Raw genomic sequence first — 57,138 nt, forward strand, 5'->3', positions numbered from 1 at the left:
GCGTGGCGATCGGCCGGGCGATCGTCCGCCATCCGAAGATCTTTCTCTTCGACGAGCCGCTTTCCAATCTCGATGCGGAGCTGCGCGTGCATATGCGCATCGAGATCGCGCGGCTGCACAAGCAGCTCGCCACCACCATCGTCTACGTGACGCATGATCAGGTCGAGGCGATGACGCTCGCCGACAAGATCGTCGTCATGCGCGCCGGCGTGGTCGAACAGGTGGGCTCGCCCCTCGACCTCTATGACGACCCGGCCAACCTCTTCGTCGCCGGCTTCATCGGGTCGCCGAAGATGAATTTCCTGAAGGGCGTGATTGAAATCGACAAGGACCAGGCCTATGCGCGCCTGCCGGACTATGGAAACACGAAGATCCCCGTCACCCTGCAGGCGGCGGCGGGAACTGCGGTGACGATCGGCATCCGGCCCGAGCATTTCGATGAAGCCGGTCCTGCAGCGCTGGACCTCACCATCGACATGCTGGAACATCTCGGCGGCGAGACGTTCGCCTATGCCCGCCACGGCAATGGCGAGCTGATCGTCGTCGAAACGAAGAACGGCCGCGGCCTTAGGGCCGGTGACCGCCTGACAGCCCGCTTCGATCCGGTTTCGGTTCTGGTGTTCGACGGAGAGGGAAAACGGCTGCGTTAGTGACGCAGTTTCCGGGAATTGATCTAATGTCGCCACTCACGAATCAAGGGAGTGAACAGCGATGCGTATTGGCTTCATCGGCACCGGCGCCATCACCGAAGCGATGGTGACGGGCATCGTCGGCTCCGGGCTCGACGTCGCCGGGATTCTCGTCTCCCCGCGCAACCGGGAGATTGCTGCCCGGCTTGCCGGCCGCTTCCCGCTCGTTCGGATCGTCAAGGACAATCAGCAAGCGGTGGACGCGGCCGACGTGCTGTTCCTCGCCGTGCGTCCTCAAATCGCCGAGGACGTGATCCCCAAGCTCAAGTTCCGCAAGGGCCAGAAGGTCGTCAGCGTCATTGCCGCCACCGACCGTCCGACGCTCCTCGGCTGGATCGGCGAGGAGGTGGAGCTCACGCAGGCAATCCCCCTGCCCTTCGTCGCCGAGCGCGAGGGCGTGACGGCGATCTATCCGCCGAACCGCGCCGTTGCCGCGATCTTCGCGGCACTCGGAACAGCGGTCGAATGCGAAACCAGGGAGGAATACGATCTGCTTGCCGTCGGAAGCGCTCTGATGGCGACCTATCTCGGCATTCTCGACCGGACGACCGCCTGGTTCGCCGAGAAGGGTCTCCACCGCGACAAGGCACGCGCCTATATCGCGCCGCTCTTTGCCAGCCTCGCGCAGAGGGCGGTCAGGGACGAGGGGACGCCGCTCGAAGAACTCGCCCGCGAATTTTCGACCAAGGGCGGATTGAACGAGCAGGTTCTGACGGATTTCGACCGCGGTGGCGGCCACCGGGCGCTGACGGATGCGCTCGAACGCGTGCTGCTGCGGGTGCGCGGCGACGACCGGTAAAGGTCTTCAAAGCTCGGTGCCGAGACCCGCATGGCGCCGAAAACGCCCGGCGGCGAAGTCCACGAAGGCGCGCACCCTTGCCGAGACCATGCGGCCTTCCGCATGCACGATGTGGATCGGCACCGGCTCGCGCTCGTAGTCGGCAAGAACGACCTTGAGCCTGCCGGCACTCACATCGGGTGCCACCTGGTAGGACTGAAACCGGGACAATCCCCAGCCCGCCACAGCCGCGGCAAGGACCGCGTCATTGGTGTTGCAGATGAGACGAGGGCTGATCGGAACGCGGATATTGTTGTCGCGTCCGAAGAGCCATTCGGAGTGGCCGAAGAGGCCCTCGCGCCCGATGATCCGATGACGGGCAAGCTCCTGCGGGCTGCCGGGATCGCCGAAGCGGGCGAAATAATCCGGCGAGCCGCAAAGCACCTGCCGGACCGAGCCGATCCGGCGCGCAACGAGCCCGGAGGCCGGGAGCGAGGCAATGCGGATCGCCACATCCAGCCCTTCGTCGACCAGGTTGGTCACGCGGTCGACGAAGATGGTCTTTACCTGCATAGCCGGATAGTGATCGAGGAAATCGAGGATGACGGGGAGCACGTGGATGCGCCCGAAGAGCGCGGGCGCCGTTACCGTGAGCAACCCCGCCGGAGCGGTGAAACTGCCAGCCGCATTGGCTTCCGCCTCGGCGATTTCCCCGAGGATACGCCGGCAATCGGCCACATAACCTTCGCCCGCCGCAGTCAGTTTCAACGAGCGCGTGGTGCGGACCAGAAGCCGTGTCCCGATCAGGTCCTCCAGCTTCGCCACCGCTCGGGTGACCGATGGCGGACTCATATGCAGCACCTTGGCGGCCGGCGCGAACCCGCCGCTTTCGACCACCTGCACGAAGACCCGCATCGCCTGCCAGCGATCCATCGATTACACCTCGATTATTGCACCAACTGAAATGGTCTAGTGTTTTCATCAGAGCTTATCAACTCCGCGGATAACAATCATCTTGAGGTCGTTCCATCGATTCAACGAGGCCGACATGAAGCTCTATCACCATCCCCTCTCCGGCCACGCGCACCGCGCCCGCCTGTTCCTCTCGCTGCTCGGTATCGAGCATGAGCTGGTGGTCGTCGATTTCGCCAGGAGAGAGCACAAGCAAGCGGATTTCCTGAAGCTCAATTCCTTCGGTCAGGTTCCGGTGCTCGACGACGCCGGCACGATCATCTCGGATTCCAACGCCATTCTCGTCTATCTGGCAAAGAAGACCGGCCGCACGGACTGGCTGCCGGAAGACGCCGCCGGGGCGGCTGCCGTTCAGCGCTGGCTTTCGGTGGCTGCCGGCCAGATCGCCCATGGTCCGGCCCAGGCGCGGCTCATCAACGTGTTCAAGGCACCCTACCGACCGGAAGAGGTGATCCCCCGTTCGCATGCGATCCTGGCGCTGATCGAGCAGGAGCTGGAAGGCAGAGGCTGGATTGCCGCAGACCGGCCGACGATCGCCGATGTCGCGCTCTACAGCTACGTAGCGCGCGCCCCCGAAGGCGACGTCGATCTCCAGCCCTATCCGGAGATCCGCGCCTGGCTCGCCCGCACCGAGGCATTGCCGGGATTCGTCGAGTTTGAAAAGACGCCGGTGGGGCTGGCGGCTTAGCGAGGCGTTATGACGACGTCCGCTTGCGGGAAGCCATCTCGCACGGCACGTGCTTGAAGAGTATCGAAGGACTGCAACCGCCCTCCACCCTCATCCCTGTGCTTGTCACAGGGATCCAGCAGCGCCGCGTCTGCGGTGCGAGGAGTCCTTCAGGTCAAAGACTTGGCCTGGCTGGATTCCTGTGACAAGCACAGGAATGAGGGAGCTTGGGCAGGGGGCGGGTGTTCCCGCCGACGTCCGCTTGCGGGTATGCGAACGAGCTCACAGATCCCCAACATTCACGCAACCAAGGGAACAATCGTCATGGAGGCTCCCATCCTCGCACATTCGACCTGGCACGAGGGCGAAATCGCCCTCCAGAAGAAGCTGGGTGTGGAAACGCGCATGGACGAGGTCGGGCGCCGCGTCATGCGCGACCACCTGATCGACCAGCACCGGGAATTCTATCCGCTTCTGCCGATGGTCGTGCTGGGCTCGGTTGACCGCGACGGTGACGCCTGGGCGACGCTCAGGGCGGGCGAACCCGGCTTCCTCCACGCGCCGGACGAAAAAAGACTGACCGTCGAGCTCCCGCGGGAGCCGACGGACCCCGCCGAGGCGGGCATGGAGGACGGCGCTCCCCTCGCGCTCCTCGGAATCGATCTCGGCACCCGCCGGCGCAACCGGCTGAACGGCACGCTCAAGCGGCATGCCGGCGGCTTCGATCTCGGCGTCGACCAGAGCTTCGGCAACTGTCCGAAATACATCCAGCTCCGGCAGGTCCATTTCCTGCGCGACCCGTCCGAACCGCCTGCCGTGCCGCCCATTTCGAGCTTCGGGCTCGACGCCGCCGCGCGTGCTCTGGTGACGCAGGCGGACACGTTCTTCGTCGCAACCTATGCCGATCTCGCCGGAGGCCGGCAGCTCGACGTCTCCCATCGCGGCGGTCGTGCGGGGTTCGTACATGCCGGCGAAGACGGCTGGCTGACGATACCGGATTTCGTCGGCAACCGCTTCTTCAACACGCTCGGCAACATCGCGGTCAATCCGCGCGCCGGGCTCACTTTCCCGGACTTCTCCACGGGCGGCCTCCTTCAGATGACCGGCGAGGCCGAGCTCCTGACCGAAGCTCCGGACGGCGTGCCTCCCGACGGCGCCGAGCGCTACTGGCGATTCCGTCCGCGCCGCATCGTCTGGCGCGCCGACGCGCTACCAATCCGCTACGACCTAAAATCATCGTGATCTGGTGATCGCCCTTCGCCCCGGCGGCGGTCAGGTTGAGCCGTGTAAATTTCGCGTAGTAAGGAACCAACCTCCCTCGCCAAGGTTTCGTGCCCATCCGCCCTCGACCAAGGAGTGCTGCCATGGCCAAGAAACCCTCTGCGCCGAACAATACGAAGCCGGCCACCATTCATGACCAGAAAGCGACACGCGGCAACGGTGGAGAACTTCACCAGATCGCCGAAGGCGACACGCCCGTCCTGACGACCGCCCAGGGCGGCCCCGTCGCCGACGACCAGAACAGCCTGCGCGCCGGCGAACGCGGCCCGACGCTCATCGAGGATTTCCACTTCCGCGAGAAGATCTTCCACTTCGATCACGAGCGCATTCCCGAGCGTGTCGTGCACGCCCGCGGCTACGGGGTGCATGGCTTCTTCGAGACCTACGAATCGCTTGCAGCCTACACCCGGGCGGATCTGTTCCAGCGCCCGGGCGAGCGAACCCCCGCCTTCGTGCGGTTCTCGACGGTCGCCGGAAGCAAGGGCTCCTTCGACCTCGCCCGCGACGTTCGCGGTTTCGCGGTCAAGATCTACACCAAGGAGGGCAATTGGGACCTCGTCGGCAACAACATCCCGGTCTTCTTCATCCAGGACGCAATCAAGTTTCCCGACGTCATACACTCGGTAAAGCCCGAACCGGACCGGGAGTTTCCCCAGGCGCAGTCCGCCCACGACAATTTCTGGGACTTCATCAGCCTGACGCCGGAAAGCATGCACATGATCATGTGGGTCATGTCGGACCGGGCGATCCCGCGCTCCTTCCGGTTCATGGAAGGCTTCGGCGTCCATACGTTTCGTTTCGTCAATGCCAAGGACGAGTCCACTTTCGTCAAATTCCATTGGAAGCCGAAGCTCGGGCTGCAGTCGGTCGTTTGGAACGAGGCCGTGAAGATCAACGGCGCCGATCCTGACTTCCACCGGCGCGACATGTGGCAAGCCATCCAGTCCGGCAACTTCCCGGAATGGGACCTGCATGTGCAGCTTTTCGATCAGGACTTCGCCGACAAGTTCGATTTCGACATCCTCGATCCGACCAAGATCATCCCGGAGGAAGTGCTGCCGACGAAGCCTGTCGGCCGGCTGGTGCTCGATCGCATGCCGGAGAATTTCTTCGCCGAAACCGAGCAGGTCGCCTTCATGACGCAGAACGTGCCGCCGGGCATCGACTTCAGCGACGATCCATTGCTGCAGGGGCGCAACTTCTCCTATCTGGACACGCAGCTGAAGCGGCTCGGCAGCCCGAACTTCACCCATCTGCCGATCAACGCGCCGAAATGTCCCTTCCAGCACTTTCAGCAGGACGGCCACATGGCCATGCGCAACCCCGTCGGGCGCGTGAACTACCAGCCCAATTCCTGGGGCGAGGGCCCGCGCGAGTCGCCCATGAAAGGCTTCCGCCATTTTCCTTCCGGGGAGCAGGGCCCGAAGCTGCGCATCCGCGCCGAGAGCTTTGCCGACCATTACAGCCAGGCCCGGCAGTTCTTCATCAGCCAGACGCCGCCCGAGCAACGCCACATCGCCGACGCCCTGACCTTCGAATTGAGCAAGGTGGAGACGCCGGTCATCCGTGAGCGGATGGTCGCGCATCTTCTCAACATCGATGAAACCTTGGGGAAAAAGGTCGGCCACGCCCTCGGCCTGGAGACGATGCCGAAACCGGCGGATGCGGCCGTTGCCACCCGCCAGGACCTCGACCCGTCGCCGGCCCTCAGCATCATCCAGCGTGGGCCGAAGCGTTTCGAGGGCCGCAAGCTCGGGATACTGGCGACGGACGGCGCGGACGCCGCGCTTCTCGACGCCTTGATAGGGGCGGTCGAGAACGAGAAGGCGGCCTTCGAGCTGATCGCGCCGAAAGTCGGCGGCTTCACCGCCTCCGACGGAAAACGCATCGCCGCCCACCAGATGCTCGACGGCGGCCCGTCGGTACTTTACGACGCGGTGGTCCTGCTTCCTTCCGCAGAGGCCGTCGCGGATCTGATCGACGTCGCCACCGCGCGCGATTTCGTGGCCGACGCCTTCGCGCATTGCAAATATATCGGCTATGCCGGCGCCGCCGTTCCCCTTCTCGAAAGGGCCGGCATTGCGGAACTGCTCGATGAGGGAACGATCGAACTCACCGACGCTGCGAGTGCGGCCGCCTTTCTCACGGAGATCGGTAAACTGCGCGTCTGGGGAAGAGAGCCCTCGGTCAAGCTGAAATAAGCCGATGGCTTAGACGGAGTCGACGATGGCGTCGTCCGCACATGGAAAGCCGACGAAGAAGGCCGCTCCGTCAAGCGCGGCAAAGAAGGCGGGCGGCTTTCCCCTGCCCGTCAGCACGGCGCCGATGGAGGCCCGATCCGCGACCGAGCTTCCGGGCGGCGACGCATGGCAGTATGAGCCGAAGTGGGACGGCTTTCGCTGCCTTGCGTTCAAGTCCGGCGACGAAGTCGATATAAGGGCGAAATCCGGCAAGCCGCTCGGGCGCTTCTTCCCGGAGATCGTCGCCCTCTTGCGCCGGCTGGAGCCGGACATGTTCGTCCTCGACGGCGAACTGGTGATCGAGGTCGACGGGCGCCTCTCCTTCGACGCCCTGCAGATGCGCCTGCATCCGGCGGCAAGTCGCGTGCAGAAGCTCTCGCAGGAGACGCCGGCCAAGCTCATCCTGTTCGACATGCTGGCCGGCACGGACGGAACGATCCTCACCGGTGAACCCCTCCAGACCCGCCGCGCCTGCCTCGAAACCTTCGCCAAGAAGAACGCCGTTGCTGAGATGCTGGAGTCTTCGCCCTTCACGCTCGACATCGAGGAGGCCGAGCGGTGGCTCACCTCATGGGAGGCGGGTGCAACCGACGGGGTCGTCGCAAAGCGGCGCGACGGCGCATACGAATGCGGCGAAAGGGCGATGGTGAAGGTCAAACGGCTGAAGACGGCCGATTGCGTCGTCGGCGGCTTCCGCTACGAGAGCGACAGCTCTTTGGTCGGCTCGCTTCTGCTCGGCCTTTACGACACCGAGGGACTGCTGAACCATGTGGGCTTTACCGCGACGATCTCGGACAAGGAGCGGCCCGCCTTGACCAACCAGCTCGAAGCATTGCGGGAGCCGCCGGGCTTCACCGGCAAAGCGCCGGGCGGGCCCAGCCGCTGGAGCAGCGAGCGCAGCGGCGAATGGGAGCCGGTTCGCCCGGAACTGGTCGTCGAAGTCCGGTTCGACCATGTTAGCAACCGGCGCTTCCGTCACGGTACGAAACTCATGCGCTGGCGGCCGGACAAGGACCCGCGCCAATGTACCTATCAGCAGATCATGCCGTCGTGAGCTTGTTTGCGCCAATCCGGTTCTCTTCGCCGGTACCTGCTTCCAAGCTGTGGTTGAACACGCCGAGCACCGTGTCGACGATCAAGGGACGCGGGCGGCGCCGCGCTATCGCGGCAACAGGCAAGGCGGGCAGTTGCAGACCTTGGATGGGAGCGAAGCGAACGCCCTTGAACGATATGCGCTCTGTAGAGCGTGGTAGAAGAGCGGCACCGACCCCTGCGGCAACGAGAGAAAGCATGGTCAGCGCACGCGTCGCCGGCTGCTGAATCGAAACGTCGTGCCCGGCTTCCGCGAAGGCGTTGAGAATGCAGGCGTGCAAGGAAGGGCCCTGGGCGGCGGGGAAGAGCACCAATCCCATTCGGGCAAGCTCGGCGATGGTGACCGGACCAGTACGCCCGTCCTCCGGTATGGCGGCAATGAGCGTCTCGTCGGCGACTGGGATGATATCCAGTCGTTCCGAGCTGCCGAGCGGCGGATGGCATATGCCGAAATCGATCGTTCCCTCCGCAAGCGCGGCCACCTGCTCATTCGTCGCCATTTCAGTGAGCACGGGCCGGATCATCGGAAACTCCTGCCGCAGCGAGACCACCAGCGACGGCAGCAGCTCGTACAACGCAGCGGAGACGAAACCGATCCGGACGTCGCCGGCGGTCCCGGTACCCGCGCCGCGGGCAACCGCCCGTGCCGCCTCCGCATCTTGAAGCGTCCGCCGCGCCTCGGGAAGCAGCGACGCGCCCGCCCGGGTCAGTGCAAGCCGGCGGTGTGCGCGCTCGAAAAGTTTTACGCCGAGCTCCCTTTCCAGCCGGGCGATGGACTGGCTCAACGGCGGCTGCGCCATGCCGAGCCGCTGCGCGGCGCGCCCCATATGCAGGGTTTCGGCCACGGCGACGAAATGACGTAGGTGACGAAGTTCCATATGCAGATGATATCAAAGTTTCCCATATTCATCATCGATTTGAATGCGGAGGCGGGCAATATTTGGCGGCGTTCAGATTGTCGGGAGTATTGACATGACAAGACTCAACGCGATTTTCCTCGCCCTCATCTCAACTGTGTTCGCCGCGCCGGTTTTTGCAGGTGACGATCGACTGGTGCGCACCGACCGCTTCGTGACGCTTGCCGGAGGCGAAAGGCTTTTCGTGCGCGAAGTGCGACCTGCCGAACGGCAGCAAGCGGTGTCGGCCGTTCTGCTGATCCATGGCGCGCGCGTGCCATCGGTCGCCTCGTTCGATCTCGCGGTGCCGGGCGGCTCGATCGCGGCCGAGCTGGCTGCGGAGGGCCATTCGGTCTACCTCGTCGATCTCCGCGGCTATGGTGCCTCAAGCCGGCCGCACGAAATGGATGCACCGCCCGGTGGAGGCACGCCTCTTATGCGAACCGATGAAGCGGTCTCCGACGTCGCCGCCGCCGTCGAGGCGGCTGCGGAATGGAGCGGCGACGGCAAGGTCAGCATTCTCGGCTGGGCGACGGGAGGACAATGGGCCGCCGCCTTTGCCGCCCGCCATTCGGCTCGCGTGGAACGACTCATCCTCTACAACAGCCTTTACGGTGCCTCCGACCGGCATCCGACGCTCGGGCGAGGCTCGCCGCTCGAGGCTCCCGATCGTCCGGGCAGTTTAAACATGGCTGCGCTTGGCGCCTATCGGCTCAACACAGCGGAAAGTCTGTTTGCGGCCTGGGACAAGAGCATCCCCGTTTCCGATAAATCCGAGTGGCGCGACCCCGCTGTCGCCCGCGCCTATGCCGACATGGCGCTGTCCTCCGATCCCACCTCCGCGGAGAGAACGCCGCCGAGTTTCCGCTCCCCTAGCGGCGCGATGGCCGACAGTTTTGAACTGGCGTTCGGCCGCAAGCAGTGGAGTGCGGAGGCATTGACGATGCCGGTGCTCGTCATCCGCTCGCAATACGATTTCTGGAGCCGTCCGGAGGATGCAGCGGCGATTGCGCGGGAGGCGCCGCAAGCAAGCCTCGTCGAGCTTCCACACGCTACCCACTTCGTGCATCTCGACCGCAGCGAAGCGGGCCGTTCGGCCTTCCTGTCGGCGGTCACTCAGTTCCTGGATCTGGCGGCACGATAGAGCGTTTCACTGTTTGATTGAGACAGCTACGCACTTGCGCACGGCCGCCCGGAACTTTTGGCCAGGGGGCAGGTTGGAGCTCTGGCAAGGAGCGCGGTCGATGCGCGGACCACATCCGCCTTTCGGGACTGCGGGTGTGTCCCCTCGTTCTCGGCGCCGCCTTCGGCATGCGATCACAAGGGGGTACTCGCGCACCTCCCCCCGCTGATGACCACCCTGGGCAGCGATGAATAATGATCTCCTGATCATCCTGGGAATTGCCGCGGCGGCGGCCGTAGCATCGCCCCTAGGCGGCCTGGTGGCGATCTCGCTCAGGCCGTCCAGCCTCGTGCTCTCGATCGCCGTCGGCTTCGCGGCCGGCGTCCTCATGGGCACCTTCGCTTTCGAGATGATGCCCACCTCCATGGAACTTGCAGGTCTTCCGCTTGCCGTTGCCGGATTTCTGCTCGGCCTGGGACTCGTCTATATTCTCGACCTCTACGTCAACCGCTGGAAAATGGCCGGACCGGAAGCGGATCAGAAGGCCGAGGTCGATCGCCTGCATCGGCGGCGCAGGCCGCGCGGGAGCAATGTCGCGGTGCTCGCCGGCGGCACGAGTGCGGAAGAGCTGATCGAAGGCATGACGATCGGTGTCGGCGCGACCTTCGAGCCTAAGGTGGCGCTGATCGTGGGTCTCGCGATCTGCATCGACAATTTCAGCGAAGGAATGAGCATCGGCGAATTGACGCTCGACGAGGAGCGGAAGAACGCGAAGCGCAGGACACTCGGATGGACCTCCCTCATCGGACTCTCCCTTTTCGTTTCCGCCGTGGCAGGGTGGTTCCTCCTGAAAGGCCTGGCCCAGCCGGTCACCGGTTTTCTTTTCGCGACGGGAGCGGGCGGGATGTTCTACCTGACGATTACCGACCTCGTGCCGGAAGCGGAGTCGCACCAGTTCCAGCAATCCTCCGCGATCGCCAATGCCGCCGGCTTCCTGCTCGTCATGGTGCTTGCGCAGATGAGCTGACGCAATCGCGTCTTGAGGAGTGCCCGTCCGTTCAGACGATCGCCCGGTCCCAGCCCCCATAATGTTCTTCGCTGCGCGTGCCGCGCGGAAGGCTGAGCGCGATCAATGCCAGGCCGATCGCGAGATTGGCGAAGGTGGCGACCGTGCTGCCGCCGGCAAGCAGGAAGGGCGAAGCCGCCACCCAGGCGCCGAGCAGCACATTCAGGAAACGCACCGGACGGACGACCTCCGCCATGGCGGTGACGGCAACCAGGATCACGACGCAGCCGAGAATGTGGTCGCTGTGATAGAGCGGCGGGACGCTGCCGAAAACCATGGGCGTCGTCATCAGGACCGCGCCGAGCAGAGCGCTCGCGACCAGCGTCCAGGGGAAGTTGACGCCGCCGACGATGAATTCCTTCAGCAGCTCGGAGGCGGGCCGGTTGAGGTCGGGGGCCGGCGTCTGGTCCTCCGAAATGGCCGGGCCGCCCATCCAGAACGTCCGCCAGAAGGGCTCGCCCGCCTTTCTTACGCGCCAGAGATACTGGATGGTCGCGAGCACCTCGTCGATCGAATAGGGGATGAGCACGACGGTGACGGCCGCCTGGATGATGCAGAGCGTGCAGAGTGCGCCGATAAGCGGCGGCTGGATGATGATGAAGGAGACGCTGACGGCGCCGAGGGGCACGATCAGTAGGCCGAAGAGGAGCACCATCCAGGGCATGGTGCGCCAGCGGCGACTGTCTCCGATCGCGCCGGCCAGAAGGTCAAGCGCATAGGCGAAGGCGCCCAGGCCGGCATCGGCGATAGGAAAGCCCTTGGAAACCCAGGACGTCACGACCGCCTCGCTGCCGTTGCGGACGGGGGCCTCGCCCGGGCCGAAGAACGGGTCCCAGAGCCCGTCGACATGGCCCATCTGATAGGCGGCGAGATAGCGCGAGACGAAGAGGCCGACGAAGGCGAGCGCGACGATCGGCATGCGCTGGGTGAAGGAGGACGGCGAATAGCTCCAGCCGAGCGGCCGGTCGTCGTCGGCCGCGAGCGCCCGCAGCCTTATGCCGGGTGTCGGCGGAATCATAACCGCAAAAGCCACGATCAGCATGCCGGCAAGCGTATCGACGGCGTAGGCCGCAGCACTCGTCGTCCAGAAGACAAGCGGGGCGAGCATGATCCAGACGCCGAGCGCTGCCGTGATCCATTGCGCATGGGACCAGCGCCGGTACATGCCGAAAAGCGCGAATGCCGCAACGAGCAATCCGGACAGGATCTCGCTGATCCCGAGTCGGGCATTGCGTATGGCGGGCTCCGCGATCTCGTGGCCGAGCGCCGGCGGCAGTGGCACGCCGACGGGGTCGAAAAGGCCGAGCGTCGCCGGCGAGGAGACGAGCCACAGGCCGAGAGCGACATTTGCCAGCGGCGCCCAGAGCGTGCGCAGCCGGTGTTCTTCCACGGCAACTTCGACTTCAGCGTCGCTGCGCTCCAGCGGCTCCGCCAGGCGTTTCTCCGCCTGCTCGATTTCCGGATCCGAGGCGGCGACCACGGAGGGCTCCAGCTTGTTCTTCGCGTACCAGGTGGTCGGGTCTTGCTTGAGCCGCCGGATCATTTCCGGCAACGTCGCAGCTAGGCTGTGTCTCGGCTCCCAGCCGAGCTTTTTGCGGGCACGGGAGATGTCGATCTCGTAATGATCGTCCGAGTTCTCGATCATCCACGGCTTAATCTCCGACTCCTCGTCGAGCACCTCGGTCTGCATCCATGCCCCCGGCTTGGCAAGGCTCTTGGGCAGGGCGAGCGTGCGCCAGTCCTCGCCGTGGATCAGCCGGCCGATACGCTTCTGCAAGTCGCCATAGGAGAGCGTTTCCTCCTCGCCGATCAGGAACACGCAATCGTCGGGCAATTCGTTGCGGTGGCCGACGGCGCGCGCGAAAGCCTCGACCAGATCGTCCTTGTGCAGATAGGGCTGGCCCGCGTCCAGATCGCCGCTGAACAGATAGGCCGTCGGGAGCCGCTCGAAGATGCGGGCGATCTGCTGGGCGATGAAAGCGGCTCGGCAGTCCTCGTCATAGACGCCGGCGAGGCGAAGAGTCGCGGTCCTGATCGCGCCGCGATGTTTGGCGATTACCGCCTCGGTCTCGGCCTTCGACTTGGGGTAGGCCCAGGCGGGGTCCAGCGGATCATCCTCGTTGATCCGCGCACCCTTGGCCGGACTGGGTGCCTGCACCAGCAGCGTGCTTGCATAGATGAACTGTTCGGTGGGAAGGCCCTGCAGCGCCTCCAGCAGCCGGCGCGTGCCCTCGACATTGACGGCACCGTATTTGGGGTTGTCCTTGCCGGTGGTGTCGTAATAGGCGGCAAGATGAATGACGGAAGCAAGGCGCCCGCCGCTACGCTTACCCGCCGTCTCGATCGCCTCTCTCACGCTTTCGTCGGAGGTGATGTCGAGTTTGATCGTCTCTTCGGTCTCGGACTCGCCCTTCGGAGGGGACAGGTCGAGCCCGATGACGCGATACCGGTCCCTCAGGCGATGCGCGATCGCCTGGCCCAGGAAACCGCTCGAGCCGGTAATGAGAACGGTCGGCTGATTTGCATCTTTCGGCATGCCGAAGCAAACCGCGCTCCGGCAGGAAGGTTCCCGACCTGGTTGAGCGAAAGAACTACGCCCCCGTCCGCGCCACGACGGGCACATAGTCTTCCAGCTCCGGCGCGGGGAAATGCAGCGTCGCGCCGATCTCGGCGGAGCGGTAGAGGCCCATCAGGATTTCGACGACCGCCAGGCCGTCCTCGAAGGTTTCGAGCGGCTTTATCCCCTTGCGGAAGCATTCGACCATGTGGCGGTTTTCGTCCGTATAGCCGTAGACGCCGGCCTCGTCCTCAAGCACCGGCATCAGGCCCTGCTCGGCATTCTGTTTTTCGACGAGGTCCTCGCCCTCGGTGCCCTGCACGGCCCGCGACAGGAATATCTTCAAGCCGGTGCCGAGCGAATTGTACTCCAGCGCATATTCGGGCCCGAGAAGCTCGAGCTGGATGCGCAGGCCGGCGCCGACATAGGCCCAGGAGGTCGTTGCCTCGATCATCAGTTCGTTGCCCTCCTCGTCCTCCAGCGCCACGGTGGCGCGGGCGAAATCCTCCGATGGGCGCCGGCGGTAGTCGACATCCTCACCGAAGCGGCGGCGCAGCTCATCGGCATAGCCCGCCCGCGTCCATTTGAGGTTCGCCACCGTGCCGTTCACCGACTTGACCTTCAGCGAATTGCGGGGGGCACCGGGCGCCGTGAGCAGATGGCGCGCCACCTCGACGCTGTGGCACATCATATCGGAAAGCACCCCACCGCCCTGCTTGTCGCCCTGCCAGAACCAGGGCTCGTGCGGACCGGCATGTTCTTCCGCGGCGCGTGCGAGATAGGGCCGGCCGGTGGTCGAGGCGGCGCGCCGCCAGATGATCTCCTTGCCCCGCAGCACCGGTGTGCAGAAGACCTGGTTTTCGAGATAGCCATGGTTGAGACCGGCATCCTCGGCCAGGTGCAGCATCTCGCGTGCCTCCGCCACAGTGCGCGCAAGCGGCTTCTCGCAGGCGACCGCAAAGATCTTGCCGCGTCCCGCCTTGATCTCCCGGTGGAGCGTCCGCATGACGTCGAGCCGGGTGTAGTTCGGCGACAGAATCCAGACCGCATCGACGTCGCCGGCGGACAGGAGCGATTCGAGACTCTCATGCGCGCGGCACTCGCCGAGATCGAGCGCCTCGACTTCGCTCACGAAGCGCGCGCGGTTTTCGGGATTGCGGCTGTAGACGCCGGTCACCTCGACATTGCGTACCCCGATGAGCGATTTGAGGTGGAAATGCGCGATAAAGCCGGTGCCGACGAAGCCGACGCGCAAGGTCTGTTTCGGTAATGTGGTCATTCTTTCCTCCCCGATAATGAGCGGCGACTGTCTCCTGCCGCCCGCATGCGCTTTCAGATAAGTGGCGGCGCCGTGCTGCCTCGGACTTTCAGAACCGTGGGCAGCACGATCGGTTCGGCCACCTCCGAGCCGCCCGCCAGAATTCCAAGGAGCACCGCCATGGCGGTGCGGCCGATCTCGGAGCGCGGCTGGCCGACCGTCGTCAGCGGCGGATAGAAGGCCTTGCTCAGATAGAGATCGTCGAAGCCGACGACCGACACGTCGCCCGGCACGTCGCGTCCGATTCGTCTCAATTCGTGGACGGCGCCATAGGCCATTTCGTCATTGGCGACGAAAAGCGCCGTCGGCGGATCTGAAAGAGAGAAGAGCGAGCGGCAGCATTCCTCGCCGCTTTCGATCAGGAAGTCGCCCCGCACCTCGTAGCCGGCTGGAATCGTCAGCCCGGCATCGCGCATCGCCAGGCGAAACCCCTCCCGCCGATAGACGCTCATCGGCTCGGGAACCGGCCCGGATATATGAGCGATCCTCCGATGGCCGAGTGAAATCAGGTGCTGGACGGCACCGCGGGCCGCGGCGACGTTGTCGACCTGCACATGCGGCAGGCCCGAGCCCTCGATCATTTCCAGCGCCACCACCACGGGCAGATGGTTCCAGTCGCCGGCGGACGGCAGCTTTCCGGTCATCAGGATCATGCCGTCGGCATGTCCGTCGCGCAGCATGTTGAAATACTCGGTCTCGCGGGCCGGGTCGTTCTCCGTATTGCCCATCAGCACGGCATAGCCGGCTTCGCGCGCCGTCGCCTCGACGCCCTTGAGGATGTCGAGGTAGAAGGGATTGCCGACATCGCGCACGACCATCAGCACCGTCATGGACCTGCGGGTGCGCAGATTTCGGGCGCTGACATTCGGACGGTAATCGAGCTCGCGCGCCAGGTCGAGCACGCGCTGGCGCGTCTCGGCGGTCACCAGCGTCGAAGCGGCAAGGGCGCGCGAGACGGTGGCCACCGACACGCCCGCCTTCTCGGCGATGTCCTTGATCTTCGGCCGGTCCCTCATCTTCGGCGGTCCCTCATGCGCGCATCGCCCGGCCGCGTCCATAGAACATCATGAGCAGGAGCAGCGTCGCGCCGAACACCATCTGGCGTCCGGACTCCTCGATGTTGATCGTTGTCAGAATGCTCTGCAGGATGACCAGCAGGACCGCGCCCGCCATGGTGCCGGTGTAGCCGCCCTTGCCCCCGGCAAGCGATGTGCCGCCGAAGACGACCGCGATGATCGAGGGGAGCATGTACTGCTCGCCGACATTAGCGAAGGACGTGCCGGAATAGCCGAGCAGGCAGAGTCCGGCGGTCGCGGCGAACATGCCGGAGATCATGAAGAGCGCGATGCGGACGAGCTTGACCGGCACGCCCGCCATGTAGGCCGCGTGCTCGTTCGAGCCGATTGCATAGATGCGGTGGCCGAAGACGGTGCGGTTGAGCATGAGCGCCAGGAGGATGCCGATCACGATCCACAGCCAGATGATGCCGGGAATGCCATAGGCGAGCGGTTGCGTGACGAAGCGCGAGAGCGCGGGCGCGGCCTGGCCGGAGGGAATTCCCATCCGGATGACGACGAGAAGCCCCTGCAGCACCCCCAGCATTCCGAGCGTCATCACCAGCGGCGGGATTCTGAGGAGCGTGACGCCGAGCCCGTTCAAGAGGCCGAAGAAGGCGCCGGCCGCGAGACAGGCGGCGACGGCCGGCAGGATGCCGCCATCGGCGCCGTTCATGACGTTGCCCGCGAGGATTGCCGAGAGCGAGACGACGCCGCCGACCGAGAGATCGATTCCTTCGCGTCCGCCGAGTATGACGACGTTCTGGCCGGCCGCGACGATGCCGAGCAGCGAGGCGACTATCAGGAGCCGCAGGATCTGACCGCCGGTCGCAAAGCCCGGCGACAGCGCCTCGCCGAGATAAAGGAGAAGCACGATGAGCACGAGCGCGACGACGATCGGCTGACGGACGAAGGACACCACCCGGCTCATGAGCGCGCCCTCCTGCCGGCAAGCACGCCCGCCATCAGGACGAGGAGGATCGCAAGGCCCTGCACGAAGTTCTGCCACTCGGACGGCGTGCCCATGAAGAAGACGACCGAGTTGATGAGCCCGATCGTCAGCGCCCCGAGCAGCGAGCCGACGACGGTGCCCCAGCCGCCGGAGAGCGCGCTGCCCCCGAGCACGACCGCCGCGACGCTGTAAAGCGTCATCTTGCCGCCGACCAGCGGATCGCCGCTTGCGGTGTCGCCGGTGATGCAGAAGGCGGCGAGCGCGGAGAAGAGGCCGCAGAGCACATAGCCCTTGATCCGGGTCGCTATGACAGGCAGCCCGGTCTGGTAGGCCGCCTGCTGGTCGTCGCCGACGGCAAGCAGTTGCGTGACCAGCCTGGTGCGGCTCATCACCGCGAGGAGGATGACGAGGGCCGCCAGGATGTAGAAGACGAAGGGAACGCCGAAAAGCCTCCCGCCATAGGTGCGCCAGAAGAGCGCCGGCGCGGGCGTGCCGGCAACCGGCAGGATGTAGAGCGCAAGGCCCGTGAAGAAGATGCTGGTCGCGAAGGTCGCGACGATCGCCTGCAGCCGCAGAGCCGCGACCACGAGGCCGTTCACGAGCCCGCAGGCGAGCCCGAGGAGGAGACCGATGGCCAGTGCCAGGAACACCGCACCGGCGCCCCCTCCCCAGCGCTCCATCAGGACCACGATCGCGACGTTGACCAGCGAGAGGATAGCGCCGGCCGAGAGGTCGATGTCGCCGGCATAGACGACGTAGGTCTGCGCGATCGCGAGCAGGATCAGCGCCATATAGGTGCTGAGCAGCCCGGTCAGAGCCCGGAATGTCAAGCTGTTCGGCGAAAAGAAGCCGTTGAGGAGAAGGAGCGCTGCGACGATCACGAGCGCGGGCAGGAAAGGATAGCGCTCCAGCAGCCTGCCGATGCCGCCGGCGCGCCGGTATGTCGGGACGGTTGCGGTCTCTGCCATCACGCGGCCTCGTAAGCGGCTTGGTACAGATTGTAGCGGGTGCGGTCCGCCCCAGTGAGCTCCCGGCTGACCGATCCGCCGTTGAAGACGAGAATGCGGTTGGCGTTGCCGAGCAGTTCGGCATCCTCCGACGAATAGAGGACGATGCCGAGCCCCTCCGCGGCCAGTTGCCGGATCAGCGCGAAGAGGTCCGCCTTGGCCGACAGGTCGATGCCCTTGGTCGGGTCGTCGAGCAGCAGCACGTCGGGGCGGTCGATCAGCCAGCGGGCGATGATCACCTTCTGCTGGTTGCCGCCCGAAAGCGAACCGATCGGGTGGAAGAGGCTCGCGAATTTGGTGTGCATGCTGTCGAGCGCCGGCGCTACCTTGGCGCGCAACTTGCCCGGCCGAGCGATCATCAGCCGGTCGCGCAGATAATGGATCGGCGTGACGTTCTCGATGATCGGCCTTCCGCTGATGACGCCGTCGCGGCTGCGGTCGCCGGAGACATAGGCGCAGCCGCGCCGGATCGCGTCACGCGGGTTCGAAGCGTCGAAACGGCTGTCGCCGATCAGGATTTCGCCCGAGGCGATCGAACCGGCGCCGAAGATCGCTCTGAGCACCGCCGATTGGCCCTGGCCGTGCAGCCCGCCGAAGCCGAGAATCTCGCCGCGGCCAACCTCGAAACTCACATTACGGAAACCGCGGCCGGAAAGATCGCGCACCGTCAGCGCTGTGCCTCCCTCTCCCTCCACCACCGCCGGCACCGACGATTGCGATGCCGGCATGTCGCCGGCACCGCCGACCATCAACCGGATGACGGTCGCCGGATCGGTTTCGCCCAGATTGAGCGTGGTGATGGTCTCGCCGTCGCGAATGATGGTGACGCGGTCGCCGATCGCCTTGATCTCGTCCATGCGGTGCGAAATGAAGATGATGCCGCGTCCGCGACGTTTGAGATCGCGCAGGATTTCGAAGAAGCGCTCCACCTGGGCTCGGTCGAGCGCCGAGGTCGGCTCGTCGAAGATGAGGAGCGGCGCCTCGCTCGCCAGCGCCTTCATGATCTCGACGAGCTGACGCTGGTCGGGGCGCAGGTTGCCGACGAGTGTGTCGGCGGAAAACCCTTCGCCGCAGACGCCGTCGAAAAGGCCGATATAGCGCGCCGCGCGCTGCCGGAGCTCCGAGCGATCGATGAAGACCCGCGATTTGACCGGCAGCTTGCCAAGCGAGATGTTCTCCTCGACCGAGCGGCGCGCGGCGAGGCTGAGTTCCTGATAGAAGATGCCGATGCCGTGGGATCGCGCCGAGCGCGGTCCACTGATCGTCACCGGCTGGTCGTCGACGAAGATCTTGCCGCCATCGGGCCGCACGCTGCCCGCAATGATCTTGCAGAGGGTGCTTTTTCCCGAGCCGTTGGAACCCATCAGGACATGGACTTCGCCGGCCATGAGCTCAAGGTCGCCGCGGCGGAGCGCCAGGGTCGCGCCGTAAGCCTTGCTCACGCCGCTCAGTTTCAACTTCGACATGGAAACTCGTCCGTTCGCTTCGGTTTTGGGGAGGCCCTCCTCCCGTTCCTCATTCCTGTGCTCGTCACAGGAATCCAGCCAGCCCAGATCCTTGGGCCGAAAGGATTCTCCCGCGCCGCCGACGCGGCGCTGCTGGATCCCTGTGACAGGCACAGGGATGAGGAAGAATGAATGCGTCAAACCCATGACGCCGCTGCCGGGTACCGCTCGCCCACCAGGACTCGCGGCACCGTGGGCTCTGCCGAAAGGCTCACTTGAACAGCGCTTCCGCCTCTTCGATCGAAAGCGAGCTCGTATAGGAATAATAGCCGGGCTTGCCCTCGAGCTGCTTTGCGGCTTCCGCCACGTTCTTCGAGTCGATGAAGGGGATCGGCAGGTAGAGCGCGTTGCCGTATTGTCCGGCCTTTGCCGGCTCCTTCAGTTCCTTGCCCTGCAGCATCAGGACGGCGACGTTGAGAGCGCTCGCCATGACGCCGGGCGGGTTTACGGTCGCGCCCGAATTCAGCTTTTCCTTGATCCAGAGGTCGATGAAGTCCTTGCGGATTTCGCCGGTCGCCGCGATCTGGCCGGCCTTGCCGGCGTCCATGATCGATTTCCAGGCGCCGGCCGCCATGCCGTCCTGCACCAGCACGCCGTTGATGTCCGGATAGGTGGCAAGGATGTTCTGCATCGCCTGCTGGCCCTGGGCCTGATCCCAGTTGGCATTGACCTCGTTGACGACCTGGATGTCCGCATGATCCTTGAAGACGCTCTTGTAGCCGGCGACGCGCATCTCGTTCGCGGGATGGCCGGCGACGCCGTTGATCGCAACTACCTTGCCCTTGCCGCCGAGCGTTTCGGCGAGCCATTTGGCGCCCGCGGCACCCCAGGCGGTCTGGTCGATGCCGACATAGATGGCATCCGGCGAAGAGACTTCCGCATCGGTGGCGATCACCAGGATGCCGGCTTCCTTCGCCTGGGCGAAGATCGGATCGAAGGCGGTCGGGCTGTTGGGGTTGACGATGATGGCGTTCACCCCTTCCGCGATGAAGTTGCGGATATGCGCGATCTGACCCGGCACGTCGACATTGGCGCTCTGGACGGAGACCTCGACGTCGACGCCTTTTTCCTTCCATTCCGCAGCCGCGGCCTTTGCCTCGTCGATCATCTGGGTACGCCACTCGCTGCCGACCCAACCGTTGGAGAGACCGATTTTAAAGGTCTCGGCGTGAGCGGATGCCGACAGGACGATGGACGCGACCGTGCCCAGCGCAAATGCGAAAAATTTCTTCATAAGATCCTCCCAAATCTTGCCGGCACATGAAGCCAGAAAATGTAATCGATTTCAATCGCCGTTTCGGTGATGGCCGCAGGGGTGGAGTGGATTACTTCGGCCAGGTCTCGATCACGCGGACGAAATGCGTCAGCCACGCATTCGTCTGGTGGCCGTCCAGCGCACGATGGTCCATCGTCAGCGACACATAGGCCATCGGACGGATCTGGATCGTGTCGGCGCCGTCCACCTCGCGGACGATCACCCGCTTGTCGAGCTTGCCAACGCCGAGGATCGCCGATTGCGGCTGGTTGATGATGATCGGCGCCGCGAGCAGCGATCCGGAGGCTCCATGATTGGAAATGGTGAAGGTGCCGCCCGTCACGTCCGCGCGGGAGAGCGCGTTCGAGCGCGCACGCGTCGTCAGGTCCTGCAGCCGGGCCGCAATCTCGGCAAGCGACAAATCCTGCGCCCGATGGATCACCGGCACGACCAGGCCCTTGTCCCCGAGGGAAATACCTACGCCGATATTGATGTCGTCGAATGTTTCGAGCGCATCCTCGTGCCAGCGGCTGTTGACCTCGGGGACCGCGCGCATCGCCGCCACGCAGGCCGAAACCACATAGGCCGTATAGGAGAGCTTGGTGCCGTCCGCCGCAAGCCTCTTCCCATGCTCGTCCCGATGGCGCATCACGGCCGAGAAATCGGCCTCGAACACGGCCGTCACATGCGGCGCCGTCGTGACGGAGTTGAGCATATGTTCGGCGATCGCGGCGCGCATGCCGCTATGCGGTATCCTGCGCGACTTGGGTGCGGCTCCTCTGTCGCCAGCCTCGGCCGCGACCGAAGCAGGGCCTTCCTGCCGGGCGGTAAACGCCCTGTCCATGTCGGCGCGCGTGACGCGGCCACCGCGGCCGGTGCCGGTGACGGTGGCCGGATCGAGGCCATATTCTTCCGCGGCATGCCGTACGGCCGGCGAGTAGTGCGGCGCGTGTCCCGCCCCGGCAGCCTCGCTGCCGATCCGGCCGAGAACGGCGCCGGGCGTGGCATCGTCGCCATTCCGCATCAGGATTTGCGCGAGCACCCCGTCGGCGGGCGCCGACACCTCCTGGGTCACCTTGTCGGTCTCGAGCTCGACCAGGGGATCGCCCGATTTGACCGGATCGCCGATCTTCCTGAGCCAATTGCGGACGACCGCTTTGGTCCCCTCCTGCTCCAGCGGAGCCTGGATGTCGATGAGGCCGCCCATCCTCAGAACTCCAGAAGGTCGATGATCTTCCGGCGTATGCGTTCCGTCGAAGGAACCGCCCAGTCGAGCAGGGCGGGATTATGGGGGCTGGGAATATCCGGCATGGTGAGGCGCGAGATCGGCGCGTCGAGATCGATGAAGGCTTCGTCGGCGACGGCTGCGGCAATCTCCGCGCCGAAACCCGCTGTTGCGAGGTCCTCGTGGACGATGAGGCACCGGCGGGTGCGGCGTACGGATGCGATGACCGCTTTCCTGTCCCATGGCATCAGGGTTCTCAGATCGATCACGTCGGCTGAGATCCCCTCTGCCGCCTCTTCGCAACGCGGCACCATTGCGCCCCAGGTGACGATGGTGATGTCGCGGCCTTCGCGCGTGAATTTCGCCTTGCCGAAGGGCAGGGCGAATGCATCGCCGGGATAGGGCCGCCGCGCCCAGGGATGGTCGAGCATCGCCCGGTGCTCGAAGAAGATCACCGGATCGTTGCCGCGCAAGGCGGTGCGTAGGAGCCCGACGGCGTCCTCGGCATTGGAGGGAACGGCGATCTTCCAGCCGGGCTGGTGGACGAAGGCGACCTCGTTCGTCTGGCTGTGCCACGGATCGCCGCATTTGAAGAATCCCCCCGCCATCCGCACGACGATCGGCGCGGCGAAGCGGTTGCTGGTCCGCCAGCGGATCGTGCCGCAATCGTTGAGCTGCTCGATCGCGGGCTCGGCATATTTGCGGAACTGGATTTCCGGCACCGGTACGAGGCCCGCGAGCGCCATGCCGACCGCCCGGCCGATGATGCCCTCCTCCGAGAGCGACGTGTCGAAGACGCGGGCGGTACCGAATTTCTCCTGCAGCCCGAGGGTCACGGCATGAACGCCGCCCTTCGGTCCGATATCTTCCCCGAAGAGGACGACCCGCTGGTTCACCGTCATCTCGTGATCGAGCGTGCGGCGGATCGCCGTCACCATGTTGATCCTCTGGCCGTCGCCCGTCGCCGTCTCCGTCGTTTTCGGCGGACGATAGCCGGCAGGGTGCTGCCCGCCCATGACCTGCATTCGGCCTTCGAAGAAGACATGGCTGGTGACGGTTTCGGGATCGGCGACCGGCCGGGATTCGGCCTCGACGCGCGCCCGTTCGGCGGCAGCCTTCGCGTCTCTCGCAGCTTCGTTCCATTCCTCGGCGCTCAACATGGCTGGGACGATATAGTCCCTCAGCCGCGGCAACGGATCGTGTGCCCATTCGCTCCTGACGAGCTCCTCGCTCTTGTAGGTCTGGGTATCCTGGAAGCTGTGTCCTTCGAGGCGGGGCACCTCGAGCCTGAGCAGCACCGGCATCCGCCCTTCGCGCACCAGTTCCACGGCGCCTTTCGTCAGCCGGGCGGCCTCTTCCGGATCCGAGCCGTCGCCGTCGAGCACGGTCAAGTTTTTCCAGCCGGCGAGGTTGCCGGCAATATTGCCTTCGGGCGTCTGGAAGCTCGAGGGAACGGAGATGCCGAAGCCGTTGTCTTCGATATAGAAGAGCAGCGGCAGGCCCTGCGTCGTCGCGATCGTCAGAGCGGACCAGAAGCCGTTGGAGGCGACCGAACCATCACCGCCCAGCACGACGGCAATATCCTTTTGATATTCCTCTTTTCCGAGAACTTCGCTGAAATAGGTGATCGCCTGCGCCCAGCCGGCCGTCGGGGTATACTGGGTGCCGACCCCTCCGCACATCGGCAAAGCCGAGGCGCCGTGCGGGTTGGGATAGTTGAAGACGACACCGATGTCCCGGCCGTCGGAATATCCGCCCGCGCGCCCCATCGCCGAGCCGAGCGCGTCCGCCGGATCGACGCCGAGCGCCAGCAGCAGCGGGCGCGAGCGATAATAGCCGCATGCCGCGTCGTGCCTGCCAGTGAGGTGAAGCCCGAGGAGAATCTGCGCCATGTCATGGCCGCGTGCCGAGAACTGGTAGAGAACCTTCTTCTCAGGGACGAGGCGCTGCTCCTCCATCTCGTCGAGCGCGCGCGACAGGAGCAGAAGTTGCACGACCTTTTTCCAGTCGATGCTCTCGTCCGGTGCGTTGCGCCGGTCCTTTTTGAGTGCGGCCTGAGCCATCAGGGTCTCCTCCAGTTCTCCGAGATCAAGACTACGCCGCTAGACGCGCAAAACGGTTTCAATCTGATCCTTTTTTGGCTAGGGTTTGATGAAGCTGTTTCGGTTTCGAGGGATTTATGATGAGTTCATTCAATCTCGATGCGATCGACCGAAAAATTCTAGGGATCCTCCAGGACCGGGGCGACATCAGCCATGCAGCCCTGGCGGAGGCGGTCGGTGCCTCGCCGGCGTCCTGCTGGCGGCGCATCAAGGCACTGGAGACGGCGGGGGTGCTGGTTAAGACCGTGAGCCTCGTCAATCCCGACCTGGTCGGACGCGGATTGAACGTCTTCTGCCAGGTTCGCATGAAGTCCCATGATCCGGTTGCGCGCCGGAATTTCGAACGCTTCGTGGAAAGCCACGAAGAAGTTCTCGAATGCTATTCCATGTCGGGCGACTGGGATTACCTGCTACGGGTCCTCGTTGCCGATGTGGCCGACTACGAGCGCCTGCTGATGCGCGGCATCCTCACCCACGAGGCAGTGGCGAACTCGTCGTCTCACTTCGCCTTGAAGAGCGTCAAATACTCCACCGCCGTTCCCGTCTAGACCTTTGAAGCTGCGCTCTTTTCCCGGAATTGCCCTAGAGCGGGATGAGGAAAAGTGTGTGCGGTTTTCCGCCCGCATCCGGCGTCTCAACTTCTTGGAATCGATCACGTTTATGTTTTTAGGTCGACCCGACCTGAAAACATCGTGATCTAAGACCTTAGTCCGATGCTTCCGGCCATAGGTCCTAGGACCGTTGCGTGCCGAGTTCCCTTAACCTATGCCGGTGGTTGCGCGTTCACGGGATAACGGAAAGCCCCAACTGCCGCCCGGGCGCGCGAGGGTCGCAGAGCGACGCCGCCCCAGCCCCATCTGCATCGCTCTGCGACCCTCGCCTTGAGCATTCCCGCTCTTCTCCCATCTACGGCGCCGAACGTCCCCCTCACGCATCGCGATTTTCTCGGAACCATCCGCCGGGCGAGACGTTAGACGCGGTCGCTTTTGCCCGAAGCGACTGGAAGCGTAAGAGGGTCGACTCGTCATTCCCTCCCCTCACCGAAGAGTCGACCGACAGGCGGCGCCCTTTTTCCTCCCTCGGGGGCGCCGCCATCGTTCTGCGAAACGGATTGCAGGTCATGGACGCACCCGTTGCCGTCGACGGCTCCGCGTGCTCAAGTGCATCCTGCGACCAACACCCCAGGGAGCCCTGCATGACGACAGTGATCCTCTTCCATTCCGTCTACGGCCTGCGCCCGTTCGAGCGGGGCGTCGCCGAGCGCCTGACCGTGGCAGGCCACGAGGTGTTCACGCCCGACCTCTACGAAGGCCGGGTTGCTTCCTCGATCGAGGAGGGCTTTGCCCTGAAGGAAGAGATCGGCTGGAGCACCCTTTGCGAGCGCGCCGAGCGGGCGGTCGCGGATCTGCCTGCCGATGCCGTTCTCGGCGGTTTTTCCATGGGCGCTGCTGTCGCCGCCAGCCTGTGGCCGAAGCGGCCGGAGACGGCCGGAATTCTCTTTCTGCACAGCATCGCCGAAATTCCGGCAAATGCGCGACGCGGGCTGCCGGTGCAGGTCCATCTCGCCGATCCGGATATCTTCGAACCGGCAGACGAAGTTGCCGCCTGGCGTGCTGATGCCGAACGGACGCCGGTCGCCCTGGAAGTCTTCATCTATCCCGGTGCCGGGCATATTTATACCGACGCCACCCTTGTCGATTACGATTCCGAAGCCGCCCGGCTCACCTGGAGCCGCGTCGAACGTTGCCTTGCGGCACTTTGAGCGGACGCTCGATGTCTGCCCTTATGTCGCTGCCGCGCGCAGGGGGGGGAGAAGGGGCAATCCGCGAAGCTTTGGCGTTACGAGGCTTTCCCATAACCGCCGCCCGTCGGCGTCACGACCGTGAAAGCCTCGCCCGCCTCGAGCACGGTATGGGCCGAGCCAGGCAGTTCTTCGATACGGCCGTCATGGCGGCGGACAAAGTTGCGGCCGGGTTCGCCCGGCCCACCGCCCTTCAGGCCGAACGGCCGGACGCGGCGGTGGCCGGAAAGGATCGCGAAGTCCAGCCGCTCGCGCGCCCGGATCGTCCTCTGTGTACCGTCGCCCGCCGACCACTTGCCGCGTCCGCCCGAGCCCTTGCGGATGTGGAAGTCTTCGAGCACCACCGGGAAGCGCGTCTCCAGGATTTCCGGGTCGGTGAGGCGCGAATTGGTCATGTGCGTGTGAACCGCATCGGCGCCGTCATAGCCGGGGCCGGCCGGCGCGCCGGAGCAGATCGTCTCGTAATACTGGTAGTCGGCATTGCCGAAAGTCAGGTTGTTCATCGTTCCCTGCGCCGCGGCCTGCGCCTCCACCGCTCCGAAGAGGGAGTTGGTGACCGCCTGACTCACCTCTACATTGCCGGCGACGACCGCCGCCGGGTAGCGCGGCGAAAGCATGGTGCCTTGGGGTATGACGATGCGGATAGGCCTCAGGCAACCGGCATTCATCGGGATGTCGGCCTCGACCAGCACCCGGAAGACATAGAGCACGGCGGCACGCGTCACCGGCTCCGGCGCGTTGAAATTATCCGGGCGCTGTTGCGACGTTCCAGTGAAATCGACCGTTGCTTCCCGGCTCTCGCGGTCGATGGAGATCTTCACCGCGATCCGGCAGCCCTGGTCCATCTCGTAGGAGAATTCACCGTCCGGCAATCGGTCGAGCACGCGGCGCACGCTTTCGGCCGCATTGTCCTGGACGTGCCCCATATAGGCCTCGACCACATCCTCTCCAAATTGCGCGATCATCTTCCTGAGTTCCGCCACACCCTTCTCGTTGGCCGCGACTTGTGCCTTGAGATCGTTGACGTTCTGGAGGATGTTGCGCACCGGATAGCGCGCTCCGTTCAAGAGCCTCTCCAGTTCCTCCTCGCGGAAGCGGCCGCGGTCGATGAGCTTGAAGTTGTCGATATAGACGCCTTCCTCTTCGATATTGGTCGCCAGCGGCGACATCGAGCCCGGCGAGATACCGCCGATATCCGCATGGTGACCGCGGCTTGCGACCCAGAAGCGGATCTCGCGGCCCTCATCGTCGAAGACCGGCGTGCAGACCGTCAGATCCGGCAGATGCGTGCCGCCGTTATAGGGCGCATTGATCAGGAACACATCGCTCGGATGGATGACCGGGTTCTCACGGATCGCGGTCGCGACCGAAGCGTCCATGGAGCCCAGATGCACCGGCATGTGCGGCGCATTGGCGACCAGATTTCCCTTATTGTCGAAGACCGCGCAGGAGAAATCGAGCCGCTCCTTGATATTGACCGAATAGGCGGTGTTCTGCAGCGTCACGCCCATCTGCTCGGCAATCGACATGAAGAGATTGTTGAAGATCTCCAGCATGACCGGATCGGCCTTCGTGCCGATCGCGGTGCGCTCGGGCAGCGCCTTGATCCGTCTCAGGACGATATGGTCTTTCGCCGTCAGCTCCGCCTGCCAGCCGTCCTCGACGACGATCGTCTGGTTTGCCTCGATAATGATTGCCGGACCGGTGAGCTTCTGGCCTGGCCCGATTTCGGAACGCAGCGCCACCGGAGCGTCGTGAAACGTGCCTTGCGAATAGAAGCGGGTCCACCGGTTCGCAACGACATGTCCGGCCGTCACGGCAAGGCCTTCCGCTTCCATTTCCGCAGCCCCGCCGCCGACCGTTTCGACCTCGACCGCATCGATCACCAACGCCTTGTTTTCGGCGACGAATCCGAAGCGGCGCCTGTGCAGATGCTCGAACTCGCGGCGCAGCCGCGCCTGGTCGTCCTCGTCCGGGAAGCTCGCTTCCACCGGCAGGACCGTGTCGGTTCCGGCATAGCGGATATGCGCGCGCAGATGCGTGCGTATCCGCTCACGGGCGATCCCCTGCGCCTCCAGTTCCGCCAGGCATTCCGATTGCAGTTCCCGGCCAAGCGCGGCAAGCGCCTCGGGTGCGGCATCGTCGAGACCCACCCCGAACGCCTTCTGCCGCGTGGCGCGAATGTCGGCAAGGCCCATACCGTAGGCCGAGAGCAGCCCGGACATCGGATGCAGGAGAATACTCTTCATGCCGAGTGCGTCGGCGACCAGGCAGGCGTGTTGCCCGCCGGCGCCGCCGAAGCAGTTGAGCGCATAGCGCGTCACGTCATAGCCGCGGCTTACGGAAATCTTCTTGATCGCCTCGACCATGTTGGCGACCGCGATGCGGATGAAGCCGTCGGCGACGTCCTCGGGGCTCCGCCCGTCGCCGATCTCGCCCGCTAGCGCGACGAAACGCTCGCGCACGGTCTCCACGTCGAGCGGCAGGTTCTGCTCCGGCCCGAAGATCGCCGGAAAATGTTCCGGCAACAGCTTGCCTAGCATGACATTGGCATCGGTGACGGCAAGCGGTCCGCCGTTGCGGTAACAGGCGGGACCGGGATTGGCGCCGGCCGAATCCGGACCGACACGGAATCGCTCGCCGTCGAAATGGAGGACCGAGCCGCCGCCGGCGGCAACCGTGTGGATCAGCATCATCGGCGCGCGCACCCGCACTCCGGCAACCTCCGTCTCGAAGGCGCGCTCGTACTCGCCGTCGAAATGGGCGACGTCGGTCGAGGTTCCGCCCATGTCGAAGCCGATGACGCGGCCGAATCCGGCCGCCTCACCCGTCCGCGCCAGACCGACGACGCCGCCCGCGGGTCCGGAGAGGATCGCATCCTTGCCCTGGAACATCTCCGCCGCCGTGAGCCCGCCGGACGACATCATGAACATGAGCCGGGCGCCGGATCGGGCGACGTCCAGCTCTTCCGAAACCTGCGCCACATAGCGGCCGAGCACGGGCGAGAGATAGGCGTCGATCACGGTCGTGTCGCCACGGCCGACATATTTGACGAGCGGCGAGACCTCGTGGCTGACGGATACCTGCTCGAACCCGATGGAGCGCGCGATCTTGGAGACGCTCGCCTCGTGGGCGGGATATTTGTAAGCGTGCATCAGGACGATGGCGACCGCCCCGTAGCCAGCGGCTTTCAGCCCTTCTAGCGCCCGGCGCGCTGCCGCCTCGTCGAGCGGCCGCTCGATCGTGCCGTCGGCGAGCACCCGCTCGTCGAGCTCGACGATATTCGAATAGAGTGCCTCGGGCTTGATGATCTCGGTGGCGAAGATCTTCTTGCGTTCCTGATAGCCGATCCGGAGCGCATCGCGGAATCCGCGCGTCGTGACGAGCGCCAGCCGCTCGCCCTTGCGCTCCAGCAACGCATTGGTGGCGACCGTGGTGCCCATCCTGACTTCGCCGACCAAGCCCGCCGGAACCGGCTCGCCGGTGCCAAGGCCGAGATGCTGCCGGATGCCGTGGACAGCCGCGTCGCGATAGGCGCCGGGGTTTTCCGAAAGGACCTTCAGCGCGTGCAAGGCGCCCGCCGGATCGCGGCCGACCACGTCGGTGAAGGTACCGCCGCGATCCACCCAGAAATCCCAAGCTCCCGTCACGCTCATCTCCAGCTCCTCCGCAATGCTGCCCGCCGCTTTTCATGGGCGCTTTTTATGGGCCGGAGACGACCGGCAGGCAAGGGAAGAAGAGGCGCGCCACCAGCGAAAAGGAAGCCGATGCCTGTGCCGGATCTCTGGCCTCGCACCGCCATTTATGTCAGAGGAAGCACGGTCCAACAGCGCGGAGACGGAAACGGTGAAACAGCGCCGCCCTACGGCGAAAAGGCGGGTCGGAGACGAGAAAGCCGGCGAACTGCCCGGCAAGCGCGTGACGCTCGCCCGGGCGCTCTCCAAGCTCGGCTACTGCTCGAGGACGCAGGCCGAAAAGCTGATCGCCGAAGGGCGTGTCAGCGTCGCCGGCCGGAAGATCACCGATCTCTCCCACTGGGTCGATATCGAAGCGGACAGGATCGCCGTCGACGGAACCGTCATTGCCGCCCAAGCCAGGGTCTATCTCATGCTGAACAAGCCGCGCGGCCTCGTGACCACCCGCGACGATCCGGAGGGTCGGCCGACGGTCTTCAGCTGTCTCGATAATGTCGACGTTCCGTCCCTCTCGCCGGTCGGCAGGCTCGACAAGGCAAGCGAGGGGCTTTTGCTCTTCACCAACGACACGGTGCTGGCGCAGCGTCTGCTCGACCCGGAGACCCATCTCGGCAAGGTATACCATGTTCAGGTGCGCGGCATTTTCGGCGAGGCCATGGCCGCACGGATGGTGGAAGGGGTTACGGAGGGTGGCGAACTGCTGCGCGCGCTGCGGGTCGAACGCCTGAGAAGCGGAGACAGGAACAGCTGGATCGAGGTGGAGCTTGACGAAGGGCGCAACCGCCAGATCCGCCGCATGCTCGACGTGCTCGGCTTCGAGTGCCTGCGTCTCCTGCGCGTTTCGATCGGCGAGATCAGGCTGGGCGATCTGCCGAAGGGGGCGAGCCGGCCGCTCACGGAGGCGGAGGCCCTTTATCTCAGGCGCCGCACAGGGCTTTGACGATTCGCAGCCGAACGTCGACGGCTCGCAGCAAAAGCCTCCCCTCTTTGCTCGATGTCCGGAAATCCACCCATCGACGAGCGCTTTTGTTTCCGAATCCACCCATTTGCCGCGCCTGTGCGCTGTAAATGCATGAAACGGCGTCCGCCAACGGTTGTCTGTGCTAAAATCCCGTTTGCTAATGGGTGAACCCAGACCCGGCGGGAGGAACCATGCCGGCTGGTCGATGACTTCATCCGGGAGGAAAAGATGAAAATTCTGAACGCGCTTCTGGGCGCAGCCACCGCCGTTTCCCTTTTTGCCGCTTCGGCGAGCGCCCAAACCTATCCGGAGCGCACGATCACCATGGTGGTGCCGTTCTCGGCCGGCGGCCCGACCGATACGGTGGCCCGCCTTGTCGCCGAGTCCATGTCGAAGGATCTCGGCCAACAGATTATCGTCGAGAATGTCGGCGGCGCCGGCGGGACGCTCGGCGCCGGCCGCGTCGCCCAGGCCGATCCGGACGGCTACACGCTGCTTCTGCATCACATCGGCATGGCCACCAGCGCGACGCTCTATCGCAAGCTCGCCTATGACACGCTGAATGCCTTCGAATATGTCGGCCTCGTCACCGAGGTTCCGATGACCATCGTTGCCCGCAAGGATTTCGAGCCGACCGACCTCAAGGGCCTGATCGAACACGTCAAGGCGAACAAGGACACGGTGACGGTCGCCAATGCCGGCATCGGCGCGGCGTCGCATCTTTGCGGCATGATGTTCATGAGCGCGATCGAAACGCCGCTGACGACCGTGCCGTACAAAGGCACCGGCCCGGCGATGACCGACCTGCTCGGCGGCCAGGTCGACATCATGTGCGACCAGACGACGAACACGACGAAGCAGATCCAGGGCGGCACGATCAAGGCCTATGCGGTGACCTCGCCGCAGCGCCTCAAGATCTTCCCCGATCTGCCGACCGCCGAGGAAGCGGGCCTTTCCGGCTTTCAGGTCGGCATCTGGCACGGAATCTATGCGCCGAAAGGCACGCCAGCCGAAGTCACCGACCGTCTCTCGAAGTCGCTGCAGAAGGCACTCAAGGACGAGAACGTGGTCGCCCGCTTCGGCGAGCTCGGCACCGAGCCGTCGAGCGAAGCCGACGCCACGCCGGCCGCGCTGAAGGCAAAGCTCGAAAGCGAGATCGGCCGGTGGAAGCCGGTGATCGAGGCGGCCGGCCAGTACGCCGACTGATCGCGCGTCAGGCATTCAATCCGTGCGGGCGCGTGTCGAGGATGCGCCCGCACTGGCGTTGACAGCTGTCAACAGGCGATGCCTTGGCTCCCCACTTTCGGGCGACATGCATCAGCCAGCAGAACATGCGAAGATATTCGCCAAAAACCGGCGCGGCACGTTTTCTCGGAAAAGGGATCGGCACTCGCGGAAATAATGGGGAAACAATGAAATCCATCTCCTTCGACACGACCAATGCGCTGTGCGGCGGCATTCTGACGGCCGTCGGGCTATTCTTCGCCTGGCAGTCGCTCGGGCTCGAGCTCGGCACCGCCTTCCGCATGGGCCCCGGCTATTTCCCGCTGGTGCTCTCCGCCGTGCTGATCCTGCTCGGCCTGATCATCCTCATTCAATCGGCGCGCGTTCACAGCGAGCCGATGGGGCCGATCGCCATCCGCGGCATCTTCTTCATCCTGCCGGCGCCGATCTTCTTCGGGCTGACGGTGCGCGGCCTCGGCTTCGTCCCCTCCCTCTTCTTCACGGCGCTGATCGCCTGTTTTGCTTCCAGCCGGATGAAGCCGCTCTGGGCGATCGCCCTCTCGCTTGCCTTGACCATCTTTTCGGTCGGCGTCTTCAGCTACGGTCTCAACCTGCCATTCGAGCGGTTCGGCCCGTGGACCCGGTTCTAGGAGGCGGCGACGATGGAACTCTTCAGCAATCTTGCCCTCGGCTTCGCCACGGCCGCCTCGCCGGCGAACCTGCTCTTCTGTCTGATCGGCGTACTCCTCGGAACCCTGATCGGCGTGCTGCCCGGCATCGGCGCCACGGCGACCATCGCCATGCTGCTGCCGATCACCTTCCAGCTTGAGCCGGTCTCCTCGCTGATCATGCTCGCCGGCATCTATTACGGCGCTCAATATGGCGGATCGACCACCGCGATCCTGATCAATATGCCCGGCGAATCCTCTTCTGCCGTGACCGCCATCGACGGCTATCAGATGGCGCGCAAGGGCCGCGCCGGCACGGCGCTCGCGATCGCAGCCCTCGGCTCGTTCTTCGCCGGCACGGTCTCGACATTCCTGGTCGCACTCTTCGCGCCGCCTTTGACGGAGATCGCGCTCGAATTCGGCGCGGCGGAATATTTCTCGCTGATGATCGTCGGCCTCGTCTCCTCGGTCGCGCTTGCGCACGGATCGGTCATCAAGGCGCTTGCCATGGTGGCGCTCGGCCTGCTTCTCGGCCTCGTGGGCACCGATATCTATACCGGCACGCCGCGCTTCACCCTCGGCATCCGGGAATATTCCGACGGTCTCAATTTCGTGGCGCTGGCGGTCGGCGTCTTCGGTATCGCCGAAATCCTCCGCAATCTCGAAAGCGAGAAGACGCGCGAAGTGCTGATGGCGAAGGTTACCGATCTGATGCCGACGCGCGAGGACTTCAGGCAGATGGTCGCGCCGGTCCTGCGCGGCACGGCCATCGGCTCGGCGCTCGGCGTACTGCCCGGCGGCGGCGCGATCCTCGCCGCCTTCGCCTCCTACACGGTGGAGAAACGCCTCTCCGACCGGCCGGAGGAATTCGGCCGCGGGGCCGTTGCGGGTGTCGCCGGACCTGAAAGTGCCAACAATGCCGGCGCGCAAACCTCGTTCATCCCATTGCTCACCCTCGGCATTCCGGCAAACCCGGTAATGGCGCTGATGATCGGTGCGATGATCATCCAGGGCATCGTGCCCGGTCCGAACGTGGCGGTGGAGCAGCCGGCGCTCTTCTGGGGCATCATCGCCTCGATGTGGATCGGCAACCTGATGCTGGTGGTCCTGAACCTGCCTTTGATCGGCCTCTGGGTGAAGCTCCTGAAGATCCCCTACTTCGTGCTCTTCCCGATCATCATGGCCTTCTGCTCGATCGGGGTCTACAGCGTCAACTCCAACGTCTACGACCTCTACGCCGTCGCCTTCTTCGGCCTTGTCGGCTACCTGCTCCTGAAGCTGCGCTGCGAACCGGCGCCGCTGCTCCTCGGCTTCGTGCTCGGCCCCCTGCTCGAGGAAAACCTCAGGCGCGCCATGATCCTCTCGCGCGGCGACCCGACGACCTTCGTCACCCGGCCGATCAGCGCGACCCTGCTCCTCATCGCCCTCGCCGTGCTTGTCGTCGTCTTCCTGCCGAGCGTCAAGAAAAAGCGCGAGCAGGTCTTCGTCGAGGAGGACTGAACCGGATCAGCCAGGTTGCACCGGGCGCACGGCCCCCCACGCGCCGGCTTACTGACCAGGATATCAGTGGGTGAAGTTGTGCGTGTATTCGCCTATCTGGAAATCCTCGAAACGCTGAGACCAGCGTTTCCCTGGCCAGATATAATCTACTCTGCCTTTTGCAGGTCGATAGACGGCTGTGTAGAGGGTGGGATGGGTCGCGCTCACCGAATAAAGCGGCGACCGAAGGAAGCCGTCCGTCAGCTTCTCCAGCGACATGGAAGGATCCTCCAGTGCCCGCAGAATAAATTGCTGCCGAGCCACCGAGAATGATGACGGTCGTGCCGCCCGCTGATGATTTGCGCATGCCCTCAGGCGCGTAATGATCGGGCGCTGGCCCGGTCCGAGGAATAGAGTGGCATAATTGCCGGCACTATCCAGTACGGTGACGTTCTGCGCGAGCGCCACAGGTATTCGGCATAGGGCTTTGACAGCCTGCTCGACCTGGTGACAGGTTTCCAGCACATAGCGGATCACGAGAATGATCGAGAACCCTCTGCCCTGAGAACGCCCGCCCCCAAGAGTAATGCTTGCGGCCAGCCCTTCCTCATTCATCCCATCCACGCAGCCTCCCCAAGGGCGTTGCGCCTTCGCGATCACCTTTAACCCGGACCACTCGGTCATTTCGAAACGATCGGAGACAATACTCGGCGGATAGTCGAAATTGCGTATCAGTGCCGGGCCCCCTTCCCCGAGCCAGACAGATTGACTGCAGCCATAGGCATCCGGCGCGGGTCGAAAGTGGCTGAGCATCCGATGAGCAACCTCATCATCTCCAACGAGAGCGCAGGCGTGCTCGTAGTGAGGAACGAGTTCAGGCATGTACTGCCATAGGGCTTCGCGACATTCTCTGGCGCTCGGACCCGATGCTCGTTCGGCCCGCCCGAAATACCAGCTCTCCGCCTCGGTTCGACCGGCAGCAAACCGCGAAAGCCAAGCTTTCCCAGGCCGTTCCTCTCGCGCCGCGACGAAGGTCTTCTCCATAGCGAGAGGAGTATAAGGACCGAATGAGTGGCTTGGCAACGCAACCGTGATGCCCGCACGTGTCCCTTCACCATCACGAACCGCGGCCAGGGCGCGGCCGATCACCACCGGCAGCGGCCCCGCACAAAGAAACGGGGTCGGACCCGAAACCTCGAATTTCTCGGCTCGCCGGCGCATATATAGTCACATGTGACTACTTGCATGGGAGGGACTTATGTCGACCCTAAGCCTTAAAGATGCAAAGGCCGGCCTGTCGGCCTATGTAGACGAGGCGATCAGAGGCGAGTTCGCGACGATTACCCGCCACGGAAAGCCTGTCGCAGTTCTCGTTCCGCTTGCGGCAGCGGAGATCGCGCGCAAGGCCCTGAACAGGACCGGCCCAGCCTCGCTTCGCATCTGCAGGTTCCCAGGCAGCGAGTTCGAACGTAACGGCTCGCCTTCCCGGGATGTCGGTCTGTGAGTGGCTATCTCCTCGACACGAACGTCATATCGATGCTCTCGCCAACCGGCCTGGTGAATTTCCGCTCCACGCGTCGACAAAAAATTCGCATCCATGTCACACCGGCGGCCGCTGTCTCGTCATGGTGTCGGAACCAACAAAAGGAGACCGACCATGACTGCCAGACTTGATCCCTTTGCCGCCGCCCCTTCGCTGATGAAGAGCTGGTTCAGCATCTCGACTGCCGCCGCTTCGAGCCTCGAGTCGAGCCTTATCGAGCTCGTGAAAATCCGGGCCTCGCAGATCAACGGTTGCGCCAACTGCATCAACATGCACACGGCGGAAGCCCGGGCAAAGGGCGAGAGCGAGCAGCGGATCTACCTGCTCTCGGCATGGCGCGAGGCGCCGTGCTATACCGACCGCGAGCGGGCGGCGCTCGCCTGGACCGAAGCACTGACGCGGCTGTCGGAGGGCCATGCTCACGCCGCCGCCTATGAGGCGCTGAAGGCCGAGTTCACGGAGGAGGAGCAGGTGAAGCTCACGCTCATGATCAATGTCATCAACGGATGGAACCGCCTCGCCGTGGGCTTCGGCCTGTGGGTCGAACCGGCGGCCGCGAAGGCAATCGCCGAGAAGGCGGTCGCCTGATGACACAGGCTACCCAAGCGGATGCGGCAGCCAGTTTCGACCCGCTGCGTCCGAAGCTGATGCGCGTCGCCTATCGAATGCTCGGCTCGGTTGCCGATGCCGAGGATATGGTGCAGGAGGCCTTCATCCGCTGGATGGGGGCCGACCGCGCCGAAGTGCGCGAACCGGAGGCCTTCCTGCGTCGCACCGTAACTCGGCTCTGCCTCGATCAGCTGAAATCGGCACGGCGCCAGCGCGAGACCTATGTGGGGCCTTGGCTTCCCGATCCCGTCGTGGAGGAGGAGGAAGTGGAAGACGTCACCTTGCCGCTGATGCTGGCGCTGGAGCGGTTGTCCCCTCTCGAGCGGGCAGCGTTCCTGTTGCACGACGTGTTCGGGCTCGGTTTCGAGGAGGTTGCAGCGACCATCCAGCGCGACGCCGCGGCCTGCCGGCAGCTTGCCGCCCGCGCACGCACGCATGTCCGGGAGGCAAGGCCTCGCTTTCACGTCGAGAACGAGCGCGGCCTCGAGCTTGCGGAGGCCTTCTTCAAGGCCTCGCGCAGCGGCGACATGAACGCGTTCGGCGCAATGCTCGCCGCCGATGTCAGCATCCATGCTGACGGCGGCGGCAAGCGCTCGGCAGCGATCATGCCGATCATCGGCTTTGACGCCGTGATGAAGGTCCATGAGAAGCTGGCGGCGCTTTTCCGGGCGAACGGCTCGAAACTGCTGCGCGTCGGCTTCGTCAACGGACTGCCCGGCTTCATCACGATGGAGGCCGACGGCGAAATCCAGACCACCGCCCTCGAGATCGAGGGCGGCAAGGTCGCTGCGATCTATGTCGTGCGGAACCCCGACAAGCTGAGGCACCTGCACTGAGCCTACCTTGAAAGCGCGCTCGAACTTAGTGCGAGGCGCCGGATCCGCCGACGGCGACGATCGCAAAGGGTTGACCATCGATGGGGATCGTACGGGTCTCCTTGAGAGTCTCTGCATCGATCACCCGGATGAGCGAGTGTCGCGGGTCGGTGATGACGATCTGGCCGTCGGCTGCCGCCAGGCGCGGGCGCGGATCGCGCCAATGGCCGTCCTTGCTGTATGGCTCGGTGACCCTGCCCTTGCGGAGGATTTCCCCCTTGATCACGTCCACCACATGGAGGTCGCCGTCTTCCGTCAGGATGTAGGCATTGGCCGGGGTTGCAGGATCCAGGAGAAAGTCGACGCGCCGGGTCGGCAGCGTGATCAGCCGATACGGTTCGCTGCTGTCGGGATCGATGAGCACGACTTTGTCCTCGCCGTAATTGCCGAGGAAGAACTGCATCGCCTTGCCTCCGAGCAGGGTGCCCGTGTAACCCTTCGGGAAATCGGAGGGGTAGGGGAGCATTGTGAGCTTTGGCCCGTCGATACCGCCGGGACGGGCGACTAGCACCCCTTCCTTGCAGCCGAAGGCGACGAGACGGGCTGATGTGGCCTCGCCATGCAGGTCGGTGCATTTGCTGATCTCGCCGATCTGCCCGCCCTTTTCGTCGATCACACGCAAGCCAACTCGCGGCGGCAGTTCGTCCGGCTTCGGCTCGATTTCCGTGTCCGGCACCGAAACGAGCACATGGCGCCCCATGCTCACGGCGACACCGTGGTGCGGCTTGGTCGTATCGATGGCCCTGACCTGCGCATTGCCTTCGAGCAGCGCGGCTTCGTCGATGATGTCCGCCTTGCCGCCGCGATCGTAGAAAATGATCGCGTGATCGTCATGCGGCACCACATGGGCGGGACGCTTGCCCTCGATCGCCACCGGAAGAAGCGCGGCATCGGAGACTTCCACGTCGCGATGCTCCCCGTGATCCGAGAACCCGATGCCGGTCTTGATGATGTGTACGATGTCCTGTTCCGATTGCGCGGCGAAGACCGTCTGCCCGGATGCGCTGACCGTCAGAGCCGCATATCCCTTGATGTCATAGCGGCCCAATTCCTTGCCGTCCGCAAAGTCGATGGCGTGCACGACCGGCTGCGTGTGATCGGCGACGAACAGGCGCCAGGCTTCCTTCGTCTCGTGATCATCCGCGCGTGCGCCGGGTGCGGCCAAGACGAAAGCGGACGCCACTGCTGCCATCAGGCGGGCCCGGGTTGGGGACAATATCATCGGGGGGTCCTTTCTTTGTTTTGAAAAAGTTCTCGTCCGGGCAGTCCGTCGGCACGGCTGGGCCTACGAAAAGTCGTTGGTAATGGATCTTCCCGGTATGGCTACGTTATTACATTACTCGACGGACGTAATAACATTACGAAGGCGATGCGTGTCAATCCCGAGAACGCTACGAGCGGATGCTTTTCGCCCTCGTTCCCCTGCTTGTCGCGGAAACGAAATCGGAGAGGATCTACCGACGCGCCGCCCTGGGCTCGTCGCTCTTCAGATAGCTCACCACGGCATCGGCGATCATCGTGCGATGCCGTGCGATCGTCTTGGGCTCCGACAGGTCGCGGCGGAAGATCGTGCCGAAGGTGTAGCGGTTCGAGACGCGGAAGAAGCAGAAGGCGCTGATCAGCATGTGCACGTCGATCGGGTCGGCCTTGCGGCGGAAGGTCCCGTCACCAAGGCCGCGCTCGATGATTGCCTCGATCATCTGGATCACCGAGACGTTGAGGTCACGGATCGCATCGGAGCGCAGCATGTGCGCGGCGCGATGGATGTTTTCGATGCTGACCAGGCGGACAAAGTCCGGATTGGCCTCGTCATGGTCGAAGGTGGTCGCGACCAGTGTGCGAAGTGCCTCTTCTGGGGGCAGGTTCGCAAGCTCCAGATCGGCTTCCAGCGTGCGGATCTTGCGATAGGACCGCTCGAGGACGGCGAGATACAGCGCTTCCTTGCTGCCGAAGTAATAATAGATCATCCGCTTCGACGTGCGGGTGCGCTCGGCGATCTGATCGACGCGCGCGCCTGCGAGGCCATGGGTGGAGAACTCCTCCGTCGCGACTTCGAGGATGTCGTCCTGCGTCCGCTGCGGATCGTTCTTCCTGCCATTTGCCTGCCGCTCCGCCATGTTCACCGCGCTGCCCCCGCTCTCCCTCAAGCCGTTTACCGATCCACTTGCCGAAGCGAGGCGGCAGTCGAACCACGGACCTCCCGAACGATGGATCAAGACATATCATCTTGCCTCGCCCTTTCAACCTCGCGGGATTGATTTTCCGAACTAGTTAGTACATTTTGCAACGAGACATGCCGAACGGCACGGAGGAGCGTGGCGGAAGGCTCCGGGCGACCGCCTGGCTGGGGAGGAGAAGCCTGCGACAGGTCTGCGCCTTGCGCTGTCGCTCGCTTGTCGCTTGGGAGGAGCGAATGAGCCGCATCATCGATTTCTATTTCTTCGCCTTGAAGGTGACGATCGCGCTGCTGCTTGCCGGCATGGTCGTTCTCGTCTTCGGCAATGTCGTGCTGCGCTATGCCTTCAACCAGGGAATAACGGTGTCGGAGGAGCTGTCGCGGATGTTCTTCGTCTGGCTCACCTTTCTCGGCGCCGTGGTCGCCATGCGCGAGCATGGCCATCTCGGCGTCGATTCGCTCATTAAGCGCCTGCCGGCGCGCGCCGCGAAGGCGGCCGTGCTCTGCGGCCACGCGCTTATGCTCTATGCGACCTGGCTGGTGATCAGCGGCAGCTGGACCCAGACGCTGATCAACCTCCATGTCGGCGCGCCGGCGACCGGCATCTCCATGGCCTTCTTCTACGGAGCGGGCCTCGCCTTCGGCATTCCGGCCTTCCTGATCCTGCTCGCCGATGCGTTCGCGATCGCGACCGGCCGCATCGACGTGACCACGACCGATCTCGTGCGCGAGAGCGAGGACGAAGCAGCGCTCGACAACCTCCCTGCCCCCGCGCTCGGTCCGCTTTCGGCGAAGCATTGAGGAGGCGACGATGACCATATCGATCTTCCTCGGCGCCCTTCTCGGACCCATGGCGCTCGGCGTGCCGATCGCCTTCGCCCTCATTCTGAGCGGCGTGGCGCTGATGCTCTATCTCGGCCTGTTCGATGCCCAGATCGTGGCGCAGAACGTGCTGAACGGAGCCGACAGCTTCCCGCTGATGGCCGTTCCCTTCTTCCTGCTTGCCGGCGAGGTCATGAATACGGGCGGCCTCTCCCGCCGCATCGTCGCGCTTGCCATGGCCATGGTCGGCCACATCCGCGGCGGGCTCGGCTTCGTCGCGATCTTCGCGGCCTGCATTCTCTCCAGTCTTTCCGGCTCGGCGGTCGCCGATGCAGCCGCACTCGGCGCACTGCTTCTGCCGATGATGCTGAAAAGCGGCCACGACCCGGCGCGCGCCAGCGGGCTCATCGCCTCCGCCTCGATCATCGGCCCGATCATACCGCCCTCGATCGGCTTCATCCTCTTCGGCGTGGTCGGCGGCGTCTCCATCACCAAGCTTTTCCTCGCCGGCATATTCCCGGGACTGATGATCGCCGCGGCCCTTTCGATCACCTGGCTGATCGTCGCCCGCAAGGAGCAGTTCGAACTGCCGCCGCGGCAGAGCGGCAGGCTGCGGCTCAGGGCCTTCGTCGACAGCCTCTGGGCGCTTTTCCTGCCCGTCATCATCATCGCCGGACTGAAGTTCGGCGTCTTCACACCGACGGAGGCGGGTGTCATCGCCGCCGTCTATTCGCTCTTCGTTTCGATGGTCGTCTATCGTGAGCTGGCGCCGGCGCAACTCTTCCACGTCTTCGTCTCGGCCGCGAAGATCAGCGCCGTCGTGATGTTCCTCGTCGCCTGCGCGGCGGTTTCGGCCTGGCTGATCACCGTTGCCGACGTTCCCGGCGCGCTCGCCGCACTCCTCGAGCCCCTGATGGGCAACCAGACGGCTCTGCTTATCGCGATCATGGTTTTGATCGTGATCGTCGGCACCGCGATGGACATGACGCCGACGATCCTGATCATGACGCCGGTCCTGATGCCGGTCATCAAGCAGGCGGGGATCGATCCGGTCTATTTCGGCGTGCTCTTCATCATCAACAACTCGATCGGCCTGATCACCCCGCCGGTCGGCACCGTTCTGAACGTCATCTGCGGCGTGTCGAAGCTTTCGATGGAGGATCTGATGAAGGGCGTGATGCCCTTCCTCTTCGCGGAACTGATCGTTCTTTTCCTGCTCGTCCTGTTCCCTGAACTGGTGACCGTTCCGGTCTCCTGGTTCGGACGCTGACGCGCGATTTTCGACTGTCAACAAGGCCGGCACGACACCGGCCCAACCTGGGAGGAAAACATGTTCGACAGACTGACCAAACTGACATTGGGCCTGGCCGTGCCACTGGCACTCATGACGGCGGGGCCGGCACTCGCGGAGATCCGCGATCAGACGGTCAAATTCGCATCGGCGAACAACAAGGGTCATCCGCAGGTGACCGGCATGGAGAAATTCGCCGAGCTCGTGAAGGAGAAGAGCGGCGGCAAGATCGAGGTCAAGCTCTTCCCAGGCGGGACGCTCGGCGGCGACGTTCAGACCGTCTCGGCGCTGCAGGGCGGCGTCATCGAGATGACGGTGCTGAACGCCGGCATTCTGGCGAGCAACGTCAAGGAGTTCGGCGCGGTCGACCTCCCCTTCCTGTTCGACAGCGGCGAGGAGGCGGACAAGGTGATGGATGGTCCCTTCGGCACCAGCCTGATGGAACGCCTGCCCGCCACGGGGCTCGTCGGCGTCGCCTATTGGGAGCTCGGTTTCCGCAACCTGACCAACAACCGGCATCCGGTGACCAAGCTCGAGGACATAAAGGGCCTGAAGATCCGCACCATTCAGTCGCCGATCCCCGTCGAGCTTTTCAATGCGCTCGGCGCTAATGCGGTGCCACTCCCCTATACCGAGCTCTATACTGCGCTCGAGACGGGAACGGTCGACGGCCAGGAGAATCCCTCCGCCAACATCATCAACGCGAAATTCTACGAGGTGCAGAAGTACATGACGCTCACCCGTCATCAGTACAATCCGCAGATCGTCCTCGTCAGCAAGAAGTTCTGGGACGGCCTCAATGACGAGGAAAAGACCGTTCTGCAGCAGGCGGCTGTGGAAGCGCGCGACTTCCAGCGCAAGGTCTCGCGCGAGCAGGATGCCGCAGCACTCGAGGAGATCCGCAAGACGGGAATGGAAGTCAGCGAATTGAGCCCCGAGGAAACGCAGAAGCTGCGCGATGCCGTCAAGCCCATGATCGAGAAGTTCAGTGCCGATATCGGCCAGGAGACGGTTGAGGCGCTCTTCAAAGAAATCGGCACCGCCCGCGGCCAATGACCCGACCTCATGCCGGTCCGCCAGCAACGGACGGGCCGGCGCGCAGCTGCCCGAAACCGTAACACCCGGAACCCGACATATGACCGAAACGCTTGTGAGATCCTTGAAGGCGGGCCTGATCGGCACCGGCATCCAGGCTTCGCTGACGCCGGCCATGCATATGGCGGAAGGCGCGGCGCAGGGCATTCGCTACGACTACGAGCTGATCGATCTCAACCTGCTAGGGGCGAGCGAGAAGGACCTGCCGCGCTTGCTCGCCGACGCCGAGCGGCGGGGGTTCGCCGGACTCAATATCACCCATCCCTGCAAGCAGGCGGTCATTCCCTATCTCGACGAGCTCGCCTCCGAGGCGCGGCAGCTCGGCGCCGTCAACACGGTCGTCCTCAGAAGCGGACGGCGCTACGGCCACAATACGGACTGGTGGGGCTTTGCCGAAGGCTTCCGGCGCGGCCTGCCGGATGCCGATCTCTTCTCCGCCGTGCAGCTCGGCGCCGGCGGAGCCGGGGTCGCCACGGCCTATGCCGCGCTCTCGCTTGGCTTGCAGCGGCTCGTCGTGTTCGACCGCGAGGCCGGCCGGGCGCAGGCGCTCGCCCGGATGCTCTCCCCTCTCTTTCCGAGAGCCGAGGTGGCGGCCGGCAACGACCTTCCCTCGGAAATGAGAAATGCCGCCGGCCTCATCCACGCGACGCCGACCGGCATGGCGAAATATCCCGGATTGCCGCTCGACGCCGAGCTTCTTTCGCGAAGCCATTGGGTCGCCGAGATCGTCTATTTTCCGCTGGAAACGGCGCTTCTCAGGGAGGCCCGGCGGCGTGGCTGCAAAACGCTCGACGGCGGCGGCATGGCGGTGTTCCAGGCGGTCGGCGCGTTTCGGCTGTTCACCGGGCTTGAACCCGACGCGGCGCGGATGCTCGGCCACTTCAGGGCGATGACCGGCTAACGGCGCCCGGCCACGCAGGTTTCATTTGACGACCGGTTTGTATAGCGTGTCATTCAAGGAGGCGCGGGGCAACCGGCGGTTGGCGTTCGCCGGCGATCTGAAGTCATTCGAAACCAAAGCCTTCGAAGCGGCCCAGCAGGCGGGCACGGCGATCGTCGTCGACGTTTGGGCGAGCTGGTGCCCGACCTGCGCCGCGCAGGAACCAATTATCGAAAAGCTGACGTCGTCGCCGGAATTCTCGTCCGTAACCGTATTCAAGGTAGCCTTCGACAAGCAGAAGGACGTCGTGCAGGCGCTCGGGCCGCAGCGCCGGTCCACGCTGATCTGACAGGCGTGGACAAGCAGCTGTAGGCCGCGCTGGTCGAGGAATCCCCGGCCTGGCTCACGAACCTGACCACGCGTTTCTGCCCCCTCGGCACCACTGTGATGCCTGTGCGGCTTTCGGCGACGGTGGCGGGGTTTGCGGGCTAAAATGATCGTGATCTAGGCAGCGGCCGTGAGCGCTGCAAGCTCCCGGAAAAGCCGCTCGTCTTCCGACTGGGCGACATTGAAGCGCAAGAAGCCGCTGGCCGTCTGGGCATGACTGAAGACGTTTCCCGGCGCGAGCACGATGCCTCTGGCGAGCGCTTGCCTCGCGAGCCTCGCGGCATCGATGCCATCCGGCAGCCGGCACCAGAGGAACATCCCCGCCTGCGGCTCGATCCAGGGCGTGATCCCGATCCGCGCGAGTCTTTGGGCAGTCTCGGCCATGGCCCCTGCCAGGCGCTGGCGCACCGTCTCCATGTGCTTGCGATAGCTGCCGTTTTTCAGGAGCGTCAGCACCAGTTCGGACGAGAAGCCGGCGGCGCCGAAGCACGTGGCGATCTTGAGGTCGGTCAACGCCTCCACCCAGTCGCGAGGAGCCACGATGAAGCCGCAGCGCACCGCCGCCGAAAGCGTTTTCGAGAAACTGCCTATGTGCACCACGCGTTCGAGCCCATCGAAAGCCGCAAGGCGCGGCGCCGGCGTCTCTTCGAAATCGGCGAAGATATCGTCCTCGATGATCGTCAGCCCGGCCTGCTCCGCAAGCTTGAGCAGACGATGGCCGACAAGCGGCGACAGCATTGCGCCGGTCGGATTGTGAAGGGCAGAATTGGTGATGTAGAGCCGGGGCTTGTGCTCTGCGAGCGCTTCGGCGAAGCGGCCGATGTCCGGCCCGCTGGGTGTATAGGGAACACCGAAGATTCTTGCCTGATGCGCCCTGAGGAGTGCGTGGAAATTGAAATAGCACGGATCGTCGACGAGCACCGCATCCCCCGGCTTCAGCAGGAAACGGCAAAGCAGATCAATCGCCTGGGTGCCGGATTCGGTGAGCAATATCTGATCGGGCGACGCCTCGATGCCGTGCTGCGCCACGCGCCGTGCCAGAAGCTGACGCAGCGGCAGCAATCCGAGCGGCGCACCATAGTCGACAAGCGTGGCGGCGGCGCCGCGTGCGATGCCCCGCAATGCCCGCCGCAATCCTTCCTCCGGCATCCAGTGCGGCGGCAGCCAGCCGCAGCCCGGCCTCAGTACCCCCTCCCCCGGCTCCAGGGCCTGGCGCGAGATCCACAGGGGATCGACAGCCCGGTCCACGCGCGGGCCGATCTCGGCAAGCGTGAGCGGCGCAAGCGGCGCCGCTATGAAGAAGCCCGAACCCGGCCGCGAGCGGATCACACCTTCGGCCTGAAGGCGCTCATAGGCCTCTACCACCGTAGATTTGGACACTTTCATGGCCAAAGCGAAGGAACGGATGGACGGCAGCCTCGCGCCGGGCGTCAAACTCCGCGCGGCTATCCGGTGCTTCACCGTGCCCATCACCCTGGCGATCAGGCTTTCGCCCGCGGCACTCGTCCCTTTCAGCTGCATCCGTACTGGCTCTTTCTCCATGACAGTTCCTCTCAACTGTACCTTACTGTCTCTGGAACAGCCAGCGATCCGGCCCGATACCGGAGAAAAAGGAGCATCGGTATGAACAAGGCAGCGAGCGGCTGGATGAGCGGTTTGATCGGCGTCGTGATCTTTAGCGGCTCGTTGCCCGCGACCCGGGTCGCGGTGATGGACTTCGACCCTATCTTCCTGACCGTAGCACGGGCATCGATTGCGGGAATTCTCGCCTTGTGTCTGCTCTTCGCCTTCCGCGAAAGACGGCCTGCCCGGGGAGATCTCGCATCGCTGGCCGTGATCTCGCTCGGGGTCGTGGTCGGTTTCCCGCTTATGACGGCGCTTGCGCTGCGTCACGTGACCTCCGCCCATTCCATCGTCTTCATCGGCCTCCTGCCGCTTGCGACCGCGATTTTCGGCGTGCTTCGCGGCGGCGAGCGCCCACGCCCGACCTTCTGGGTGTTCTCGGGCCTCGGCAGCGCGATCGTCGTCGGCTTCGCGGCACGGCAGGGCTTTTCCGCCTCGCCGATCGGGGATCTCCTGATGCTCGCGGCCATCGTCGCGTGCGGGCTGGGTTACGCGGAGGGTGCGAAGCTGTCGAGAAGGCTTGGCGGCTGGCAGGTCATTTGCTGGGCCCTCGTCCTCTCCCTTCCGGTTATGACAGCCCTGATGCTGGCCACCATGCCTTCCAGCCTTGCGGGCCCGAGTGCGGCTTCCTGGCTCGGCTTCGGATACGTCTCCGTCTTCAGCATGCTTATCGGCTTCATCTTCTGGTATCGCGGCTTGGCGCTGGGTGGGATAGTGGCGGTCGGCCAATTGCAATTGCTGCAACCCTTCTTCGGTCTGGCGCTGGCTTCGACACTGCTCGGGGAAAATGTGAGCTGGAGCATGCTCGCCGCGACGGTCGCCATCGTCGCCTGCGTCGCCGGCGCGAAAAAATTTGCCTGACCTCCGGCGACCGTTCCGGAAGTCAGCCGGCGTCTGCCCGCAGCGACCGATCGGTGATTTTGTCGGGCCAACGGCAAGCTGGAACCTTCGCAGCGATCCGCCGTTTCATTCGGACCGGTCGCGCCACGAGCGTCTGCGGAAGACCGCGTGCCTTTTCCTCATTCCGCTCCAGAACGGGAGGCCTATGACAATGATGCGGCGGAAGATATCCCGGTTCGTGCTTGCGGGGCTCGTGCTCGTCGGGGGGATACTTCCCCTAGAGACGAGCGCTGCCCCTGCCGACGAGGCGGCCTTTCTCAATTCGCTCGAGGGCCGATGGACCGGCGGCGGCACGGTGCTGCTTCGCATCGACCGAGGACCGATCAATGTTTCGTGCAATTTCAGCTCGGATGCGACCGGAACCGCGCTCGCTATGAGAGGGACCTGCCGCGGCCTGCTCGTGGTGTCGCGCTCGATCAGCGCGGATCTGAGATCCGACGGCGCGCGCTATACCGGCATCTATGTCGGCCCGAGAGGCGGGCGGTCCGCCTTATCCGGGAGCCGCCGCGGCAACGCCATCAATCTCACCGTCACCTGGGCAAGGGAAGTTAATGGCGATCGCAAGGCGACGCTCATCGTGCAGAAACGCGGCGAGAACGGAATGCGCCTCAGTACTGTCGACGTGGATCCGGCGACAGGAAAGCGCGTGGTGACGAGCGAGCTCAATCTGCGGCGGAGCTGAAGCGGTCGTTCCCCTCGCTCTTTCAGAGCACGCCCCAGCCGCGGTAGCGCCCCCTGCCCGTCATTTCACGCACCCCGAGTTCGCGCACGAGATTGAGGGCGCCGCGCGGCGTGACCCCGAGATGGCGCGCGATCAAAGGCGCGGAGACGATCGGCCGCGACAGGACGAGATCGATCAGGCCCGGGAGATTGCTGTTCGATCGGCGGTCTCTGATCCGCATCTCCATCTGTGTCCTCGCGAGCGACAGACGGTCGAGTTCCTTCATGCCGAGCTCGGCCGCCGCGGACATCGCCTCAAGGAAACCGGTGAGACGCGTCAGCCGGTCCTTTGAGCGTCGACGCTCGTGGCGGATCGTCTTCAAGCCCGTATTATAGGCGAGCACGTGCGAACCGACCTTGCCGCGAAACCGGAGATAGGCGCCGACAAGAAGCGAGCCGAGCCAGTGCTGCCGGCGCAACGGCTCAATACGTTCCCACGCATCGAAAAGAAGGGCAGCCCCAAGCGCGGCGGGCAGCTGGTCGGCAACCGGCAGCACGGCACGCCACGCATCGAGCCGGGCGGTCTCATCCCAGTCGTCATCGAAGAGCAGGCCGAGTTGGCCCGTCGGCTCCACTCTCGACGACTGCGTTTCGATGACCGGCTGTTCTGCCATGACCGCGCTTCCAGCATGAATGTCCAGCAGCCGCGCGGACCGGGCGATCGCCGCATCGATCTCGGCGAAAGCGTCGGAAAGGGAGCTGTCGATCGGGCCGTCCGCCGCGTCGGGCGCATCCGTTTCGTCCGGATCGTCCCGGAGAGCCGAAGTGTTGAGAGAGTCATGCCTGACGGCCGCCCCCGCTTCGCCGCGCAACGCGCTCAACCCAGGCGGCGACAAGGCCCAGTCGGCATCGGCCAGATCCAATCGTCGCCGCGCCCGCAGAACCGCGTGCGCGATGGTCAGCTCGTGCGACGGAGCGCGCGCGTCCATATGCGAGTCGTGTAGAACCAGATCCTCGACATGCACGAGTTCACCGGCGACCCAAAGGGCCGCCGCCGCATCGAAAAACTGGCCGCGCTCCCGAAAGCCCTCGGCGACGGCATGACGCCCGGCACGCTCATCGAGCCGGGCGAGCCCGTCTTCGGCGGCAATCAGGACCGTCAGCAGCGCCGGGTCAAGCGGATCAGGAATCTCATATCTCATTTTGAAAGCAACGCGTTGGCGGCGAAACGGAAGGTAGCACGCGCTTTCGTTCGAGCACAGTTGTTCGAAGGTTTTCCACCCCTATTGTGCTTCGCTCACATCTGTTCCCCACACGCCGTCCACAACGACGCTTGCGCGCTGGTGGCGTTGATCTTAAGACCGGCCTAAGACCGAACGACTTCGCGGAGTTGACAGCTGTCAACTCCGGGTGGGCACCACGGGGCTCCATTGATCTCGGGTCTCCCAGGCCTCCCAGGATGTCCAGGAGGTAAGGGCTGCCAGCACAGCGAGAGCGTTCCGGGCCGGAGCAATCGCCCTCGGCAAAGCTCAGCCGTGCGGATGCGCCGTCAAACACAAGGAAAAGGCAAGCGCCATGGTGTCCGATATTCTCGCCGCTTCCGGCGGCGTCAAGCAGGTAATCTGTATAAATTGGGGTACGAAATACGGCGCACCTTTCGTGAACCGCCTCTTCGCGATGGTTGCTCGCAACATCACGCCGCCTTTCACCTTCACCTGTTTTACCGACAATAGGGAAGGCCTTCGGTCGGAAATACTGTGCGAGGACCTCCCGCCGCTCGATGTCGAGACGATGCCGGTAAATACCAAGGGGATTTGGCCCAAGGCGCGCCTGTGGGGCCCGGCACTCGGCAGCCTCAAGGGACCGGTGCTCTTTCTCGATCTCGATCTGGTGATCGTCGGATCGCTCGACGCGTTTTTCGAGATCGGCGGTCCCGACGATATCGTGATGACCCGCAATCAGACTACGCCGCTTGAGCGTCTCGGGCAGACGTCGCTATTCCGCTTCCCTGTCGGCAAGTTGGTCCCATTGCAGGAGAAGTTCCGCGCCGACCCACAAAAGGTGGCCGACGAATATGAATTCGAGCAACGCTTCGTCACGCGCAACGCGCCAGGAGGAGCGAAATTCTTCCCGCGGCGTTTCGTTCTGCATTTCCGCCAGGACTGTCGGCGGCCATTCCCCTTGAACTACTTCCTGCCGCCACGGCTGCCGGCGGATGCACGCGTGGTTATTTTTCCGCGCGGCCTGCTGCCGCAGCATGCGATAGACGGGCAGTTCGGCTACAAGGGGCGGGTGGCGACGCCGAGCGATCATATTCGCGGGCTCTTCTCTCCGGACAGAAGAGAAAAAAGCCCATTCCGCTACCTCCGGCACTATATTCTCCCGAGCCCTTGGGTCGCGGAACACTGGCGCGAATGAGGGGCAAGATCGTATTGTTGACAGCTGTCAACTGCGGAAACGACTGCAGGGACCGGCATCTGCATATCGTCGGCGGCTTTGCCCCGGATTGCGTGGCCCACCGCACGAGATTTCCACTCAATTGCAGAATAGGGGAGGCGGTTGATAACTGTTGTTGCGGTCACCAAGCCTCGAACTGGGGCCGTCCGCGTGACGGAACTTAATGGCGATTTAACTTCCGCATTGCCGGCTTGCCGCCTTTGTTGCCAATACGTTACGATAGAAGCAAAATTGTTAAGAAACAGACACCAAGGCGGCAATTCAAAGCAAGTGCGAATCCGCAGCCGAAGCGAGTTTCCCCTATCTGGAGCGTCAAGGCAACCGCGAGCGGTCAGCGTCGCAAGCCTGACGTGCCTTGCGACCGACAACTCCTGCAGTGCGCCCGAGATTCCTGTCTTACAAAGACTGTTCAGCGGAGACATCAACTCGCAAGCGGCATGCTTGCCCCTCGCGCGCGCCTCAGTGCAGCGACCATCGGAGCAACCGAGAAAGCCTGGCGCCGTGCTCTCGCGGTAAGAACCCGAAGATAGCCGCCTGGCGAACTTATGCAATCGGCTCTCTCCAGGATGCAAGCGATGACGGTCGCAGCATTTTCCTGGCCGAGAACGGTGCATGCATCGTCATAGGCATCGGTGCTCACGTTCAGCATGGTTCTGACGACGACTGCAGCGGTCAGCAGATCCTTCCAGTTCGTTATACGGCCCTGTGGTCCGTAATCGGCGATCTGCGGGCAAGCGGATAGGAGGACGGGCAGAGGAATTTCCCGGGCGAGGCGGGAGATCGGCAGAGATGGGGACACCGAGCTGACCGGCGGCTGCGAATCGATACGGGTCGAAACCTCCGAGAGCTTCGCCTTCGGTGTCACAGGGTCCGCGTTGCAGCTTTGGGCGCCGGCCGAAAATTTCCCCGACCCTTTTCCCAAGCCAGGTTCAGATTCAAATTGAGAGTCTGGATGTGAACTCTGTATGTGCTGCCCATTATGGCGATCATTGGCGCCCATTTTTTTGGAATTAAGCAGTTTTTCCAATTGATTGGATAGATCCGTACGAAGTTCCGCCATAGCGTCATGAAGGGTCTCGACGTCGCTGACCGATGCCTTGCGCGAGAGAGGCGCAGACAATTCCTCATATCTCCGTTGCTGCTGCTCGCAGTCGGTGGGCAGGTCAGAGTCACGAAGGAGCTCGAGCAGCTTGGCGATGTCGCGCCGGCAGAGGCTCAGTCTTTCGCGCATCAGACGATGATACTGTTTGGCTGCGGCAAGTTTGGCAGCGGCGGCTTTGAACTCATCGGCCCGGGCGACGAGCGGGGAGAGGTCGAATCCGAAGGCTTCGCCCACCGCTCCATTACGGCTCCTTCGGGCGTAACGCTTACCGTTCGGGCTGTCGCGCCGCAGGATCAGGCCCGATTCCACGAGGCATGCAAGATGCCGGCGGAGCGTCGTGCCCGCCATTCCGTGGGTACGGAGCGAGAGCTGCGCATTGGAGGGGAAAACGACGAGGCCATTTTCGCCCGAGAGCTCGGCTCCTGGATAAAAGCTCAAAAGGGCGTTCAACACCGCAAGCGAACGATCGGACACGCCGATCACCGTCTTCGCTTCACAGAGAGAACGGAACAATTTCCACTTGTCCACCGACCGGTCCGGCGGGACGTTACCGGCGGCGATCTGACTTGCGAGCATGCCAAGCGTCATCGCCCGCCGCCCAAAGGGCGTCGTCACACTTCCACGTTCCATTTTCTTCACCTTTTCCAAGGCAAAAGAAATCCGTTCGCCGAAACGACGTCAAAAATGCTTGACACTGATTCGCGGAAGTGGGATTCTCTAGTTGCTACACGAGAGAAGGGTTTCCGCAGCGCTAGTCGTTCGGAAGCCTTTTTCTTTTGCTCTGTTTAGTCTCCTGTTTCCCGTTGATATTCGAGGTAGAGCGCTTCGAGCCTCTGCCTCACGAATTCTGCAAAGCCCGGTGCCGCCTTCTTGCTGAAGGCCAGCGTCGTTTCCGCATCCGTTTCGCGAATACGCACGGCGCGGATCCTGTCCGGAGCAATCCAGGTTTCCGCCTTTGAGGGCTTCCTGGCTAGGCTCAGCAAGGCAAATAGCTTTTCGAAACGCTGATCGCTCTCCAGCGCCTTGAACGCGGCCGTCTCGATGAAATCCAATGCCTTCGGACGCCGGTCATCGCGGTCGATGAGATCGGCAAATTCCATCCATCGTCTCCTGCCGAAACCCGGCGCGGCACCGATGGCTTCGATGATGTCCAACGGCAATCGGCGGACGACGGCGATCATCTTGGAGAGGGCCGCCTTGTCGACTCCGAGGGCCGACATGATCGTGTCCCGCGAGAAGCCGCGATCTTCAAGACGCGTTGCGAACAACGCTCGCTCTATGAAGGAGAGGTCGGTGCGGGCGTTGTTTTCCTGCCCCTGGGAAATGACGAGTTGCTCGTCGTTCAAGTTCCGGATGACTGCCTTGACCTTGATGCCGATCTCGCGCAATGCCGCAAGCCGCCTGTGGCCGTAGGCGACCTGATATCGGCCGCTCTCCGCCGGATGCGGCCGCACGAGGATCGGAACCTGTTGTCCGTGGTCCCGGATCTGCTGAACCAGCATGGCCTGAACGTCGGGGGCGACACCCAGCCTATCGATGATGAAAGAGGAATCGATCAGCTCCGGGTCCAGTTCGACGATTGCGCGCCCCTCGGCAAGCTGGCGCTCCAATTCCTCCGCTCGCTCGACCTTCTGGGTGATGTTCGAGAGGGATCTGGTGATGCCGCCGACGAGGCCAGTGGAGCGCTGGGCGGGCGCAAGGCCTGCGATCGGACGACCGACGGCCGGGCGCTCCCCGTCTTCGGGGGCGAGGGGGCTCTCGGAAATGCCGATCAGGTTCTTGCGCGCCATCGGTTACTTCCTCCCCCAGACCCTGCGGATCATCTCTTCGATCTCCGCATTGACGAGCGAGAGCGAATCCATCGCCCGGTCGTAGGTACCGCGTATGAATTGCGAGCGCTCCACTTCATAGAGCGTCTGCTTGGTGACGCCGGCGTCGGAAATTGCGGTCGATTTCACCATCGCGTTCTGCAGCATGCGGTTGCCGAAGATCGCGCGCATGAAACCGGTCATCTGGCTCTGCGGTCCGTCGTTGGGCTCGAAGCGCGTGACCAGATAGCGCATCCAGTCATAGCTGGTGCGCCCGCCGGCATTCTCGACAACGGCCATGAGCTCGCTCGTCATCGACAGGAACTGGGACATCGACATGACGTCGAGCATCTGCGGGTGCACGGTGATGAGCACGGAGGTCGCGGCGCAAAGCGCCGACATGGTCAGAAAGCCGAGCTGCGGCGGGCAGTCGATGACGACGATGTCGTAGAAGCTCTCGATTTCGGAAAGCACCTCGCCGATCCGCGCGAAGAACATGGTCTCGGTGGAGCCCGCGATCATCGCCTTCGGAGTCTCGTGCTCGAATTCCATGAGCTCGAGATTGCCCGGAATGAGGTGAAGATTGGCGGTATAGGTCGATCGCACCACCTCCGCGATCGGCCGGGGGGCCTCGTAGCGTATCGCGCCATAGAGTGTTTCCCCTTCGCCGACGTCCAGTTCCGGCTGATGACCGAAGAGGGCGGAGAGCGAGGCCTGCGGATCGAGATCGATCGCCAGCACCCGATAGCCGCGCAAGGCGAGATACTGCGCGAGGTGAGCGGATGTCGTCGTCTTGCCCGAACCACCTTTGAAATTCATGACGGAGACGACTTGCAGCTTTTCGCCCGGTCGACGATGCGGAATATATTTGCCGGTCTTGCTGCCTTCGTCGAGAACCCGGCGGATACGGTCGATGTCCTCCATCGCATACATGCGGCGGCCGTTTGACAGCGGCTGCGGACCATGGCCTTCTGAGGCGATCTGGCGCAGATAGCCTTCGCCGATTCCGATGAAGGCCGCTGCCTCTGCCGGGCTGAAGAGCCGCATCGTCTTTTGCGCCGACGGAGAAAAGATCTTCTTTTGATGCTCCTGCAACTGGTGTGCGAGTTCCTGAGCGTCGGCAGACAAGAGCGACGGCAAATGCTCCTGCTCCTCAAGACTCTGGATTCTCTGCTGCAACATTCCTACTCTCCAAAAACTGCGCAAAATTCACCAATGGGAGCTGATCTGCGCAGTTATACTATGCGCCGATTCGTTGCCATTTTACAAACGCTTAACAAAAAGCTCGGTTGTGCTGCAGGGGCGCTGCAGTTTTGTCGTCCCGCTGTTCATTGGTTGTCCGCGGACAACTCGCCGGCAGTCCAGCCGGGCCGATCCGGCCGACACTTGCGTTGGCGAAGCGCCGCATCCGAGCGGCCGCGCAAATCTCCCCCAGACGTTGCAACAGACGCGGTACCCTTAGTAGATCATAATTTTAGTAGACTATTGACAGCGGACCGGATTGTGACAGGATCGAGCCCCGCAGGTCGGATAAGAGAAGGATAAGGCATGTTCTATCTCGGCGGAATGACCCTCGGCTACCTCGTCCCACCCCCGCGCACCGGCGTGGCCCGCAAACCTGCGGTGAGCAAGGAGCCGGCGAACGATCGTCCCGACCGGGAGAACGCCCCGGGCGACGGCGAACGGGATCAGGAGTGGGCGCGTGCCTTCCTGGCGCCGTGGCACCTCTTCTATTGAAGCGCCTCTGCTGCATGTCCTTCTCTTGAAGCGGCGACGCGTCAGGAAACATGCGGGAGGGCTGTCGTCTTGGCGCGAAATGGGTAAGGTACGGGGTCGTTTACGAGCGAGGGCCCCGCCATTTCCAGCAATCGTGCCTACACCGAAGAAAAACGCCAGGAACAGCCCCTGTCGCTGCATCAGAGAATTCTGAGCGAGGTCGAGGGCCACATTCTTTCCGGCGACTGGCCGCCGGGGTACCGCATTCCTTTCGAGCACGAACTCACGGAGCAATACGGCTGTTCGCGAATGACCGTGAACAAGGCCCTGAGCGAACTCGTGAAGCGGGGACTGATCGAGCGGCGGCGCAAGTCCGGAAGCTATGTCAGCTTTCCGCAGGTCCAATCCGCGGTGATGGAGATTCACGACGTCAAGCGGGAGGTACAGTCCCTTGGGCTCGACTACGCCTACCGTCTCGGCGAGCGAGCGGTGCGCAAGATGCGTGCCGGCGATGAGGGGCGCATCGATCTGCCTGTATCGTCGCGGCTTCTCGATGTTACCTGCCGCCATTTTGCCGGCGGCCGCGTTTTCTGCCTCGAGGAGCGGGTGATCAATCTTTCGGCGGTGCCGGAAGCCGAAACCGAGACGTTCGAGACCGCCGCCCCGGGCTCGTGGCTGCTCGGCAAGGTGCCGTGGAGCACCGCGGAGCATCGCATAAGGGCCGTCGCGGCAAGTCGCCCGACGGCACAGGCGCTCGAAATTGCGGTCGGTGCGGCCTGTCTCGTCATCGAGCGCCGGACCTGGAGCGGCGGCGTACCGGTCACCAGCGTGCTGCTCACCTATCCCGGAGATCGCCACGAACTCGTCGCGGAGTTCGCGCCGAGCGCGCCCGCATAGGCCGCGTCAACTCCTGCTAACGCGCAATTTTTGCAAGAAAAAGCACCAATCTCTGGCGCTTTGGCTCGTCGAGGGGCATCCTGTCGGCAGTGTCATCCTGGCAGAGGGAGGAACGCCGATGCGCTGCTTTACTGTACTCGGTCCTTCGCAGATCGGAAAATCCACGCTCGTGGAGAGGGTGGGCTCGCTGGGAGGCGAGCCGAAAAAATCAGTTACGCCATATGGATTGGGTCTCACCGAATTCGAATTCGGCGGCGAGGCCTGGTGCGCGCTCGACGTCCCCGGCAACAACGAGGCCCTGGCGCATGCGCAGCATGCGTTGCTCGCGAGCGACGCATGTGTTCTCTGTGTTTCGCCGATATTGGACGAGGCGGTTCTCGCCGCCCCTTACTTGCGCATGATCGAGGCGTCCGGCACACCCTGCATCCTCTTCATCAACCGCATGGACGAGCCGCGAGGGCGCATAAGGGACATCGTCGCCGCCCTGCAGGATTTCTGCAGCCGCCCGCTCATCCTGCGGCAGATTCCCATCCGCGACGGCGACAGGATCATCGGCAGCTGCGATCTGATTTCGGAGCGAGCCTGGCGCTATCGCGAGGGACAGCCTTCCTCCCTCTTCGAGATCCCCGAAAGCGCGCTCGAGCGCGAACACGAGGCACGCGCGGAGCTTCTCGAGCATCTTTCGGAATTCGACGATTGGCTGCTGGAAGAACTCATCGAGGACCGCGAGCCGGCGAGCGACGCGATCTATTCGATCTCGACACGGGTTCTGAACGAAAACAAGATCATTCCGGTGCTCCTCGGCTCGGCCAGCCACGGCAACGGCCTGATGCGGCTGATGAAGGCGCTCCGGCACGAGGCGCCGCGCGCCGAAGCGCTGAGAAAGCGCCTAGCCGCGGGTGCCGGCGTCGACGAGACGACGCTCCTCGCGGTCAGTTTCCATGCCCATTATCGCCAGAGCGTCGGCAAGACGGTTCTTGCCCGCGCTCTCCAGAACGGAGTGAAGCAGGGGGCGACGCTCGGCGGCGCAAGTCTCGGCGCTTTGCAGGATCCCGCAAGCGGCCGGCCCATCGGCTCGGGCGTAACCGAGGCGGGCCAGCTCTTCGGAGCGGTGAAATCCGACCACCTGCCGGTCCCGTCGCTGTTGACGGCCGGTGCGGCCGTCGCTCCGCCCGACTGGACGACCCCGCCGACCCCCATGCTCGAACGGATACTGGTGCCGGCGAGCGAACGCGACGAGACCAAGCTCTCCGAGACCCTTGCGAAACTCGCCGAGACCGATCGCGGCCTGAAGGTGATGCAGGAGGAGGGGACAGGGGCGCAGCTCGTTTGCGCTCAAGGCCCGGTGCATCTGCGCGAAGTCTGCAGGACGTTGTCGGACGTCTTCCATGTCGAGGTGAGCGACCGGCCCCCGAGCCCGATCTACCGGGAGACCGTTTCGAAATCCTCGGACGTTCATTACCGCCATCGCAAGCAGACCGGCGGGGCAGGGCAATTCGCGGATGTGAAGCTCAGCGTCCATCCGAACGGGCGAGGCGACGGATTTTCCTTTGCCGAGACGGTCAAGGGCGGTGCGGTGCCGCGCAATTACATTCCTGCGGTCGAGGCGGGCGCACGCGAGGCGATGGAGAAGGGCCCCCTCGGCTTCAAGGTCATCGACGTCGGCGTGCTGCTCACCGATGGCCAGCACCATTCGGTCGACAGCTCGGAATATGCGTTCCGCACGGCCGGCAAGCTTGGCGTCCGGCAGGCGCTGTCGCAGGCCGCCTCCGTCCTGATGCAGCCGGTCTTTCGCGTCGAAATCCATGTCCCCTCGGTCTATTCGGGCAGTCTCGTGCCGATCGTTGCCTCGTTGAAGGGCCAGGTGCTCGGCTTCGATCGGGACGAAGCCGCGAAAGGCTGGGACATCTTCCGCGCCCTTCTACCCGGCAGCGCGCTCGACGATCTGGCGCGCTCGCTCAGATCCGCCACCCAGGGAATCGGCTATTTTTCCAAGAACTTCGATCATTTCGAGGAACTCTACGGCAAGGAAGCCCAGGCGATCGTCACCGCACACGGAGCGCCGGCCAACGAGCATTGACCGACAGCACGTAGCGCGCCGTATCGATACGGCGCGCTTCTGATCGTTCCTGGCGGAGCACACACTTTCCTCATCCCGCTCTAACCCTTTGCAACGATGCACTTTAGGACGGAGAACCGTTACACACTTTTCCTGGAAGTGCTCTAGCCCCGCACCGGCAGCGGCAGGGCAACCTGTCGCGAGCCGATGATCGCGGCTGCGCCGAGCGCCATGCTTGCCGCCAGCAACAGGGCCTGCGCGACGACGAAGGGGGCCTCGGTTTGCGTCGGTGCTATCGATTGCAGTGCCGGAACCTTCAAGAAGCTCTGCACGACAAGAACGAAAAGGTTGAGATAGAGCGCGAAAGTCGCGCTCACGGCATAGGCGGGCCCCGCCCGGCCGCGGAGCCCAAAGACATGGAGTGCGGCAAGAGCGATGGCGAGGGTGAGGACGGAAATCGCTCCGACTACCAGTGCGGGCGTGATCCCGCTGAAAGGGAAGAGGAAGCCGGTAATGCTAGTCGCCGCGGTGGTGACGAGAAAGACTGCGTGCCAATGGCCGAGCCAACGGCCGGCGCCGAGCGCCGGGAGGGCGACGAGGCCGCTTGCGATGCCGATCAGACTGACGACG

At 63.9% G+C, this 57,138-nt stretch carries 49 protein-coding genes (2 of these 49 running past the window's edge); 28 read left to right on the forward strand and 21 right to left on the reverse strand.

Translation table 11 applies throughout. The features are described from left to right. Together JOH52_RS22625 and JOH52_RS22630 are read left to right on the forward strand one after the other, a co-directional pair. Nucleotides 1–650, forward strand: partial view of an ABC transporter ATP-binding protein gene (locus JOH52_RS22625; protein ID WP_107010458.1) — the 3' portion only. 421 nt of this gene lie to the left of the window's left edge; the window shows 650 of its 1,071 coding nt (coding positions 422–1,071); the start codon falls outside the window, past its left edge; its stop codon occupies nt 648–650. Between the two features lie 61 nt (nt 651–711). After that, entirely contained in the window at nt 712–1,488 is a 777-nt protein-coding gene (locus JOH52_RS22630; protein WP_014530057.1) for a pyrroline-5-carboxylate reductase, read from the forward strand. A 6-nt stretch (nt 1,489–1,494) separates the two neighbouring features. Here the strand turns inward: JOH52_RS22630 and JOH52_RS22635 are convergent, their stop codons facing one another. Continuing rightward, entirely contained in the window at nt 1,495–2,400 is a 906-nt protein-coding gene (locus tag JOH52_RS22635; protein ID WP_107010459.1) for a LysR family transcriptional regulator, read from the reverse strand. Nucleotides 2,401–2,515: 115 nt separating this feature from the next. Between JOH52_RS22635 and JOH52_RS22640 the strand changes: the two genes are divergently transcribed. The 4 genes from JOH52_RS22640 to JOH52_RS22655 all read left to right on the forward strand — a co-directional run bounded on the left by JOH52_RS22640 (nt 2,516) and on the right by JOH52_RS22655 (nt 7,681). Next, nucleotides 2,516–3,127, forward strand: coding sequence for a glutathione S-transferase family protein (locus tag JOH52_RS22640; RefSeq protein ID WP_003527965.1), 612 nt, complete (start codon nt 2,516–2,518; stop codon nt 3,125–3,127). A 303-nt stretch (nt 3,128–3,430) separates the two neighbouring features. Beyond that, on the forward strand, nt 3,431–4,348 hold the full coding sequence (locus JOH52_RS22645; RefSeq protein WP_107010487.1) for a pyridoxamine 5'-phosphate oxidase family protein: 918 nt from the start codon (nt 3,431–3,433) through the stop codon (nt 4,346–4,348). A 122-nt stretch (nt 4,349–4,470) separates the two neighbouring features. Beyond that, the gene (gene katE / locus JOH52_RS22650) at nt 4,471–6,588 is read left to right on the forward strand and encodes a catalase (protein ID WP_107010488.1); all 2,118 of its coding nucleotides are present in this window, start codon (nt 4,471–4,473) and stop codon (nt 6,586–6,588) included. Nucleotides 6,589–6,613: 25 nt separating this feature from the next. Next, entirely contained in the window at nt 6,614–7,681 is a 1,068-nt protein-coding gene (locus JOH52_RS22655) for an ATP-dependent DNA ligase (protein ID WP_013850245.1), read from the forward strand. Here JOH52_RS22655 and JOH52_RS22660 read toward each other — a convergent pair. After that, nucleotides 7,668–8,597, reverse strand: a complete 930-nt coding sequence (locus JOH52_RS22660; RefSeq protein WP_013850244.1) for a LysR family transcriptional regulator — start codon at nt 8,595–8,597, stop codon at nt 7,668–7,670. The genes JOH52_RS22655 and JOH52_RS22660 overlap by 14 nt on opposite strands. 94 nt (nt 8,598–8,691) lie before the next feature. Between JOH52_RS22660 and JOH52_RS22665 the strand changes: the two genes are divergently transcribed. Both JOH52_RS22665 and JOH52_RS22670 read left to right on the forward strand, forming a co-directional pair. Next, nucleotides 8,692–9,759 carry an alpha/beta fold hydrolase gene (locus tag JOH52_RS22665; protein WP_107010489.1) on the forward strand — a complete coding sequence of 356 codons (1,068 nt, stop codon included), beginning with the start codon at nt 8,692–8,694 and terminating at the stop codon, nt 9,757–9,759. 226 nt (nt 9,760–9,985) lie between these two features. Further along, nucleotides 9,986–10,765, forward strand: a complete 780-nt coding sequence (locus tag JOH52_RS22670) for a ZIP family metal transporter (RefSeq protein WP_013850242.1) — start codon at nt 9,986–9,988, stop codon at nt 10,763–10,765. A gap of 31 nt (nt 10,766–10,796) precedes the next feature. Here JOH52_RS22670 and JOH52_RS22675 read toward each other — a convergent pair whose 3' ends face one another. The 9 genes from JOH52_RS22675 to JOH52_RS22715 all read right to left on the reverse strand — a co-directional run bounded on the left by JOH52_RS22675 (nt 10,797) and on the right by JOH52_RS22715 (nt 23,741). After that, complete coding sequence (locus JOH52_RS22675; RefSeq protein WP_041862592.1) at nt 10,797–13,340, reverse strand: NAD-dependent epimerase/dehydratase family protein; 2,544 nt, start codon at nt 13,338–13,340, stop codon at nt 10,797–10,799. Between the two features lie 55 nt (nt 13,341–13,395). After that, on the reverse strand, nt 13,396–14,640 hold the full coding sequence (locus tag JOH52_RS22680; RefSeq protein ID WP_014530051.1) for a Gfo/Idh/MocA family protein: 1,245 nt from the start codon (nt 14,638–14,640) through the stop codon (nt 13,396–13,398). Between the two features lie 53 nt (nt 14,641–14,693). After that, nucleotides 14,694–15,695 (reverse strand): LacI family DNA-binding transcriptional regulator, encoded by a 1,002-nt coding sequence (locus JOH52_RS22685; protein WP_015008069.1) that lies wholly within the window; start codon nt 15,693–15,695, stop codon nt 14,694–14,696. 13 nt (nt 15,696–15,708) lie between these two features. Further along, nucleotides 15,709–16,665, reverse strand: coding sequence for an ABC transporter permease (locus JOH52_RS22690; RefSeq protein ID WP_010974943.1), 957 nt, complete (start codon nt 16,663–16,665; stop codon nt 15,709–15,711). Then, nucleotides 16,662–17,654, reverse strand: a complete 993-nt coding sequence (locus tag JOH52_RS22695; protein WP_010974944.1) for an ABC transporter permease — start codon at nt 17,652–17,654, stop codon at nt 16,662–16,664. The genes JOH52_RS22690 and JOH52_RS22695 overlap by 4 nt, the downstream gene beginning before the upstream one ends. Next, entirely contained in the window at nt 17,654–19,159 is a 1,506-nt protein-coding gene (locus JOH52_RS22700) for a sugar ABC transporter ATP-binding protein (RefSeq protein WP_041862740.1), read from the reverse strand. The genes JOH52_RS22695 and JOH52_RS22700 overlap by 1 nt, the downstream gene beginning before the upstream one ends. Before the next feature lie 250 nt (nt 19,160–19,409). Continuing rightward, the gene (locus JOH52_RS22705; protein WP_003527931.1) at nt 19,410–20,432 is read right to left on the reverse strand and encodes an ABC transporter substrate-binding protein; all 1,023 of its coding nucleotides are present in this window, start codon (nt 20,430–20,432) and stop codon (nt 19,410–19,412) included. 91 nt (nt 20,433–20,523) lie between these two features. Then, nucleotides 20,524–21,660 (reverse strand): dihydrolipoamide acetyltransferase family protein, encoded by a 1,137-nt coding sequence (locus JOH52_RS22710; RefSeq protein ID WP_014530048.1) that lies wholly within the window; start codon nt 21,658–21,660, stop codon nt 20,524–20,526. 2 nt (nt 21,661–21,662) lie between these two features. Further along, nucleotides 21,663–23,741 carry an alpha-ketoacid dehydrogenase subunit alpha/beta gene (locus tag JOH52_RS22715; RefSeq protein ID WP_014530047.1) on the reverse strand — a complete coding sequence of 693 codons (2,079 nt, stop codon included), beginning with the start codon at nt 23,739–23,741 and terminating at the stop codon, nt 21,663–21,665. Between the two features lie 116 nt (nt 23,742–23,857). Here JOH52_RS22715 and JOH52_RS22720 point away from each other — a divergent pair, with 116 nt between their 5' ends. Both JOH52_RS22720 and JOH52_RS22725 read left to right on the forward strand, forming a co-directional pair. Beyond that, nucleotides 23,858–24,328 carry an Lrp/AsnC family transcriptional regulator gene (locus JOH52_RS22720; RefSeq protein ID WP_017270016.1) on the forward strand — a complete coding sequence of 157 codons (471 nt, stop codon included), beginning with the start codon at nt 23,858–23,860 and terminating at the stop codon, nt 24,326–24,328. Between the two features lie 647 nt (nt 24,329–24,975). After that, entirely contained in the window at nt 24,976–25,542 is a 567-nt protein-coding gene (locus JOH52_RS22725; protein WP_013850234.1) for a dienelactone hydrolase family protein, read from the forward strand. Between the two features lie 77 nt (nt 25,543–25,619). On the opposite strand, the gene JOH52_RS22730 is transcribed toward JOH52_RS22725, so the two are convergent. Next, nucleotides 25,620–29,237: a hydantoinase B/oxoprolinase family protein gene (locus tag JOH52_RS22730; protein WP_107010490.1), complete on the reverse strand. Its 3,618-nt coding sequence runs from the start codon at nt 29,235–29,237 to the stop codon at nt 25,620–25,622. Between the two features lie 148 nt (nt 29,238–29,385). Here JOH52_RS22730 and JOH52_RS22735 point away from each other — a divergent pair, with 148 nt between their 5' ends. The 4 genes from JOH52_RS22735 (at nt 29,386) to JOH52_RS22750 (ending at nt 33,629) form a co-directional block, all read left to right on the forward strand. Beyond that, nucleotides 29,386–30,216, forward strand: coding sequence for a pseudouridine synthase (locus JOH52_RS22735; protein ID WP_165803138.1), 831 nt, complete (start codon nt 29,386–29,388; stop codon nt 30,214–30,216). A gap of 249 nt (nt 30,217–30,465) precedes the next feature. Next, on the forward strand, nt 30,466–31,443 hold the full coding sequence (locus JOH52_RS22740) for a tripartite tricarboxylate transporter substrate-binding protein (protein WP_010974952.1): 978 nt from the start codon (nt 30,466–30,468) through the stop codon (nt 31,441–31,443). Between the two features lie 206 nt (nt 31,444–31,649). Beyond that, on the forward strand, nt 31,650–32,111 hold the full coding sequence (locus JOH52_RS22745) for a tripartite tricarboxylate transporter TctB family protein (RefSeq protein WP_010974953.1): 462 nt from the start codon (nt 31,650–31,652) through the stop codon (nt 32,109–32,111). Nucleotides 32,112–32,123: 12 nt separating this feature from the next. Continuing rightward, entirely contained in the window at nt 32,124–33,629 is a 1,506-nt protein-coding gene (locus JOH52_RS22750; protein WP_003527915.1) for a tripartite tricarboxylate transporter permease, read from the forward strand. 63 nt (nt 33,630–33,692) lie between these two features. Here JOH52_RS22750 and JOH52_RS22755 read toward each other — a convergent pair whose 3' ends face one another. Continuing rightward, the gene (locus tag JOH52_RS22755; protein WP_010974954.1) at nt 33,693–34,829 is read right to left on the reverse strand and encodes a C45 family peptidase; all 1,137 of its coding nucleotides are present in this window, start codon (nt 34,827–34,829) and stop codon (nt 33,693–33,695) included. 37 nt (nt 34,830–34,866) lie between these two features. Between JOH52_RS22755 and JOH52_RS22760 the strand changes: the two genes are divergently transcribed. The 3 genes from JOH52_RS22760 (at nt 34,867) to JOH52_RS22770 (ending at nt 36,596) form a co-directional block, all read left to right on the forward strand. Further along, nucleotides 34,867–35,112, forward strand: a complete 246-nt coding sequence (locus JOH52_RS22760) for a type II toxin-antitoxin system Phd/YefM family antitoxin (protein ID WP_164819900.1) — start codon at nt 34,867–34,869, stop codon at nt 35,110–35,112. A gap of 153 nt (nt 35,113–35,265) precedes the next feature. After that, a complete protein-coding gene (locus tag JOH52_RS22765) occupies nt 35,266–35,739 on the forward strand; it encodes a carboxymuconolactone decarboxylase family protein (protein WP_014527675.1) in 474 nt (157 codons plus the stop codon). Continuing rightward, nucleotides 35,739–36,596, forward strand: a complete 858-nt coding sequence (locus tag JOH52_RS22770) for a sigma-70 family RNA polymerase sigma factor (protein ID WP_015008059.1) — start codon at nt 35,739–35,741, stop codon at nt 36,594–36,596. Before JOH52_RS22765 ends, JOH52_RS22770 begins: the two co-directional genes overlap by 1 nt. Nucleotides 36,597–36,621: 25 nt before the next feature. Here JOH52_RS22770 and aztD read toward each other — a convergent pair whose 3' ends face one another. After that, entirely contained in the window at nt 36,622–37,857 is a 1,236-nt protein-coding gene (gene aztD / locus JOH52_RS22775; protein ID WP_017267018.1) for a zinc metallochaperone AztD, read from the reverse strand. A gap of 232 nt (nt 37,858–38,089) precedes the next feature. Beyond that, a complete protein-coding gene (locus JOH52_RS22780; RefSeq protein WP_010974959.1) occupies nt 38,090–38,752 on the reverse strand; it encodes a TetR/AcrR family transcriptional regulator in 663 nt (220 codons plus the stop codon). Between the two features lie 296 nt (nt 38,753–39,048). Here JOH52_RS22780 and JOH52_RS22785 point away from each other — a divergent pair, with 296 nt between their 5' ends. The 5 genes from JOH52_RS22785 to JOH52_RS22805 all read left to right on the forward strand — a co-directional run bounded on the left by JOH52_RS22785 (nt 39,049) and on the right by JOH52_RS22805 (nt 43,248). Beyond that, nucleotides 39,049–39,612, forward strand: a complete 564-nt coding sequence (locus tag JOH52_RS22785; RefSeq protein ID WP_017263944.1) for a TRAP transporter small permease — start codon at nt 39,049–39,051, stop codon at nt 39,610–39,612. Nucleotides 39,613–39,622: 10 nt separating this feature from the next. Beyond that, nucleotides 39,623–40,903, forward strand: a complete 1,281-nt coding sequence (locus JOH52_RS22790; protein WP_010974961.1) for a TRAP transporter large permease subunit — start codon at nt 39,623–39,625, stop codon at nt 40,901–40,903. 60 nt (nt 40,904–40,963) lie between these two features. After that, on the forward strand, nt 40,964–41,980 hold the full coding sequence (locus tag JOH52_RS22795; RefSeq protein WP_014527671.1) for a TRAP transporter substrate-binding protein: 1,017 nt from the start codon (nt 40,964–40,966) through the stop codon (nt 41,978–41,980). 79 nt (nt 41,981–42,059) lie between these two features. Continuing rightward, nucleotides 42,060–42,920, forward strand: a complete 861-nt coding sequence (locus JOH52_RS22800) for a shikimate dehydrogenase (RefSeq protein WP_014530037.1) — start codon at nt 42,060–42,062, stop codon at nt 42,918–42,920. Between the two features lie 25 nt (nt 42,921–42,945). Continuing rightward, complete coding sequence (locus JOH52_RS22805) at nt 42,946–43,248, forward strand: TlpA family protein disulfide reductase (RefSeq protein ID WP_014530036.1); 303 nt, start codon at nt 42,946–42,948, stop codon at nt 43,246–43,248. A 155-nt stretch (nt 43,249–43,403) separates the two neighbouring features. Here the strand turns inward: JOH52_RS22805 and JOH52_RS22810 are convergent, their stop codons facing one another. Next, nucleotides 43,404–44,828: an aminotransferase-like domain-containing protein gene (locus JOH52_RS22810; RefSeq protein ID WP_014530035.1), complete on the reverse strand. Its 1,425-nt coding sequence runs from the start codon at nt 44,826–44,828 to the stop codon at nt 43,404–43,406. An 81-nt stretch (nt 44,829–44,909) separates the two neighbouring features. Here JOH52_RS22810 and JOH52_RS22815 point away from each other — a divergent pair, with 81 nt between their 5' ends. Continuing rightward, complete coding sequence (locus tag JOH52_RS22815) at nt 44,910–45,770, forward strand: DMT family transporter (protein WP_014530034.1); 861 nt, start codon at nt 44,910–44,912, stop codon at nt 45,768–45,770. A gap of 190 nt (nt 45,771–45,960) precedes the next feature. Next, the gene (locus JOH52_RS22820; RefSeq protein WP_014527669.1) at nt 45,961–46,491 is read left to right on the forward strand and encodes a hypothetical protein; all 531 of its coding nucleotides are present in this window, start codon (nt 45,961–45,963) and stop codon (nt 46,489–46,491) included. Nucleotides 46,492–46,513: 22 nt separating this feature from the next. Here JOH52_RS22820 and JOH52_RS22825 read toward each other — a convergent pair whose 3' ends face one another. After that, nucleotides 46,514–47,671: an RHE_PE00001 family protein gene (locus tag JOH52_RS22825; protein ID WP_014530033.1), complete on the reverse strand. Its 1,158-nt coding sequence runs from the start codon at nt 47,669–47,671 to the stop codon at nt 46,514–46,516. 373 nt (nt 47,672–48,044) lie between these two features. Between JOH52_RS22825 and JOH52_RS22830 the strand changes: the two genes are divergently transcribed. After that, on the forward strand, nt 48,045–48,887 hold the full coding sequence (locus JOH52_RS22830) for a hypothetical protein (RefSeq protein WP_014530032.1): 843 nt from the start codon (nt 48,045–48,047) through the stop codon (nt 48,885–48,887). Between the two features lie 460 nt (nt 48,888–49,347). On the opposite strand, the gene repC is transcribed toward JOH52_RS22830, so the two are convergent. From repC to repA, 3 genes are all read right to left on the reverse strand, one after another. Beyond that, on the reverse strand, nt 49,348–50,658 hold the full coding sequence (repC, locus tag JOH52_RS22835; RefSeq protein WP_014530031.1) for a plasmid replication protein RepC: 1,311 nt from the start codon (nt 50,656–50,658) through the stop codon (nt 49,348–49,350). 155 nt (nt 50,659–50,813) lie between these two features. Continuing rightward, on the reverse strand, nt 50,814–51,818 hold the full coding sequence (repB, locus tag JOH52_RS22840; RefSeq protein WP_014530030.1) for a plasmid partitioning protein RepB: 1,005 nt from the start codon (nt 51,816–51,818) through the stop codon (nt 50,814–50,816). Between the two features lie 3 nt (nt 51,819–51,821). After that, a complete protein-coding gene (repA, locus tag JOH52_RS22845) occupies nt 51,822–53,015 on the reverse strand; it encodes a plasmid partitioning protein RepA (protein WP_371070294.1) in 1,194 nt (397 codons plus the stop codon). Nucleotides 53,016–53,384: 369 nt separating this feature from the next. On the opposite strand from repA, the gene JOH52_RS22850 reads away from it, so the two are divergent. The 3 genes from JOH52_RS22850 to JOH52_RS22860 all read left to right on the forward strand — a co-directional run bounded on the left by JOH52_RS22850 (nt 53,385) and on the right by JOH52_RS22860 (nt 56,529). Then, entirely contained in the window at nt 53,385–53,573 is a 189-nt protein-coding gene (locus tag JOH52_RS22850; protein ID WP_014527663.1) for a hypothetical protein, read from the forward strand. Between the two features lie 168 nt (nt 53,574–53,741). After that, nucleotides 53,742–54,449 (forward strand): histidine utilization repressor, encoded by a 708-nt coding sequence (gene hutC / locus JOH52_RS22855; protein ID WP_010974974.1) that lies wholly within the window; start codon nt 53,742–53,744, stop codon nt 54,447–54,449. Nucleotides 54,450–54,567: 118 nt separating this feature from the next. Next, nucleotides 54,568–56,529, forward strand: coding sequence for an elongation factor G (locus tag JOH52_RS22860; RefSeq protein WP_014527661.1), 1,962 nt, complete (start codon nt 54,568–54,570; stop codon nt 56,527–56,529). 143 nt (nt 56,530–56,672) lie between these two features. On the opposite strand, the gene JOH52_RS22865 is transcribed toward JOH52_RS22860, so the two are convergent. After that, nucleotides 56,673–57,138, reverse strand: the 3' portion of a protein-coding gene (locus JOH52_RS22865) for a hypothetical protein (RefSeq protein WP_013850212.1). Its footprint extends 44 nt past the window's final position; 466 of the gene's 510 nt are visible here — the last part of the coding sequence; the start codon falls outside the window, past its right edge — the gene reads right to left on this strand; it ends in the stop codon at nt 56,673–56,675.

Source organism: Sinorhizobium meliloti (genome assembly GCF_017876815.1).
Classification (GTDB): Bacteria; Pseudomonadota; Alphaproteobacteria; order Rhizobiales; family Rhizobiaceae; genus Sinorhizobium; species Sinorhizobium meliloti.

Bases quoted from the DNA above. Each gene is read 5' to 3' on its own strand.
- JOH52_RS22630 (WP_014530057.1), top strand. From the start codon at position 712: ATGCGTATTGGCTTCATCGGCACCGGCGCCATCACCGAAGCGATGGTG.
- JOH52_RS22635 (WP_107010459.1), bottom strand. From the start codon at position 2,400: ATGGATCGCTGGCAGGCGATGCGGGTCTTCGTGCAGGTGGTCGAAAGC.
- JOH52_RS22640 (WP_003527965.1), top strand. From the start codon at position 2,516: ATGAAGCTCTATCACCATCCCCTCTCCGGCCACGCGCACCGCGCCCGC.
- JOH52_RS22645 (WP_107010487.1), top strand. From the start codon at position 3,431: ATGGAGGCTCCCATCCTCGCACATTCGACCTGGCACGAGGGCGAAATC.
- katE (WP_107010488.1), top strand. From the start codon at position 4,471: ATGGCCAAGAAACCCTCTGCGCCGAACAATACGAAGCCGGCCACCATT.
- JOH52_RS22655 (WP_013850245.1), top strand. From the start codon at position 6,614: ATGGCGTCGTCCGCACATGGAAAGCCGACGAAGAAGGCCGCTCCGTCA.
- JOH52_RS22660 (WP_013850244.1), bottom strand. From the start codon at position 8,597: ATGGAACTTCGTCACCTACGTCATTTCGTCGCCGTGGCCGAAACCCTG.
- JOH52_RS22665 (WP_107010489.1), top strand. From the start codon at position 8,692: ATGACAAGACTCAACGCGATTTTCCTCGCCCTCATCTCAACTGTGTTC.
- JOH52_RS22670 (WP_013850242.1), top strand. From the start codon at position 9,986: ATGAATAATGATCTCCTGATCATCCTGGGAATTGCCGCGGCGGCGGCC.
- JOH52_RS22675 (WP_041862592.1), bottom strand. From the start codon at position 13,340: ATGCCGAAAGATGCAAATCAGCCGACCGTTCTCATTACCGGCTCGAGC.
- JOH52_RS22680 (WP_014530051.1), bottom strand. From the start codon at position 14,640: ATGACCACATTACCGAAACAGACCTTGCGCGTCGGCTTCGTCGGCACC.
- JOH52_RS22685 (WP_015008069.1), bottom strand. From the start codon at position 15,695: ATGAGGGACCGGCCGAAGATCAAGGACATCGCCGAGAAGGCGGGCGTG.
- JOH52_RS22690 (WP_010974943.1), bottom strand. From the start codon at position 16,665: ATGAGCCGGGTGGTGTCCTTCGTCCGTCAGCCGATCGTCGTCGCGCTC.
- JOH52_RS22695 (WP_010974944.1), bottom strand. From the start codon at position 17,654: ATGGCAGAGACCGCAACCGTCCCGACATACCGGCGCGCCGGCGGCATC.
- JOH52_RS22700 (WP_041862740.1), bottom strand. From the start codon at position 19,159: ATGTCGAAGTTGAAACTGAGCGGCGTGAGCAAGGCTTACGGCGCGACC.
- JOH52_RS22705 (WP_003527931.1), bottom strand. From the start codon at position 20,432: ATGAAGAAATTTTTCGCATTTGCGCTGGGCACGGTCGCGTCCATCGTC.
- JOH52_RS22710 (WP_014530048.1), bottom strand. From the start codon at position 21,660: ATGGGCGGCCTCATCGACATCCAGGCTCCGCTGGAGCAGGAGGGGACC.
- JOH52_RS22715 (WP_014530047.1), bottom strand. From the start codon at position 23,741: ATGGCTCAGGCCGCACTCAAAAAGGACCGGCGCAACGCACCGGACGAG.
- JOH52_RS22720 (WP_017270016.1), top strand. From the start codon at position 23,858: ATGATGAGTTCATTCAATCTCGATGCGATCGACCGAAAAATTCTAGGG.
- JOH52_RS22725 (WP_013850234.1), top strand. From the start codon at position 24,976: ATGACGACAGTGATCCTCTTCCATTCCGTCTACGGCCTGCGCCCGTTC.
- JOH52_RS22730 (WP_107010490.1), bottom strand. From the start codon at position 29,237: ATGAGCGTGACGGGAGCTTGGGATTTCTGGGTGGATCGCGGCGGTACC.
- JOH52_RS22735 (WP_165803138.1), top strand. From the start codon at position 29,386: ATGTCAGAGGAAGCACGGTCCAACAGCGCGGAGACGGAAACGGTGAAA.
- JOH52_RS22740 (WP_010974952.1), top strand. From the start codon at position 30,466: ATGAAAATTCTGAACGCGCTTCTGGGCGCAGCCACCGCCGTTTCCCTT.
- JOH52_RS22745 (WP_010974953.1), top strand. From the start codon at position 31,650: ATGAAATCCATCTCCTTCGACACGACCAATGCGCTGTGCGGCGGCATT.
- JOH52_RS22750 (WP_003527915.1), top strand. From the start codon at position 32,124: ATGGAACTCTTCAGCAATCTTGCCCTCGGCTTCGCCACGGCCGCCTCG.
- JOH52_RS22755 (WP_010974954.1), bottom strand. From the start codon at position 34,829: ATGCGCCGGCGAGCCGAGAAATTCGAGGTTTCGGGTCCGACCCCGTTT.
- JOH52_RS22760 (WP_164819900.1), top strand. From the start codon at position 34,867: ATGTCGACCCTAAGCCTTAAAGATGCAAAGGCCGGCCTGTCGGCCTAT.
- JOH52_RS22765 (WP_014527675.1), top strand. From the start codon at position 35,266: ATGACTGCCAGACTTGATCCCTTTGCCGCCGCCCCTTCGCTGATGAAG.
- JOH52_RS22770 (WP_015008059.1), top strand. From the start codon at position 35,739: ATGACACAGGCTACCCAAGCGGATGCGGCAGCCAGTTTCGACCCGCTG.
- aztD (WP_017267018.1), bottom strand. From the start codon at position 37,857: ATGATATTGTCCCCAACCCGGGCCCGCCTGATGGCAGCAGTGGCGTCC.
- JOH52_RS22780 (WP_010974959.1), bottom strand. From the start codon at position 38,752: ATGGCGGAGCGGCAGGCAAATGGCAGGAAGAACGATCCGCAGCGGACG.
- JOH52_RS22785 (WP_017263944.1), top strand. From the start codon at position 39,049: ATGAGCCGCATCATCGATTTCTATTTCTTCGCCTTGAAGGTGACGATC.
- JOH52_RS22790 (WP_010974961.1), top strand. From the start codon at position 39,623: ATGACCATATCGATCTTCCTCGGCGCCCTTCTCGGACCCATGGCGCTC.
- JOH52_RS22795 (WP_014527671.1), top strand. From the start codon at position 40,964: ATGTTCGACAGACTGACCAAACTGACATTGGGCCTGGCCGTGCCACTG.
- JOH52_RS22800 (WP_014530037.1), top strand. From the start codon at position 42,060: ATGACCGAAACGCTTGTGAGATCCTTGAAGGCGGGCCTGATCGGCACC.
- JOH52_RS22810 (WP_014530035.1), bottom strand. From the start codon at position 44,828: ATGGAGAAAGAGCCAGTACGGATGCAGCTGAAAGGGACGAGTGCCGCG.
- JOH52_RS22815 (WP_014530034.1), top strand. From the start codon at position 44,910: ATGAACAAGGCAGCGAGCGGCTGGATGAGCGGTTTGATCGGCGTCGTG.
- JOH52_RS22820 (WP_014527669.1), top strand. From the start codon at position 45,961: ATGATGCGGCGGAAGATATCCCGGTTCGTGCTTGCGGGGCTCGTGCTC.
- JOH52_RS22825 (WP_014530033.1), bottom strand. From the start codon at position 47,671: ATGAGATATGAGATTCCTGATCCGCTTGACCCGGCGCTGCTGACGGTC.
- JOH52_RS22830 (WP_014530032.1), top strand. From the start codon at position 48,045: ATGGTGTCCGATATTCTCGCCGCTTCCGGCGGCGTCAAGCAGGTAATC.
- repC (WP_014530031.1), bottom strand. From the start codon at position 50,658: ATGGAACGTGGAAGTGTGACGACGCCCTTTGGGCGGCGGGCGATGACG.
- repB (WP_014530030.1), bottom strand. From the start codon at position 51,818: ATGGCGCGCAAGAACCTGATCGGCATTTCCGAGAGCCCCCTCGCCCCC.
- JOH52_RS22850 (WP_014527663.1), top strand. From the start codon at position 53,385: ATGTTCTATCTCGGCGGAATGACCCTCGGCTACCTCGTCCCACCCCCG.
- JOH52_RS22860 (WP_014527661.1), top strand. From the start codon at position 54,568: ATGCGCTGCTTTACTGTACTCGGTCCTTCGCAGATCGGAAAATCCACG.